Source organism: Corallococcus sp. AB018, from assembly GCF_003986945.1.
Classification (GTDB): domain Bacteria; phylum Myxococcota; class Myxococcia; order Myxococcales; family Myxococcaceae; genus Corallococcus; species Corallococcus exiguus.
Genome location: NZ_RAWR01000039.1, coordinates 1 through 52,402 on the forward strand (window position 1 = coordinate 1; position 52,402 = coordinate 52,402).

Below are 52,402 nucleotides of genomic sequence, written 5' to 3' on the forward strand. Positions count from 1 at the left end.
GGGCCACCATGGCAGCGCCCTGGATGGCCTGGGAAAGCCCCATGCGGCGATCTCCAAGAATGAGATCGCCACACCCTCAACCATGGCGGTAGGTCCTCGCAAGGCCCACCTATCTGATCGGCATTGCATCTAAGGCCGCGCCCGTCAGGGGACCGTGTAGAGCCCGACGACGTTCGGGTCCAGCGTGGCGCTGGAGATGCGCAGGCCGGTGGCGGTGCTGATGCTCGCGACGTCCGTCACGCCCAGGTCCGCCAGTGAGAACGAAACGCCTCCCAGCTTGGACTGCACCATGCCCACCGGGTTGCCGGTGAGGCTCGCCACGCCGCTGGTGTACGAGACGGTCGCCAGCGCGGTGGACGTGTTGCCCGCCGCCGAACCGGTGAAGTCGCTCGCGAGCAGCGCCAGCGAGTAGCTGCCCACGGTCTGGTTGGACGCGTTGATCAGCGTGACGGTGGCGTCGTCGCCGAGCGTCGTGGAGGTGGGCGTGCTGTCCACGATGAAGAATCGCGTCTTCGTGGTGAACGCCGCGCCGAACTGGAAGTGGCCCGTGTTCAGGTTGTTCGTGCCGTCGTGGATGCTCAGCCCGGTGGAGGCCGCGTTGGCGTTCGCGGGAACCGTGCCCCGGGCGCTGGGTGTGTTGGTGCTCGTGATGCCGTTGGCCGTAGCACCCACGAGGTTCGTGAACGTGCCCTCCGACGTCGTGAGCGATGCGAGCTGCGTGTTGCCGGTGACGTTGGCCGGTGCCCCCGCCGTCACCGAGCCTGTGAAGGTCGCGCCGGTGACACGCAGGCGCGTGGGCGCGTTGCCGACCGGATCCGGCAGCGCGGTGATTTCATGGGCGATGCGGTGGAGGGTCGCCGCATCGGCCGCGCTGATGCCCAGGTCGGCCGCCGCGCTGCCCGTGCCCGTCGCCAGACCGCGGGGATCCGCCTGGGTGATCTTCGCGAACAGCACCGCCGCGGACAGATAGCTGCCGTACTTGCTGGAGTGCCGGCTGTCCTGGGCGCTCCAGAGGTTGAACATCCCCGGAGAGATGCCATCCGCGGGATTCGGGTCGGCCAGGTTCTGGTCCACCGCGCGCATGTAGCCATCACCCACGCGCGCGACGCCTGTGAAGCCCAGGTCGCGGTAGGCCTTGAAGTAGGCATCGCGCAGGTCGGTCTGCATCGCCTGGAGCCCCGCGGTCCCGCTCGGGTAGCCCTGCGCGCCCACGGACGTAGGTGACGACCACGTCTCATACAGATACAGGTTCGCGGAAGGGTTCGCGGCGCGCACCAGGGTGCGCAGGTCGCGCACGGCATCCGTGAAGCCCGTGGGCGAGCCGCCGCGCGAGGTGGGCAGCGGCGTCGTGCTCTGCTCCTGGAACACGACGGTGTTCCACGTCGCCTGACCGATGGTGGCGGCCCGGTTCGTGTGGTGCCACCGGAGCGTCTGGCCGCTGGCCGTCTCCAGGCTCACGTTGAAAGTGAGGCCGGCCTGCACGGTCAGCTTCTTGAAGATGCCCGGGATGCCGCCCTGTCCGGAGCCGTTCGTGTCGGTGACGGAGGCCTTGTTGTACGAATAGACCGGCTGCTCGTTGCCGTGCGTGAAGCTGTTGCCCACGAAGAGGATGTTGCCGCTGGTGACCTCGGCGGTGGCGCTGCCCAGGTCGTCCTGCTCGGGCTCAGGGCGGGATGCACAGCCCGCCTGGGTCGCGATGACGCCCCAGGCCATCAGGCCTAGCACTCGCGGGTGAACGGCGGCCAACAACGCAGTCAGGCGGGACCGGGGCATTTCGCCATCATGACGGAATAACGAGTTTAACGCGAGTCGGTGTCTGTCTTCACCCGCGCCGGTCGCGCAGCCGCGTGTATGTGTATGAAACGAGCAGCAGCATGACACCCAGCAGGATGAACGTGACCACGCGCTGATCCGGCGGCAGCTTCGCCACGTCCACCAGCACCAGCCGCCCCAAGGCGAGCCCCAGCACCGCCAACGCGGCCAGCCGGTACCAGCGCTCGCGCACCGCGAAGCCCACGCCGAAGAGGAGGAAGGCGGCGATGACCCAGCCCAACGTGACGAGCCCGTCGGGCATCCGCGCGCCCACCAGCGCCACCAGCGCCAGTCCTGCTCCCGCAGCGCAAATGGCGGTGAAGGCCGTCCGGGCCTCGGGTTCGGGCAGGCCCGCGACTCGCACCGTCCCGCCGCGCTCCACCAGCACGAACGCCACCACCAACCCGATGAGCAACGTCAGGCGGCCCGGCGTCTCCCATTCACACGCGCCCAGCGCCACGTAGAGGATGAGCACGCCCACGCCCCGCAGCACCGGGGACTCCACCCCGCGCGCGGCCAGGCCCGCGACGAGCCCCGTCACCGTCCATGCCGCCACCAGCGCGACGTCGTCGTAGCGCGCGGGCATGGCCAGCGCGAGAGTCACCGCCGTCAGCGCCAGGTACGCGTGCGTCAGCGCCGTGGGCGCACGCTGGAGCCTGGACACGACGGCCCCCGCGCCATGCGCCAGCGCGACGACGAGGAGGAAGCCGAAGAGGTGCGAGTCCTGCTCCTGAGCAACTTCGTACGCGCCCAGCGACGTCAGGCCCACCCAGTTGAGCAGCGTGAACGCGAGGCTTGCGCGCACGGGCAGGTCGCGCGGGCGCACCAGCAGCGCCACGGAGAACAGCAGGAAGTAGAGCGCGAGGAAGCCCAGGCTCAACAGGAGCCGGTCATCCTCGGGCGCACCCGGCGCCATGTGTCCCGTGCGCACCGCCCAGACGACGTGCGTGCTGTACACGGCCACCAGGCTGGACAGGGGCACGATGACCCAACGGTTGCGCACCAGGAAGAACAGCGCGCCCGCCGCGAGCATCGTCGTGGACAGCAGTGTGAACGCGGTGATGTCGCTGAGCATCCCCGTGTGCAGTCCCAGGAACAGCGCGATGCCCGCCACCGTCTCCGACTGCATCCGGTGCGCGATGGTCACGATGGCCACCACGAACCCCGCGAGCAGCACCAGCGCCAGCACCTCGCTGTCGATGACCCGCACCGCGGGGATGAAGTGCAGCGCGTAGGTGACGAAGTACGCGAGCGCCAGGCCGCCGCCGAAGACGATGCGTCCGAACAACTGGTGCCGCCGCGCCAGCCACAACCCGAACGCGCCCAGCCCCGCGCTGAGCAGGTAGCCCGCGCCCACGCGCGCCAGCACCCCCAGCTCCCCGAAGTGGTACGTGATGAGGTACGCGATGCCGATGATGAGCGCCACGATGCCCAGGCGGCTCAACCAGTAGGTGCCGACATGCGCCTCCAGGTCCCGCTGCTGCTCGGGCACTGCCACCGGGGCCGCGACTGTGCCGGCCGCGGGCATGGTCACGGGGCGCGGCGCCTCCCGGGACTCCAGGCTCGCGAGCCGCGTCTCCAGGGCCGCGACCGTCGCCTCCAATCGCTTCACCGTGTCCCGCAGGTCCTGCCCGTCACCTTCGTCCGACATGGACTCCCCTCGTACTCCAGCGCGCATTCCGGCCCGGGGAATCTTCAAGTACGGGCCTGGCGTCCCTTCAGTTTGAGACGAATCCGTTCGCCGGCGTTGATACATCCCAGGCATCAACGCGGCGGAGCTTCAGCAGCTCTGACGCCGCGTGAGCGTGGCAGCGGCCCCCGGGGAGTGCGCACGGGGGCCGGAGGCCGTTGCTTCAGGCGAGGTTGTGGAACACGTGCTGCACGTCGTCGTCCTGCTCCAGCATGTCCACCAGCTTGAGCACCTCCGTGGCCTGCTCCTCGGGCAGCTCCTTCAGGGTGCCGGGCAGGGGGATGTACTCGGACTGGGTGGACGCGGTCGCGATGCCCTTGGCTTCAATCGCGGACATGAGCTTGCCGAAGTCGGCGAACTTGCAGCGCAGGAGCAGCTGCTTCTCGCCCTTCTCGCCCGTGGTCTCGCCCATCTCCTCCAGGCCGTGGTCGATGAGCTCCAGCTCCAGCTCCTCCGCGTTCAGCCCTTCGGCGTCCAGGCGGATGGCGCCCATGCGCTCGAAGAGGCGGGAGACGCTGCCCGCCGTGCCCATGCTTCCGCCCAGCTTGGTGAAGGGGAAGCGGACGTTGGCCACGGTGCGCGTGACGTTGTCCGTGGCCGCCTCCACCAGGATGCCCACGCCGTGCGGCGCGAAGCCTTCGTACAGGAGGATCTGGTAGTCGGCCTGGTCCTGACCACTGGCGCGCTTGATGGCGGCGTCCACGTTGGTCTTGGGCATGTTCGCCGCGCGGGCGTTCTGCACGGCCCGGCGCAGCGCGGGGTTCGATTCGATGGTCGGCCCGCCCGCCTTCACCGCGATCACGATGTCCTTCGTGATGCGCGTGAAGACCTTCGCCATCTTGTTCCAGCGGGCGAACATCGTCGCCTTGCGTGTCTCGAAAATGCGTCCCATGGTGTCCTCAGTATACCGAGAGCCGCTCCCGTGGAGCGGGTTTCGCAGAAGGGGCCCGTGTCACCCGCGCGGGAAGCGGCTCGCCAGCGCGTCCGCCAGGGGGCCCGCGCTCGTGCGCAGGGGGTCCACGCAGGGCAGGCCATGCGCCCGGCCGGTGGCCTCCAGGAGCGCCCGCGCCTCGTCCTCGCCCAGGTGCTCCGTGTTGATGGCGATGCCCGTGCACTGGATGGCTGGGTTCGTCAGCCGGCCCTCCAGCACCGTGCGGTCGATGACGTCCTGGATGGATGGCAGCGGGTGTTTCACGCCGCGCATGCTCGTGCGCGTGGGCTCGTGACAGACGATGAACGCGTCCGGCTGTGAGCCGTGCAGCAGGCCCAGCGTGACGCCCGCGAAGGAGGGGTGGAACAGCGACCCCTGGCCCTCCACCACGTCCCAGTGGTCCGCGTCGTTCGCGGGCGTGAGCCACTCCGCCGCGCCGGAGACGAAGTCGGACACCACGGCATCCAGCGCCACGCCTCGCCCGGAGATGAGGATGCCCGTCTGCCCGGTGGCCCGGAAGTCCGCCTTCCACCCGCGCTGACGCAGCTCTTTCTCCAGCGCCAGCGCCGTGTACTTCTTGCCCACCGCGCAGTCGGTCCCCACGGTCAGCACGCGCAGGCCGGGCCGCTTCGTGCCCTTTCCCGTGGCGAAGTCCCTGTCCGGGAAGCGCACGTCGTGCAGCTTGCGCCCGTGCCTCGCCGCCGCGGCCGCCACGGCGGGGAACGAAGACAGACGCTTGTGCAGCCCGGTGGCCACGTCCATCCCGGCCTCCAGCGCCCGCACCAGCGTGTCCACCCACGCGTCCGCCAGCACGCCGCCCGGATTCACCACGCCCACCACCAGCGTGCGCGCGCCCTTTGCCTTCGCCTGGGCGATGTCCATGTCCGGCAGGCCACAGTCCGCCACGCAGCCCGGGAGGCGCAGTTGACCCACGCACCAGTCGGGCCGCCAGTCCACGATGCCGTGCGCCGTCTTGGCCGCGAGCTGATCCCTCACGTCTCCCAGGAACAGCAGGTAGGGCTTGTCGATGTCCACGCGCGGTGCCTTAGCACGGCCGAAAAACGGCGTGGAAATGGCGCGGGGGAATAAGCGCGACACCGGACGTAACAGGGAGGAGCCCGCGGATGGGCTCCCTCTTCCGGAGTCACCCATGCGCTTCATCCCTACCGCCGCGTTCGTGTTCGCCGCCTCGCTCGCCACCGCCTGTGGGGGACCTCTCGAGGAGGAGACCCCTGGCGCCGAGGTCGTGGACGAGTCCGTCGCCAGCCAGGAGCAGGGCATCGACGAGTCCTGCGTGGGTTCGGGCGTGGTGCTGGCGCAGCCGGACGGCGCGTCGGTGGCGGCCGTCTTCCCCCACTGCTCGTACGCGGACATCTCCGCGGCCTCCAACGATGGCACCTATGATCAGCCGTCCTGCGTGCACCGCTTCGTGACGGAGATCACCGGCCTGAACGGCAACTACGCCCAGCCGTTCGTGGAGGTCATCCCGGCGTCGAGCAACGTCACGGAGAGCGCCTGCAAGGGCGTGGCGATCACCGGCGCCGCGTTCGGCTACGCGAACGGCGTCTGGTGGGGGCTGGGCTCGGTGAGCACCACCGGCACCTGGTACCCGGCGGGTCCCTTCTTCCCGGCGTTCTGCGGGCTGCGCGTCAACATCGGCACGGGCGGGTCCGGCTACAGCAAGATTCGCGTCACGGGCTTCGGAGCGGCGCTGGGCGTCTTCAAGGCCCGGGTGCGCACGGGCGTTCGCATCGGCAACGGCCCCTGCTAGCCCTCCAGCCTGCCATTCCGGGTCTCCCACCTGTCGGGTGGGAAGCGCCAGGGAGGGTGTCGATGGACTTCGCGGGCGGGGCGGCTCCTGCTAGGAACGCCCCCGTGGTCTTCCGCCCGCGATCGCCCCGCGCCGTCCCGCCCGGGGAGTCCTCCGCATCCAAGCCGGAGGTGCCTTCGGCCTCCCGTGAGGACGCGGCGGAGTTCCAGGCGCTCATCGCGCGGTGCGCTCCGGCGTTGGAGGAGCGGGCCCGCATCCTCTGCCGGGGCCGAAACCCGGCGGACGCGAAGGACTTGTTGCAGGAGACCTACGAGCGGGCCTTCCGCGCGTTTCATACGTATGACCGGTCCGCGCCTCCCATGGCGTGGCTGGCGTCCATCCTCGTTCGACGCTTCCTCGACTGGTGCCGGCACGACCGGCGCCACCCCCAGGAGGAATTCACCGACGCGATGGGGGACACCCTGGCGGAGGCCGAAGCCGCCCCGGAGACATGGGCGCGCTACACGTTGGATGACGTGTGGAAGGCGGTGGAACAGCTTCCCCCGGAGCTGCGCGAGGTGGTCCGCATGAAGGACATGGAGCGACAGAGCTACGCGGAGATCGGCCGACGGCTCGGCATCCCGTCCATGACGGTGGGCACCCGTCTGTTCCGCGCACGCAAGAAGCTCAAGGAGCTGCTCCTCGCGCGGGAAGGCACCGCGGGGGGCACGGCGTGACCGTCTCCTGTGAACAGCTCGCCGCCTTCGTGGACGGGGAGCTTCCGCCAGAAGAGGCCGAGGCCTTCCAGGCCCACCTCGCGACCTGCGCGGAGTGCCAGGCCGGCCTGGAGGACCAGGTGCAGGCGAGCCTCCTCGTGCAGGCCGCCGCTGACGCGCGTGCCGTGTCCGGCGCCGGGGAAGCCGTGAGGCCTCCCGGTACGGGCGCACGGCCCGCGGCGTCCCCCGGTTCGGCTGGTTCGGAAGGCGGCTCCGCGGGTTCAGGACTCCGTGCCGTTCCCGGGACGGGAAGCCGGTCCGAGCCGGCGTCCGATGCCGGGACGCGCTCCCCGTCCGCTCGCCCGCGCGGCCGTGCAGTGTGGGATCGCCGCCGTGTGGCGGGTTTCGCGGCCGCTGCCGCCGCGGTGGTGTTCGCGGTGCTGCTGGTGGGACGTCCATGGCGCTCCACGGAGACAGAGCGTGCGCTGCCCTTCGCGCTGGCCTCCGCGCGCCCGCTGGAGGGCCGGCTCAGTCACCCGGGCCTCGTGGACTACCGGGCCACGGGCACGATGCGCGGCGGTGCTGACGGACGGCCGGAGCTGGATCTCAAGGCCCTGTCGGAGCTGGAGGCGAAGGGCGACCTGCACGGCGTCGCGACCGCCTGGCTCGCGGCCGGGGACTTCGAGCGCGCGGAGCGCATCCTGGAGCGGCTGCCCGCGTCTCCCGCCGTCATGGGCGACCTGTCGCTGGCGGCCCTGGGCCGTGCCCAGCCGGAGCGCGCGCTGACGCTTCTGGAGAGGGGCTTGGAGACCGCTCCGGACGACGCACGGCTGCACTGGAACCGGGGCCTCGCGCTCCAGGCGCTCTCGCTGGAGCTGGCCGCCGCGGCGGAGTTCTCCCGCGTGGCGCTGGCGAAGGAGCCCGGCTGGAGCACCGAAGCCACCGAGCGCGCGGACGGCCTGCGCAAGGGCGCGCTGGCGCGTCGGGACTCGTGGCAGGCCATGAACGCGGCCGGCATGGAGTTGGCGCTGGAAGGCACGCCGTACCCGGGCTCGATGGCGCGGCGCAACCCGGACCTGGCCCGGCTGTACCTCTACCACGCGTTGCGCGCGGCCCCGTCCGTGGAGCGCGTGAAGACGCTGGCCCCGCTGGCCGCGCTGCTGGACGATGTCACCCACACCCAGACCGCGAGCGCCTACGCGACGCGCGTGGCGGCGGCGGACTTCAGCAAGCGCGGCCCGCTGGCCAACACCTACCGCGAGCTGCTGGCCGGCACGCATTCGCTGCAGGGCGCGGAGGTGGACGCGTTCCTCGCGCGGCTGCGGCGCTCCGGCGAGCGCGACCTGTTGCTGGGCGCCATCCTGCTGCTCCACCAGGAGGACCGCTTCGTCGACGAGCTGGCGACGCTGGTCCGTCAGTCCGGTGAGCCCGCCTGGTACGACGCTCCGCTCGCCCGGGGCCGGGCCCAGGCGGCGCAGGCCCGGGGCGACATGGAGACGGCGGAGACGTCCCTCAAGAACGGGCTGGCGGCGTGCCGGAGCGCGGGCTTCCAGGACCGTTGCGTGGACCTCCAGCGGCACCTGGCGGCGCTCTACAACCGGATGGATCGCCGCCACGAGGCCGGGTCGCTGGCGCGCTCCGCGCTGGAAGAGGCGTTCCGCACCGACAGCTGGTTCCAGGAGGAGGTGCTCCTGTCCGACCTGGTGACGAGCGCGCGGCTGAGCCACGCCCCGGCGCTCGCCCGTGCCTACCTGGACGAGTTCGTCCAGCACGCGCCGGAGGACTGCGCACGCCGGTCGGAGTACCACCACGCACGGGCGCTCCTCTTCGTGGAGGACCTGGACGCGAAGCGGGCCCGGCGCGAGGTGCAGGACTCGCTCACCTGTCCCACCGCGCCCACGCTCCTGGAGGTCGCCGTCGCGGGAGACCTGCTGCGGTTGGAGGGCAGCACCGTGCCGGGCCGTGAGCTGGACCGCGTGCGCGAGCGCATCCGCGTGCTGCGCGAGGACCCGTCGCTGACCACCGGCGAGCGGTTGCTCGTGGACCACATCGAAGGGCGCATCCTCATCGAGCGCGACCGTGAAGACGGCCAGAAGCTCCTGCGCGGGGTCATCACCGGCTCGGTGCTCCACCGCTCCACCGACATCGAGGCGCGCAAGGCCTGGGCCCACAGCCACCACGTGCTGGTGATGGACGCGGGCCGGGCGAAGGAATGGGGCCCCGCGGTGGACCTGCTCGCGCAGGAGGTGGACCGCACCGCGCCCACGTCGTGCCTGCTGGCGCTGGCGGGCCAGGATGAACGGATGCTCTTCGTCGCCCGAGGCCCCACCGGCGCGAGCGACGGCCTGTACCTCCACGCCCTCAAGCAGCCCCTGCGCGAACAGGTGCCCGCGGTGCCCGAGAAACTCCTGCAGGTGCTCGCCGGCTGCGACGTGGTGCGAGTGCTCGCCGAGCCCATCCTCCTGGGGCGTCCGGGGCTGCTGCCCGGGGACCGTGCGTGGAGCTACCTGGCTCCGGGCGGCCACCGCGTGGAGGCTCCGGCCTCGGCGCCCGTGCCAAAGCGGCTGGTGGTGTCGGACGTGGAGCCGCCCGCGACGCTGGGGTTGCCTCGCCTGATGCCGTGGAAGGGCATGACGGGGCAGGGCGATGTCCACCTGCGGGGCCGCGCGGCGACGCCGGAGGCGGTCCTCGCGGAGATGGAGGACGCCACGGAGGTGGAGCTGCACACGCACGGCCTCTCAGGCACCGTGTCCGACGCGGCCTTCCTGGCGTTGTCCCCGGACGTGGCCGGCCGCTACGCGCTCACCGCGGAGGAGCTGGAAGGGCACACGCTCCGGGGCACCCCGGTGGTGATGCTGGCCGCTTGCGACGCGAACGTGGGCGCGTGGCGCTACCACGCGGTGTCCAGCCTGCCGTCCGCGCTGATTCAAGCGGGCGCGCGGGCCGTGGTCGCGCCCTCCACGGAGGTGCCGGACGTGGAGGCCGGTGCCTTCTTCCAGTCGCTGGTGGACTCGCTGCGGCGAGGCACTCCGCCTGCCCAGGCGCTCCGGGACACCCGCGCACGGTGGCTCCAGCAGGGCAGCCCCCGGTGGGTCCAGGACCTGGTCGCGTTCGAATAGACTCCCGGCGAATATCCGCGCCGCCGCGCGTAAGGGCACCGGGAGGATTCATGATCACGCGTTGGAAGTCCGCAGTGGGAAGCATGGCCGTGGGAGTTGTCGCCCTGTCGGCGGCGCAGGCAGGGGCCCAGCCGGCGAGGGCCCAGAACAATCAGGTGAAGCTCGCCCCGGCGAAGCCCATCGCGAGCCCGGCGAAGGCGAAGTCCAGCGGCACCGTGGACGTGGCCGTGGATGAAGGCGCCAAGGGCACCCGCATGTACCGGTATGCCCGGGGCAGCGGGAAGCTCACGCTGGTGAAGCAGCTCACGCAGAGAGAGGCGGCCAGCACCACCGCCGGCTTCAAGGCGTTGTCGTCGGTGGAGGCCGGTGGCGGCACGTCCCTGGTGGATCCCGATCGTGGCGGCGCCGTCGCCCCCGAAGGCAAGCCTCCCAAGGGCGGACCCCCGGGCGGACATGAAGAGGGCCAGCAGCTCACCCAGTCGGACCTGGCCAACATCAACCGCGAGCTGGGCAGCCTGAAGCTGAACAAGTCCCAGGTGAAGATCGGCACCCAGGCCCAGCGCTAATCCCAGCCGCTCAGCGGAAGGAACGGACGGCCGTGGCGCCGGAGTGGGGACACGTATCCTCGCCCCGGAGGGCCACGGCCTTCACGTTCCTGGATGAACGCCGGCCCACGCGTTCAACCCCAGACGCCCGGAGTGTCTGCCCTGACCTCGCTCCCGCGTTTCCCGCACCTCTCGCGCCTTGCCACACGTACAACGTGGTCGCACTTTTCGTGCGTGAGGGGGCGCTGCTCGCCCGTTTGTCTTTGACGCCCTCCTTGTCCAAACGTTCGTGGGTCCGGCTGGAGCGCCCGCGGCAGCAGGAGGTTGCACACATGGGGAACGTGGAGAACGGGCGTCGTCGTGGCGCGGGGGGGCTCTCATGGTGGGCGTGGGGACTGACCGTGGCCGTCCTGGGCGCGGGATGTGATCCGGGCGGCCGGGAGCCCGAGCCAGCGGATCCGCTGGCCACGCAGGAGCAGGCGGCCCTCAGTTACAACAGCCTTTCGTACAACGGGTTGTCGTTCAATGGGCTGTCATTCAATGGCCTGTCCTTCAACGGGCTGTCGTTCAATGGCTTGTCATCCACGGCCTTCGCGTCGTGGTACGGCGCGAATCCGGCGCTCGCGGCGGAGGTCATGCGCTACATCGTGCGCTGCGCCATTCCGGAAGGGCAGACACGCACGTACACAGATGCGCAGACGAACACGGTGCACACGTGGACGGGCCTGCTGGGCCTGGCGCCGGGCTGGGCCGGAGGGGCGCCGGCGACGGAGGCGGAACAGCAGATCGTCTCCGCGTGCCTCGCGGCGCACAGCAATCCCTTCGGCGTGAGCGTGCCCATCTCCGTGTTGGGCCGGGACGGCCTGGGGGTGGCCATCCCCGCCTCCGAGGGTGAGTTGGCCACCTTCGCCCGGCCGGAGTCGTGCTTCTTCGGCAATCTCTTTCAGGGGCAGGGGCTCTACGCGGGCAGCCAGAACCCGCCCCTGGACGCGACCCAGAGCACCACGCGCGCGTGCTCGGTGGTGGATGGCTCCGGGATGCCTCGCATGACGTGCGCGCCGCTCATCTACGTGGGCAGCTGCTTGGACGTGTGCACGCAGGCGGGAACGACCTTCGCGAGCTGCACGGTGGGTGGCGTGAGCTTCCAGCCGCTCACCACGCGCGTGCGCGACTCGGACCTGTCCGTGTGCGGCGATGGCACCTGCCAGGTGACGGAGTCCTGCGGAGCGTCCAACTCGTACAACGCGTGCGCGGCGGACTGCGGCGCCTGTCCGTGAGGTGAGCGCGGGCGGCCTTCAGCCGGAGTGGGAGCCCAGGCCGGAGGCCGCGCCCACGCGCAGCCGTTCATGCAGCGCGTCCGTGAGCAGGTACCAGAACTGGACGTTGCCGAAGCTGAGGATGTCGCCGCCCCGGAGCGGCACCTCGCGCTGCCCGATGGTGCTGGCATTGACGAAGGTGCCGTTGGTGGAGCCCAGGTCGCGCACGGTGCAGCGGCCCGCCGCCCGGCTCCACTTGAGCTCCGCGTGCTGCTTGGACACGGACGCATCGTCCAGCACCAGCTCGCAGTCCAGCCTGCGGCCAATGCGGAGCACCTCCGAATCCCGGAGGGTGGGGAGGGTGGCGACGAGCAAATCGTCGAACTCGAAGAGCAGGGCGAGCATGCCCTGCTCGACGTCGCCGGGGTCCGCCATGCGGGTGGGCGCGAGCGCGGCGGCGGACAGCTCCGACGGCGGACGCTGCACCAGCGCGAAGGGGCCCAGCTGATGCTGGAAGGCGCCCACGGGGAGGGCGGAGGCGAGTGCGCGCAATTCCTGGACGGACAGCACGTGGAGCAGCCTAACGGGTCGGCCGTCGGGCGCCCAGCCACTACCGGACGATGGTTGTAAGGCTTTCGTTGACCGGCCAGTCACTCGTTCCCTACATTGACCCTTTCGAGTCGCGGGTCGGGTTCCAGGAGGGAACGCCAGACCCCCGATGCGCAGCCAGGTGATGGAAGGAGCGGTGGTTCGATGAGCGGGAGCGACAACATCCCGATGACCCCCCACGGTCTGCAGAAGCTCAAGGACGAGCTGAAGCACCTCCAGTCCGTGGAGCGGGGCAAGATTTCGCGTGAGATCGAGGTCGCGCGTGCGCACGGCGACCTGCGAGAGAACGCGGAGTACCACGCGGCCAAGGAGAAGCAGTCGCACATCGAGGGGCGCATCCTGACCCTCGGCGACTGGATCGCCCGCTCGGAGGTCATCGATCCGGCGAAGCTGGGCGGCGACAAGGTCATCTTCGGCGCCACCGTGGAGCTGGTGGACACGGAGAACGACAAGACCATCAGCTACCGCCTGGTGGGTGAGACGGAGGCCGACCTGAAGAAGCGGTGGATCGCGGTGACCTCGCCGGTGGCGCGCGCGCTCATCGGCAAGAAGGTGGGCGACGTCGCCACGGTGCAGAGCCCCGGCGGCGTGCGCGAGCTGGAGGTCACGGCCATCAGCTTCGAGGATCCGCAGGAAGAGTCGGCCAGCTAGCGCTGAAGCCCGGCTGGCCGGGTGTCCTTCGGGGGGGCGGGCCTGGGCTCGCTCCCCCGGTTTCGTTTTCCCTGCGACGTCAGAGCGCTTCGTAGAATGGAGGCTGGAAATCCCGCGTGAACCACCCGCTCGCCAGCCTCGTTGGACCTCTCAAGTACGCGTGTCAGCGTGACTTCGCCCAGCTCGGGATCGTGCGGGATTTGCGCACGTTGATGGAGCGCACCCTGGCGTCGGCCGGGGGCGTGGACGCGCGGGCCCTGGAGGACTTGAGGGCGGCGCTGCCGCACGTGGATCCGCCCGCGCCGCCGGAGCACCGCAAGGCCGCGCTGCGCCAGGTGCTGGGCGCGCTGAAGCTCAGCGGCGTGGTGCTGCCGGAGGAGCTGGAGCGGGTGGTCGTCACGGGGGAGATCAACGCCGTGGCGGCGGGCTTTCCCCGGTCGCCGGAGCGTGCGCACGTGCTGGAAGGGGAGCTGAACGCCGCGCCGCCGCGCCGCCGGTTGACGCCGCCGCCAGGGACGGTGGAGGCGCGTGGCAACACCGTGCCGCCGTGGCGTTCGCAGGACCCCGTGCCGCAGGTGGGCGGTGGCGTTCCGGCGGCAGCGCCCGCATCCCGGCAGCCGCAGGCCCGTGCAGCTTCGCTTTCGCCCGGAGCGGGTCCCCAAGGTGGGAACGCAGGTCCCGTGAAGGGCGAGCCGGTGCCCTACGGCGCACGCATGGCGGCCTCCCGGGGCGCTGCCGCGATGGGCCCCGCGCAAGGTGACGCCCAGCCCTACGGTGCGCGCATGGCCGCGGCCCGGAACGCAGCCGTTCCCGCGGGTGCGGCGGCCCGTGTTCCGGGGGCGAAGCCCAATGCGAGCACCGAGCCTCGCAAGGGCGCACCGCCGGCGGACCGTGCTCCCGCGGAGAAGGCCCGGAAGAAGAAGGCCAAGGCCGTGGGCGCGGAGGCGTCCCGCTCCGAGGCGAAGCTGCTGTCCATCGCGCCGCGCACCGGCCCGTTGTCCGCGCCGCTCAAGACGCTGGGCAAGCGCCTGGGGCCGCGGCTCGTCGCGGTGCTCGACAAGAAGGGCCTGCGCCGCACCGGCGACATCCTGTTCCTGTTGCCACGCTGTTACGAGGACCGCCGCAAGCTGCGCACCATCGCGGAGCTCATCCCCGGCGAGCGCGGCGTGACGGTGGGCACCGTGAAGACGGCCGACTTCGTCCCGGGGCGCGGCGGCAAGCGCATGTTCCGCGCCGTCGTGGGGGACCGCTCCGGCAGCATCGCCGCCACCTATTTCAACGCCGGACCGTGGCTCAAGAGCCGCTTCTCCGTGGGCAAGCAGCTGGTGCTCTCCGGCGAGGTGCGCGCCTCCATGAACGGCCGGGAGATGGCCCACCCGGAGCTGGAGCCCGCCGAGGACCTGGAGAACACGACCTCCGTCCACTTCCACCGCATCGTCCCCGTCTACCCGGGCTTCGAGCGCGGCGAGCAGCGCTCCTTCCGCGAGCTGACCTCGCGCATCAGCGAACAGCACGCGCACCACCTGGAAGAGCCGCTGCCCGCGGACCTGCGTCGCCGCTATCACCTGATGGGCCTGCCGGACGCGCTGCGCTTCATCCACTTCCCGCCCGACGACGCGGACCTGGAGGCGCTGGACGCGCACCAGAGCCCCGCGCACCGCCGGCTCGCGTTCGACGAGCTGTTCTTCCTCCAGCTGGGCATGGCCCTCAAGCGTCAGGGCATCAAGGCGGAGGAGGGCATCGCCTTCGACGTCACCCCGGCGCGGCTGGACAAGGCCCGCGCCGCGCTGCCCTTCCAGCTCACCGGGGCGCAGGCGCGCGTGGTGGGGGACCTCGCCCGGGACATGGCGCGTCCGGAGCCCATGAACCGGCTGGTGCAGGGCGACGTGGGCAGCGGCAAGACGGCCGTGGCGCTGGTGGCCGGCATGGTGGCGCTCCAGGACGGCTACCAGGTGGCGGTGATGGCCCCCACCGAAATCCTGGCCGAACAGCACGAGCGCACCTTCCGCCGCATCCTGGAGCCGCTGGGCTACCGCGTGGGGCTCATCAGCGCGGCGGGCACCGCGAAGCACAAGCGCGAGGTGCGCGAGTCCGTGGCGAAGGGCGACATCCACCTCGCCGTGGGCACGCACGCGCTGCTGGAGGGCGGCGTGTCCTTCCAGAAGCTGGGGCTTGTGGTCATCGACGAGCAGCACCGCTTCGGCGTGCTCCAGCGCCACACGCTCATGAGCAAGGGGCTCACGCCGGACGTGCTGGTGATGACCGCCACGCCCATCCCGCGCACGCTCGCGATGACGCTCTACGGCGACCTGGACGTGTCCATCATCGACCAGCTGCCGCCGGGCCGCACGCCCATCACCACGCGCGTCTTCAACAACGAGCAGCGCGCGCGCGTCTACGAAGCGGTGGGCTCGGAGCTGGCCAAGGGCCACCAGGCCTACGTCGTCTATCCGCTGGTGGAGGAGTCGGAGAAGCTGGACCTGGAGGACGCCACTCAGGGCGCGACGAAGCTCCAGGTGGTGTTCCCCAACGCCAGCGTGGGCCTGCTGCACGGGCGCATGAAGCCGGAGGAGAAGGACGCCGTGATGGAGGCCTTCCGCGACAAGCGCATCCAGCTGCTCGTCTGCACCACGGTGGTGGAGGTGGGGGTGGACGTGCCCAACGCATCCGTCATGGTGGTGGAGGCCGCGGAGCGCTTCGGCCTGTCGCAGCTGCACCAGCTGCGCGGACGCGTGGGCCGTGGCGCCGCGGCCAGCTACTGCTTCCTCGTCGCGGGCGCCGCGCGCTCCTGGGAGTCCACCGAGCGGCTGGGCGTGATGGAGCGCAGCAGCGACGGCTTCGTCATCGCGGAGAAGGACCTGGAGATCCGCGGCCCCGGCGAGTTCCTGGGCACGCGGCAGAGCGGCCTCCCGGAGCTGGCCGTGGCGAACCTCGTGCGCGACGGCGATCTCTTGTCGCTCGCCCAGGCGGAAGCGCGGCGCATCATGGACGCCGACCCCCAGCTCCAGAAGCCGGACCACCAGGGGCTCGTGAAGGCGCTGGAGGAGCGCTGGGAGGGCCGGCTCGCGCTTGCCCGGGTGGGGTAGGCCCGAGGAGGCCCGCGCCCGCCCCCTGGATTGTCCCGGACTGTCGTCGTGCTTACTTTCCTGGCTGGAGGACCACGGGGGGCGTACGCGATGGGAGACTGGGGGCGAGCGGAGTATCTGGCGCGGCAGGGCATCCGGGATCGACGGGTGCTCGCGGCGATCGCCAACCTGAGCCGCGCGGACTTCGTGCCCTTGGACGCGCGGGACTCGGCCCATCAGGACGTGCCGCTGCCCATCGGCCACGGGCAGACCATCAGCCAGCCCTACGTGGTGGCCCTGATGACCGAGGCCCTGCGCCTGCGCGGTTGTGAGCGCGTGCTCGAAATCGGCACCGGCTCCGGCTACCAGACAGCGGTGCTGGCACTGCTGGCCCGCGAGGTCTTCACGGTGGAGATCGTCCGCGAGCTGGCCCGGCCCGCCCGGCGGTTGCTCCACCGGCTGGGCTTCACCAACGTGTTCTACCGGGAGGGTGACGGCTCCCAGGGTTGGGCCCAGGCCGCGCCCTTCGACGCCATCATCGCCACCGCCGCGCCAGAGGACATCCCCCGGGAGCTCCTGCGCCAGCTGAGGCCCGGGGGGCGGATGGTCATCCCCGTGGGCTCCGTGAACGAGCCGCAGGAGTTGCTGCGCATCCGCCGGAGACAGCCGGGGATGCTGCCCCGGGTGGAGCGCCTGCTGCCGGTGCGCTTCGTCCCCATGATGGGACTGGGCTCCGCCCCGAGCTGAGCGGGTGCGACAGGCCGCACGCCTGCATGCCCACTCCTTCGCGTCCCGGGGTCGCGTTGCCGAGCGGTGAGGGGACCGGTAACGTCCCGCCCATGATCATCTGCCCGGTCTGCGACCACGTGCAGTCGGAAGGCGAAGAGTGCGAAGGCTGCGGCAAGCGCTTCCCCGGCCTCATGAACATCCCCGCGCCTGTCGTGGCCCCGTTGGCGGAGCTGGAGCTGACGCACCACGCGGGAGGCCGTGTGCCGGTGGACGCGCCCGCGCTGCCGGAGCTGGACCTGACGCGGCTGCGCTCGGGGCCGGACCTGCCGGCGATGGTCGTGCCCGACCTGGAGTTGACCCGTTCGGGCGCCACGGGCGACGTGCCCGTCGCGCAGATGACGGACCTGGACACGGGCCGCGCGCAGGACGACGGCGTGCGCACCGCTGCCCCGGTGGGCGCGGTGACGTGCCGCTACTGCCGCAATGTCCAGGCGGAAGGCCTCTTGTGTGATGGCTGCGGCATGCGGCTGCCCCGGGTCCGGGTGGCGGCTCCCGCGACGGCGAAGCGCGGCGGCGGGGACGAGGACGAGCGCGTGCCCTGTCCCTCGTGCCACGTGCCGTCCAGGCCGGGCCGCCCGTGCGTGGCGTGCGGCACGAAGGTGGAGGTGGAGGCGTGACGGCTCCAGCGCTGAAGGCGGGCTACGCGTGCAGCGAGGGTTGTGGCTTCACCGCCTCGCTGTGGGACGTCGTCTACCGCTGCCCGCGCTGTGAAGGCCTGCTGGAGGTGGCCCACGACGAGGCCGCCCTGCGCGCCATCCCCGCGGCGGAGTGGAAGCGCCGCTTCGAGTCCCGCTTCGCGACGTCGCGGTTGCCAGACGGCTCCGGCGTCTGGGGCAAGCGCGAGTGGGCGCTGCCCGAGCTGCCGGTGGAGGACATCGTCTCGCTGGGCGAGGGGCGGGTGCCGCTCAAGCCGCTGCCTCGCATGGCGGCGGAGCTGGGGCTGGGTTCGCTGATGTTGAAGGAGTGCGGCGTCTCTCCGACGGGCAGCTTCAAGGACTGGGGGATGACGGTCCTGGTGTCTGCGGTGAAGCACCTGCGCTCGCGCGGCACGCCCATCCGCGCGGTGGCGTGCGCGTCCACGGGCGACACGTCCGCGGCGCTGTCCGCGTACGCCGCGGCGGCGGGCATCCCGGCGGTGGTGTTCCTGCCGAAGAACAAGGTGTCGCTCGCGCAGCTGGTGCAGCCCATCGCCAACGGGGCGCGCGTGCTGTCGCTGGACACGGACTTCGACGGCTGCATGAAGCTGGTGCAGGCGGTGACGGCGGACACGGGGTTGTACCTGGCGAACTCGATGAACTCGCTGCGCATCGAGGGCCAGAAGATGATCGCCATCGAGCTGTGCCAGGACCTGGGCTGGGAGCCGCCGGATTGGATCGTCATCCCGGGCGGCAACCTGGGCAACGCGAGCGCCCTGGGCCGGGGACTGGACCTGCTCTTCACCCTGGGGCTCATCACCCGCCGGCCGCGCATCGCGGTGGCGCAGGCGCAGCGGGCCAACCCCCTGGCGCGCGCCTTCCGGGGCGGCTTCCAGGAACTGGTGCCCATGCAGGCGGGAGCGACGCTCGCGTCCGCCATCCAGATTGGCAACCCGGTGTCCTTCCGCCGCGCGGTGCGGATGCTGCGCGCGTTCGACGGCGTGGTGGAGGAGGCGACGGAGTCGGAGCTGTCCAACGCGGCGGCCCGGGCGGACCGCGAGGGCACCTTCGCCTGTCCGCAGACGGGCGTCGCGCTGGCGGCGGTGGAGAAGCTGGTCGCGTCAGGCGTGATGGCGAAGGGCTCCAGCGTCGCGGTGGTGGCCACCGCGCACGGGCTGAAGTTCGCGGACTTCAAGGTCGGCTACCACCGGCAGACGCTGAGCGACGTGAAGGCCGCGCACGCGAACCCGCCGGTGGAGCTGCCCGCGGCCCTGTCCGCCGTGCGCGAGGCCCTGAAGGACCTGGGCTGAAGCCTCGCGCGCCTCCGGGGTTTCGCTACTCCACGTCGAGCGACAGGCGCGACTCGATGGTGAGACCGAAGCCGGAGAGGCCCCGGTAGGTCATGTCCGTGTTGGACATCACGCGCATGGTGCTCACGCCCAGGTCGGTGAGGATCTGGCAGCCCATGCCCACATCGCGGGACTCGTTGGCCGCGCGGCTGACGGACGCGTTGCTGCCGTCGCCCGCGCGCTTGTGGTGGATGCCGAAGTCGTTGCCGTGCATGCCGGGCAGGTAGACGATGACGCCCGTGCCCTCGCGCGCGACGTTCTCCATCGCGCGGTCCAGCAGCAGGTTGCACTTGCAATCCGGTGACCCGAACACGTCGCCCAGGGCGCAGGCGCCGTGCAGGCGCACCAGCGGGGCGGGCTGGACCTTCGACGGGTCGCCCTTCACCAGGACGAGCGACTTCGCGCCGTCAGGCGTCCACGTGTAGGTGAGGGCGGTGAACTCACCGTGGCGGGTGCGCACGACGCTCTGGCCGGACTCACGGCGCACCAGGCGGTCCTTGCGGCTGCGGTACTCGATGAGGTCCGCGATGGTGACGAGCTTGAGGTCGTGCTCACGCGCGAACTGCTTGAGGTCCGGCATGCGCTGCATGGTGCCGTCGTCCTTCACCAGCTCGCAGAGGATGCCGGACGGCTGCAGGCCGGCGAGCCGCGCCAGGTCCACGGCCGCCTCGGTGTGGCCCGCGCGGCGCAGCACGCCGCCTTCGCGGTAGCGCAGCGGGAAGATGTGGCCGGGGCGCAGGAAGTCGTCCGCGGTGGTGTTCGGGTCGGCGAGCGCGCGGATGGTCTTCGTACGGTCGCTCGCGGAGACGCCGGTGGTGGTGCCGTGGCGGAAGTCCACGGAGACGGTGAAGGCGGTGCGGTGGGACTCGGTGTTCTCCGCCACCATCTGGGGCAGGCGGAGCGAGTCCAGCCGCTCGGCGAGCATGGGCTGGCAGATGATGCCGCTGGTGTGGCGGACCATGAACGCCAGCATCTCCGGGGTGGCGAGCTCGGCGGCCATGATGAGGTCGCCTTCGTTCTCGCGGTCCTCGTCGTCGGCGACGATGACGCACTTGCCAGCCTGGATGTCGCGGATGGCCTCCTCGATGGTGTTCAACTCGGAGTCACGGCTCATGTCGGGGGAACTCATCCTGCTGACGACGTGGAGAGGCATGGTTCGCGGCATGTAACGCGAGGGGGGTGGGGTGGCAAGCCATGCTCGGGGAGCGAGCGTGCGTCCGTTCAATGGCTGGGATGAGCGCAAGCTGTGACTGCGCGTCTGTGTAGGTGGGTGCTGCCCGGCGGACGACTCGACGGGCTGGGGCACGTGATGTAGGGTGCTCGGCTCCGTGAGCGCAGACATCCAGCAGGACAAGCGGGCCCGGTTCGACCAGTTGCAGGAGAGCCTGTCGACCCGCCAGAGCACCACCCACTTCACCCACGCGGGTGTGTCCGTCATCGCCTTCATGTTGATTTCAGGGGCGGCGGGGAAGCTGTTCTACGACTCGCTGCGCACGCCGCTCTTGGCCTGGGGTGCCGCGCTGCTGGCGCTGGGGCTGCTGGCGTACGGCTTCCTCAGCTACCGAAAGGGTCGCGCGGTGCTGGTGGAGGAGCTGCAGCAGTACGAGGCGCTGCTCGCGCTGCGCCGCGAGCTGCACCTGGACAACCCCGCCGCGCTCCTTCCCCGGTGAGCGCCGCCAGGAAGGTCGCCCTGCCGGGGCGATTCATCGTGCTGGAAGGCCTGGACGGAGCGGGCACCACCACGCAGACGGAGCGGCTGGCGTCCGCGCTGAGGGCGGACGGGCACGCGGTGGTGACGACGCGCGAGCCATCCGACGGTCCGGTGGGAACGATGCTGCGCCAGGCGCTCACGGGCCGCCTGGGCTTGCCGCAGGGCCGCGGGCCATTGGCGCAGGAGACCCTGGCGCTGCTGTTCGCGGCGGACCGGACGGATCACCTGCACGCGCGAGTGCTGCCGGCGCTGGAGGAGGGCAAGGTGGTGTTGTGCGACCGCTACGTGCTGTCCTCGCTGGCGTACCAGGGCGCGAGCCTGCCCATGGCGTGGGTGGACTCGGTGAACGCGCACGCGGTGTCGCCGGACCTGACGCTGTTCGTGGGCGTGGATCCGAAGGTCGCGGCGAAGCGCCGGGCCGTGCGCGGAGGCCCCGCGGAGCTGTTCGAAGCGGACGAGGCCCAGCGGCGGATCGCGAAGCAGTACCTCAAGGCCATCACGCTGCGCACGAAGCGCGAGCGCATCGTGCACATCGACGGTGAGCTGTCCGTGGAGGCCGTGACGGAAGCGTGCCTCAAGGAAGTGCGGCGGCTGCTCGCGCGCAAGCGCTGAGCCCCGGCTGTCGAGGGTGGGGTGCTCCCGCGACGCGGAAGCCGCGGACGAGCGTCCACAACAGCTCCAGCACGGAGCTGTCGAAGCAGATGCGGCTGACGGCGAGCCAAGTGCCCACGGGCGCCGCGCCAACCCGTGCGTCCATGGCGCTGAAGAAGTCCGCCACGCTCCGGTGCGTCACCCTCACGCCCTGGGGCCTGCCGGAGGCGCCGGATGCGTAGAGGACGTAGGCAGGGGCGTCCAGCGTCGTGCCCGCGCGCGGAGGCCCCATCACGTCCAGTTCGAACGCGTCCTCCGAGTCCAGCAGGACGGTGCACACGCCGTCCGTCGGCAGGTACTGGACCAGGCGGGACTCCGTGACGAGCACCCGAGCCCGTGAGTCCTCCATCATCGCGGCCAGCTGTTCCCGCGGGCAGTCCGGATCCAGCGGAACGAACGCGCCGCCTGCCTTGAGGATGCCGAGCATCGCCACCACCATGCGGGTGGGGCGCTCCACGCACAGACCCACGCGCACGTCCCGAGCGACGCCGTGCTCGCGCAGGTGCCACGCCAGCGCGTCGCTGGCCGCATCCAGCTGCGCATAGCTGAGCGTTTCATCTTCCGCCGCCACCGCGACCGCGTCCGGCGTGCGAGCCACCTGCGCGCGGAACTGCGCCGGCAGGCAACGCGAGTCATCCGGCGGCGTCGGGTCGTTCGATTCGGGGAGCAGCATGTACCGTTCGTCCGTGTCGAGCAGCGGCACGGCCATGGGAACGGGGAGCAAGGCTTCCTGCGCCCGGGCCGGCGGCGTCCAGTCCTCCGCGAGGGACGGCGGCACCATGTCCGTGGCCACCCAGTGGAGCTCACCCAGCTCTGGCGTCTCCGACGTGAGGCGCGGGGACATCTCGAGGATGCTGCTCGTCGTCAGCACGAAGCGCGCGCCGCAATCCCGAGCGATGGCAAGCAGCTGGGACAGGTCGCGGTCCAACAGGGAAGGATCCGGCGGGGAGCACGGCACCGCGATGGCGTCCACGTACAGACAGCCCATGAACCCCACGATGTACTCGTGGCCCGGAGGATACAGCAGCAGCACCCGTTCACCGGCCGCGTTCAGCGTCCGCAGCCACGTACCCAGTGCCCGTGCCCGGGTGTCCAGGTGCGAGAAGCTCCACTCCTCGGATGTGCCCTCTCCCAGTCGCTCCGCATGTGGATAGAGCAGGTCCGCCAGGTGGATGGTCGAGTGGAAGAGGTCTTCGGCGTTCTCCGCTGCATCCATGAACAAGCCCTCAAACGAGGAATAGCAGATAGTCACGGATGATGGCACATGGGTCTGACATCACCTTCGCGAACGGGGACGACGCACGCCGGAGCCAGCGGACGATCCAGGACGTTGACCGCCGCCCATCGGTTGTCAGGGCTCAGGTGGGCGTAGTGCATCGTCATTTCGATGGCCGTGAGGTGCTCTGTTCCACCGCAGGTGCGCTCCGAACACCATCGACGACTGCGCGTGCCGGCATCCTCCGGGCGGGCGAGCCTTGACCTCCAGCATCGCGCTTGATTGAAAGGACGTGATCCTGATGCGACTCCGAGCTTGCATCGCACTTCTGCTCGTTCTCTCGGCCTGCGCTACGTCGGCGCCGGGCCGAAATGAGCGAACGGTGCGGAACCCGAGGCTCGCCAACCTCCAGCGAGCAGCGAAGCTGCCGTGGACTGACGGGGGACAGTGCGTCGTCCGCGAAGCTTCCCAGCCTTGGCCCGTGCTGGTGGAGAAGTGCTACCGAACCCTCGACCATGACCGAATCGAGTTCCACGACGCCACGGGAAGATGCGCGATCGCCTCAGCGGATGCCGCAGCCGTGGGACTCGGTCTCTGTGTGCTGGCGGCTCCGGAGATTGCCGTGGGCGCCGTCATCGTGCTTGGCGTGGTGGTGGTCGGCGTCGCCATCAATGAAGCGATGGATGCATATGAACTCCGCCACTCCTATCCCGAGGAAGCAGGGGCCTCACAAGGAACGAAGGAGGCATCCCGGCTAGCTGAAGTGCAACGCAAGCCCAAGCTGAAGCCCGATCCAGCGGGGCAGGACTGGGTTCCCCCAGTGCCGCCCGATTCACCAGATCGCGAGCGCGATTCCGAGTGCAGGCCCATCCCGGTGCGGCATTTGGGCGGTAATGATCCACACAACGAATGCGCTGACAGGATTCCCAACAACAGCTTCCCCGGCTGGGATGTGCTCGTCAATGGGAAGAACTTTGATGGACTGGTGCTCACCAGTCGCACGCTGTGGGATGTCAAGACGGATGACTTTGAAAAACAGCCGCCACGCTCTCAGCGGTTCTTTGTCAGGATGAAGCTGCCTGAGCTGCGGCGCGAAGCCAGGCTCGCAAGGGACTGCGGGTACAACTTCGTCATTGGAGTGCGAAGTGCCGCGCATAAAGCGGTGCTGTTCGACGAAGATCCCACCCTGAAAGTTGTTGTCATGGATTGGTGTTGAAATGACGGCCGCTCATAGAACCCTCATCGTTATCGCCCACGCGCCTGCGCTCAAGGACAAGGATGTCCGCCCGGTCGCGGTTGTTCATGCCATGGAACGTGCGCTGCCCGGCTTGCGCTTGGGGTGGACGATGTCGGAAAAGGAAGGCCTCATCGCATTGCCTCAACGCGACGAGTGGCTCGCGGCCAACACGACAAACGGAGGGTTTCCGTTCCTCTGCAACGACGATGATAACCAGCCCGTGACGGTTGCCGGACTGGAAAACCCAAACGGTCTTGCCGCAGGGGGCCCGCCGCATTTTGAAATCCATGCGGACCTGCCACTAGACGCAGTCGGCATCGCGGGGGCTGTCGATGTGCTTGCAGGTGTAGCGGAGGGCGCTCACGCGGTATGGGGGCATGCGACGCCGAGCGGTTATGGTGGGATCGTGGCGCAACAGTTCCGGCATCCCGGTGATGAGCCGCACGTTCCGCCCCACGGACTGCCGTCGCTCAAGCTCCCATGGGACAGGTCCACGCCTGAGATTCCGCACTTTCTTGGGTGGCTGAACTACTGGTCTGCCGCTGCCGCACGGGCCGTCGGATTCCCAGACATGGCTCGGGATGCGGACCTGCTTTCACGGGCGCGGCGCACGGCATCGGGCGGGTGGGTCGTGCAGCTCACCGACGCGCCGCTCGATCTGGACAATCTCGCTCACGTGGACTCGCTCCTGCGGGCCTATGAGCGGTTTCCGGAGATCGGCGGACGTGCAGCGCCTTGACCCGGTTCAGAGGCTCAGCACGCCGCTCCGGCTGAAGGAGTTGATGCGGCAGGCGGGCGACGTTGGCGGAGTTGGGCATTCGCGCGCCCCGCGACGGCTGCGCGGTAAGGGCACGATTCTGCTGAGAGTTTCGCACCGCCCGGCGCGGCGTCGAATCCCACCGCCGCGCCGGAGAGCGCAGTGTCTACGCGGTCTCCAACACGAGCCGCTGGGTGACCTCGCTGCACACGGCTTGCGCCTGCTGCACGGTGTCCGCGTAGGCGAGCACATAGCCCGCGCGGTCCTCTGACTTCAGGGCCTGACGGACGGTGCCTCCCAGCTCCACCGCGAGCGAGATGTCCACCACTCCCGGCAGCCGCTTCAGCGCCAGCGCGCCGTTGATGCGCTTGAGCTTGCCGGGGGACGGGGTGAAGTACTGGATGGCCGCGCCGCCTCGGGGCACCGGATCCGCTTCCAGGGGCTTCAGCGTCCCCATGGCCCACTGGAGCGTCATGTCCAGCAGGTCATGCCCCGTGGTCAGCCGGACCAGGTCCCACAGGCGGTCGCCTCCCAGCCGCGTGTGCGTCTCCACGATGCGCGGGCCGCGCGCCGTGTACTTCAGCTCCGTGTGCGAGGGTCCATCCTTCAGTCCGAGCACGTCCAGGAAGCTGCGGATGAAGTCGCGCACCTCGCGGTCCCGCTCCGGGCTCATCGGCGCGGGGACCTGGTGCGCGACCTCCAGGAACGCGCTGCCGTTGGGGTCCGTGCTCTTCGTCTCTTCGTTGATGCCCAGGATGACGTGGCGGCCCGCGAAGGAGAAACACTCCACGGAGTACTCGGGGCCGTCCAGGTACTCTTCGGCGATCCATGACGCTCGGCCGTTCAGTACGCCCTCCAGGTCCGCGGCGGAGCGCACGAGCCGCACGTCGATGCTGCCCACTCCGTCCACGGGCTTCAGGATGAACGGATAGCCCTGGCGCTCGCCGAACGTGACGGCCTCTTCCCGCGTCTTCACCGGGGCCCACTGCATGGGCGAGAACCCGCCGGAGTCGAGCACCCGCCGCATGGTCGGCTTGTCGCGCGTCTTCTCCACCAGCTCCAACGGCGTTCCGGGCAGCCCCAGCGCTTCGTTGATGCGCGCGCAGGTGATGAGCGCCTCCTCCGCGACGGTGATGGCGCTCACGAATGGAGTCACCTCGTGCGCGGCCTTCAACATGGGGATGAGCGCCGGGTCGTCGTAGCTCATGAGGAGGACCCGGTCGGACTGCCGGTTCACGTGATCATCGGACAGCCCCGGCTGCTGGATGACCAACGGCCGCAGGCCCAGCTGCCATGCCCGCTCCGTGATGAACTGCCTCGCGCCCAGAAGGATGAGGTTCGCCGCCATGGTTCATGCACTCCTTGCAGTGACGTCCTCCGCGCGGCCTCGCGCGTGACGGATGAAGGCCTGGCGTCCTTCCTCGGAGACGACGAACGCCCACCCCAGCTTGCCTCCACTGGTAATGTTCACCACCTTCGAAGTGCGGCTGCCGCGCACCAGGAAGCCATTGGGCTCTCCGCCGTAGGAGTAGAAGCCCAGCACCAGCCGATACTCCGCCGGGGCTGAGTCACCGGCCGCGCGCAGCCGGACGGTCTCAGCTTCCACGACGTGCTGGCAGATCCACCGCTCGATGCCCGGCTCGCGCAGCTTCTGCTCCAGCACGTCCGCGGGCCAGTCCACCCCCATCAGCACGCCGCTGCCGCCGTAGGAGCTGCTGTCGTCGATCTTGAACACCCACCCGGTCTTGTCTCGCAGCGCGTCCGCCAGGTTCTCCTCCGACAGGGAGAAGGCGTGGGGCAGGTACCTCTTAATGGCGGCCACCTCCTCGTCGCTGAAGAGCGCGTGGTGGCCCGGTTCGCACAGCAGCGCGAGGAACCGCTTGCTCATCCGCAGCTCCGGTTCGAAGCCGTTGGTGAGCACCGCGCCGCTCGCCCAGAGCTTCTCCAGGAACGCGAAGCCGTCGGTCACCTCTTCGTAGGTGAACATGCGGTGGATGAGCGTGCGCTCGCCCTCCTCACGCGTCAGCCAGGCCTCCGGGTAGCGGACCTCGTCGAGGATGTGGACCGGTATGCCCGGGTTCAGCTCCTCCAAGTACCGCTTCAGGTAATCCTGACGCGGATACCCCAGCTGCGCGTGGCCGGTGGAGTCGAGGATCACCACCCGGCGCAGGTCCCGCTTGCGGCACTCCTCCGCGTACAGCACGGCGAGGTCCCTCAATGGGCTGTTCATCAACCCGGCCTTGGGGAAGCCCAGTGCTTCCGTGGCCGCGCGGGAACCCTCGTAGGCTTCGCCTCCTCCCACGCCGGGGAAGATGTTGAACTCGCAGAAGAAGTAGCCCTGCCGCGTCGGCACGACGTCCATCCGGCCAATCGTCGCGTCGCCGTGGCGCAGGTTGTCCCAGTGGATGAAGTCCACGAGCCGCCGGGGCATCCGCAGCAGGTCCAGCAGGCCTTCCCGCGAGCGCGTGTCGATGAGGTGGCCAATGAGCTTCAGCTGCGCGGAGAGCAGGTGACGGCACGCACGGCTCAGCTCCTGGAACTCCGCTTCGCTGAAGAGGAGCGGGTGCGCGAACTGGCTCTTCTCGTACATGGGCGAGTCCAGTTCGTGGATGGCGGCGATCGTGCTCGCGTGCGCCCTGGCATCACGCTCGGGCGACCATCCTTCCTCCAGGGCGTCGAGGAACGCTTCGTTGAATGCACCGATCATGGGTGGGCCTCAGGAGCGTCCGGCGTCGTCGACACCGAACAGCGCGTTCATCTTCTGGAGGGAGAAGGCCTTGTAGACGACGGGCTCGTACTTCGCGGGCGTGTCCTTGCAGAACTTCGGGAAGCACTCGATGAGCGCGTCGTCGTTGGCGAGCTTGAAGAACGCCAGGGACTGACGCTCGCCTCCGGACAGGACGACCCGGTGTGGCGTGGACACGTATTCGTCATTGGACCAGCGGGCCATCAGGTCACCGATGTTGACGATGAGGTGATCCCGCCGCTCCAGCGTGGGCGTGATCCATGCGCCCCCGCGCTCCTTCACCTGGATGCCAGGGCCCGTCTGCGCCAGGACCGTCAACAGCGTCCCGTCCGTGTGCTCGCCCATGCCCTGGTCGTTGATCAGCTCCGGGCTGAGCGTTGGGTAGAGCAGGGAGCGCAGCGAGTCGGTGGACGCGGAGGTCTTCTTCGCGAAGAAGTCCCGGGGCAGGTCCAACGCGATGCTGAACAGCTCCGTGAGCCGGGCCGTCAGCGCCTCGCACTCCCGGAAGTGCGCCTTGAGCGCCGCGCGCAACCTCTGGCCCTCCGCGTCCTCGCTGAACGGCAGGTTCGCGCTGTCGTCCTCGATGAGCCGGCCCACGCTGAACTTCTCCACGTAGTCGCTGGGGAGCCCCTTGCGGCCCATGTACGCGTAGGCGTTCTCCTCCAACATGCCGCTGTAGCCGTAGGGCGTGTAGTCGTCCGCGGCCATGGTGAAGCCGGACTTCAACCGGCACTGGTTCTTCGCCTCGAGCGGCAGGCGGAAGAACGCCCGCGAGAGGCCATAGGCATCCTCGAAGACCGATGGCGCGATGCCGTGACCGCTCAGGGTGAAGAAGCCCACCTGCTTGCAGGCCTGGTCGATCTCGAACGCCGCACGGCGCTCGGCTTCGGACCCTGGCGTCGCGGACGTCAAATCGATTCGCGGCAACTCCTTCATCATGTGCTCCTCCAGGTTCAATGGCTCAGCTCGTGTTCACGCAGCACGTGCGCGACCGTGAGGACGTCCAGGAAGGCGTGTCCCGTCGAGCTGAAGACGGTGCGGCTCGAGCGCAGGGGACCACTGTCCCTCCGCACGAGCTGCCCCAGGGTGATGGCGTTGGCGTGCACCGGCCCGGCTTCCGCGAGCGCGGTGGCCAGGTCCTCGACGATCACCGTCGACGTGCACAGCAGTTCGAGCGGCACCTCCCGGGCCTCCACGGTGTGACCGCCCATGCAGTTGATGTGCACGCTGGGGGAGAGGCCTTCGAAGCTCCCCAGCGGCGTCTTCGACGACGTCGCGGTGCCAATCACGTCCGCACCCCGGAGGGCCTCGTCGAGGGACGCGCAGGCGGCGACGTGCACCACTTCACCCAGGGACGCGCGCAACTCCGCGGCGAACGCGTCGCGCCGGGCCGGGTTCCTCGCCCAGAGCCGCACCTCCTGGATGGGACGGACCGCGCGGACCGCCAACACCTGTTGCCGGGCCTGCGCCCCGGTGCCGGCCACCGCCAGCGTCCGGGCATCCGTTCGCGCGCAGAAGTCCGTGACGAGCGCGGACACGGCGGCGCACTTGAGCTCCGTCACCGCCGCGCCATCGAGCAGCGCGAGCAGTTCTCCCGTGCGCGCGGAGAACGCCGCCACCACGCCGTTCATGGTGGGCAGCGGATCCGTGGCTGACCGCTCGAAGAGGGTCGCCACCTTGTTGATGTAGAGGCTCAGGTGCTCCGACACGGCCGGCATCGACACGAACGCGGCGTGCCGGGAAGAGGAGGGGACCGCGACGCGCAGCGGGACCTGCATGCGCTCATGCAGGCCCTCCGTGAGCGCCGCCTCCAGCTCGCGCACGAGCCGGGGCAGGCTGCCGAGCGCGGTGACGACATCGTGGGATAGGAAGGCAGCCATCGCGCGCTCCCCGCCTACAGCGTCGCGAGGACTTCCTTCAGGTGGCCGATGAACGCCTGGACCTTCTCCGTGGGCAGGTCGCCGCGCAGCATGAGCCGGATGCCCGCCTTCCCCACGGGCACGATGGGGAAGAAGACCGCGGAGCAGTAGAAGCCTCGCTTGTAGAGTTCACGCGAGAGCTTCACGGCCTTGTCCTGTTCGCCCACCTCCACGACCTTGATGTGCAGGCCGTCGCCGCGCTGCTCGGTCTGGATGTGTTCGTCGAACAGGGCGATGTTCCGGCGGAGCTGCTCCTGCCGCTTCGCCAGCTCCGGGCTTCGATGCACCTGGATGCTTCCCATGGAGGTTCCGATGGCCGCCGTCCGCAGGCTCTGGGACCAGCCCATGGGGCCCGTCCGGTAGAGGAAGTCGTAGTGCTTGCGGGAGCCGAGCATCGCGATGCCGCCCGTGCTGCCGAACGCCTTGGCGATGGAGGCAATGATCAACGTGCGGTCGTTCATCTCACGCAGCCGCGAGCGGATGTAGCCCTCGCCGTTCTTCCCCTGCGTGGAGAGCGAGTGCGAGTCGTCGAGGTAGAGGAAGAGGCCGTACTTCTCCTGGAGCGTGAGCAGCGCCTGGAGGTCCGTCGCGCCGCCGGTGGAGTAGACGCCGTCGCACACGTACGCCACGCGCGGATACTTCCGGCAGACGTCCTCCAGGTAGTTCATGTCGTTGTGCGGGCAGTTCAGCACCCGCGTCTCGTCCGCGACGATGGGCTTCACGAACGCCATGGAGAAGTGCGCGAACTTGTCGAACACCATCACCAGGGGCTCACTGTCCGTCAGGTGCCCCGACCCGAGCACCGGCAGGATGGCCGCCGTGAGCGCGCTGGAGGTGACGGCGGGCAGCACCGGCCCCCCGAAGAGGTCCGCGAGCTGCTCCTCCAGCTGTTCCATCAGGCCCAGCCGGATGCGGAACTCCGCCATCGACAGGCCGGTGATTCCCTCGCGCTTCAGCGCGTCGATGCCGCCCTGGATGACGTCCGGGTGGCTGTTGAGCCCCAGGTAGGAGCAGGAGCACAGGTTGGCGAACTCGTGCCCGGTGTCCACCTCGCGCAGGCGGTTCTGGCCGTCCACCGCCTCCACGCGGATGTTGAGCATGTTCGACTCCCGGGCCACGGCCCAGGCGCTCTCGCTCGCGGGGATCATCTTCTGGTTGTTGCGGTGCAGGTGCGGACCCATCACCGCGTCGTTGGGCGTCGTCACTTCCGCGCTCCCGTCTTGTCGGTCACGAACTGGCCGATGCGCTGAAGCGCCTCGCGGCCGCTGCTGAGGCGGTGGAAGTGCAGGTGCCAGACGTGGACCATGTCGGGCCACTCCTCGAACGTGACGTCCACGCCCTGGGCCTGGGCCTTCTTCGCCATCGCCTGTGAGTCGCTGAAGAGCAGCTCCCGCTCGCCCACCTGGATGAGCAGGGGCGGGAAGCCGGTGAGGTCCGCGTGGATGGGCGAAATCGTGGGCTGCCGCGCGTCCTGGCCGTTGAGGTAGTGCCGGGCGACCTCCTCCACCACCTTGCGCTGGACGAGCGCGTCCGCCTTCTCGCGCGACGTGTAGCTGTCGCCGTGGATGCCCAGGTCGAACCAGGAGGAGATGCACACCAGGGCGCCCGCGAGCGGAAGCCCCTGGGCCCGTGCGTTGACCTGCATGGAGACCACCAGGCCGCCACCCGCGGAGTCTCCGGCGATGGAGATGTGGCCCGGCTTGAACCCACGCTCCAGCAGCCAGCGGTACGCGCTGGTCGCGTCATCCAGCGCGGCCGGGTAGGGGTGCTCCGGTGCCCGGCGGTAGTCGAGCTGGAGCACCCGGCAGCGAGCCTGCCGCGCCATCTCCGCGGCCATGTGCCCATGGCTCACGAGCGAGCCGAAGACGAAGCCGCCGCCGTGCAGGAAGAGCAGGGCGCGGTCCTGATCGCACTCTGGTGGCGTGAGCCACTGGGCACGGATGCCGTTCACGCTGACGGGCTCCACTCCGATGTCCGTGGCGACGGGCAGCCCGAGCGAATCGTAGTGGACCCGTGCCGCTTCATAGCCGTCCGGCCAGGGCCGGGCGTCCAGGTACGCGAGCAGGTCCTTCATCTCCGCCGCGTTGCGCTCCGCGTGCTGTCTCGAGGTCATGCCCGCACCTCGATGACGTTCGGGTACGGGTTGAGCTCGCCGCTGACGAAGCGGGTGATGTTGGCGTCGTCCTTGTGGTTCGTCGCCTTCTCCAGCGACAGGCCGTAGTAGTCGTACCAGCGCCTGAGGTCGTCGGTGCCCGCGACCTGGTACTCGACGTGGCGGATGGGGCGCTTCGCGGCCTTGCTCGCGTCGGTGAGCGACGGCTGGGTGGCCGCATGGGCGAGCCCGCCCACCACCTCGTTGTGGAGGACGATCATCACGATGTCGTTCTCCAGGTCGAGCTTCAGCGCGAACGAGTAGTCGCGAAGGATCTCCTCGGAGAACTCCGCCTTCACGGCGACGTTGTAGTTGTTGGGGATGTTCTCGATGAGCGAGCGCGGATCCAGGCCCTTGTCCTGGCAGAAACGGCGCGTGTCGCAGATCATCGGCATGCCGCCGCTGATGTTCTGGTTGGGGCCGTAGAGGTTCGCGATGAACGGCGTCGCCGAGTCGAAGTGGACGCACTTCGTGGTGACGAACTCGCGGCTCTCCGTGTGGTCGCTGTTGGGCGTGAAGTTCCGGTTCTTGTTGAACCCGTCCACGTCCATCTTCGCCACGCGGTCGTAGGAGATGGGCGTGGGGCTGTAGCGGGCCAGATCGAAGCGCGGCGCGATCGCCCGGAAGACGCCCTCCAGGTAGTCGCGGGCCAGCGCGGCGCCGGACTCGGTGTGGATGTCCAGCCCGCGATCCGCGAGCAGCTTGTTCACGCCGAACACCACCGCGAACCCGTTCTTCTTCTCCACGGCCTCCACCACGGCGTCGAGCAGCGCGCCAGCAGGAGCCGCCGAGAGGCCTTCTCCCAGGTCCGCCGGGAAGGTGGAGACATTGATGAACGAATCCTTGAGACGGCTCGGATCGAGTCTTTTCATGGTCTGTCCAGGGGATGAGGGAGATGGGGCGGCAGCCAATGGCTGATCAATGGGCCGCGATGTCTGTCTTGATATACTGATGCGAAATCCTGGAGTCAACCCGCCCTGGAATTTGCCGTTGGTGGTGTTTTGGATGGGGCGCGCAGCTTGAGAGGGTATCACCCGCTATCAAGGCCCGGAACGACGCTCACAGGAGGACGGCGGCGTCTCTCTGGGGCAACCCTTTACATGCGTCGGGTAGGATTTCGCTGGGTCGGCAAGGATGTGTGTGATTCGGCTGGTCGTGGACGCATCTGGATCATGGCCTTACATTGAATGGCAATGCGGAGAGGAAAACTGGATGGGGTCGCGCCGGTGGCGATCTCTGGTTTTGCGTTTGCGTTGCCTGGCGCTCGCACACTCGATGAGCTGGCGGAGGTGCTTCACGGGGGGAAGACGACGTATGGCCAGTGGCCGGAGGAGCGCATTCCCCGGGCCCTGTATCTGGAGCCTTCATCGTCCGTGGGCGTGGCGCGGACCTCCACGCTGCTGGGTGGCGTCGTGGAGCCGTCGAAGGTTCCGCACCGGTGGGTGGTGGAGACGGCGCACCAGGCCCTGGCCTCGGCGGGGCTGGAGCCTGGCTCGCTGGGTGGGCAGCCCGTGCCGGTGTTCCTCGCGCATTCACGCGGTGGCGGCCACGGGCTCTACGACGCCGCGGTGCTGGCCGTGGCGGGCCAGCTCCAGCCGTATCTCGTGCACGGCGCGCATCCGAACGAGTTCTCCCATCAGGAGCTGACGGACCTCACCCGGAAGGTGCGCCAGTCGCTCCGGGACTCGTTCGGGCCGGACTTCGTGGAGGACCCGAGGGAGCGCGCCATGCATCGGCTCGCGAGCGCCATCGCGGAGGCGCTGGGCACCACGGAGAAGGCGCTGCTCGTGGATGGGAACTGCACCGGCGGTCTGGCCGCGATCGAACTGGCGGCGCGGGAGCTCGCGAAGGGGGCGCCGTGGGCCATCGCGGGCGCGCTGTCCTACGTCGACACGGTGAACCAGGTCCTCTATTCGAACTCACGCCTCCTTTCGTCCGAGGGCTGCTTCCCGTTCGCCCAGAAGGGGAACGGCACGGTCATCTCCGACGGCGTGGTGCTGTTGGTGCTCACGAGCCTGGAGCGGGCCGTCCAGGAGCGGCTCCCCATCCACGGGGTGATTCGTGGCGTCGGCGGGGCGAACGACGGCGCGGCTGAGGCGTACATGCTGGTCCCGAATCCACGCGGCCACGGGCTGGCCGTGGAGCGTGCGCTCGACCAGGCAGGCGTGGAGCCTCGGGAGCTGGGGGTGATCCTCGCGCACGGCACGGGGACGCGGGCCGGTGACGCCGTGGAGGCGAAGGTCTTTGATCGCGCACTGAAGGCGCACGGGGAGGCGGCTCAACCCGCGTCGCCGGTGCCCGTGATGTCGATCAAGGGGAACCTGGGGCATGCGAAGGAGGCTTCAGGGCTGGCGAACCTGATCGCGCTGCTTGCCCTGTTCGAGTCCGGGGCCATTCCGGGCCCGGTGCATGGGGACAAGCCCCGGAGCCTGCTCGAAGCGGGAGGGCTCATCGAGGTCGAGAAGACCGCCCGGTCGTGGCCAGCGGGCGAGCAGCCGCGCATCGGAGGCGTCAGCGCCATCGCGAGCGGAGGCCAGAACTACCACGCGGTGGTGGAGGACCGGCCTTCCCCTGCGCGAGCCCAGGCGTTGCTGCGAGGTACGCGGAGGCGCCTCGCGAGGAGCGACGAGCCCATCGCCATCGTCGGGATGGCTGGTGCGTTCGCGGATGCTCCCGACCTCGCCACGCTGTGGACGAACCTGCTCCATGGACGCCGGGCCTTCCGGAGGCTGCCGTTCGGGCTCGGGGCGCCGCTGGACCTGGACGCGTCGCGCTTCACGGGCAACGCCAGCCAGTACGACGAACGGCCGGCCGACATCCTCCGGCATGATCCGCTCCACTACCTGCTGGTGGACCTGGCGCGAAGCGCGGCTGCGAAGGTCTCCATCGAACGGGGAAGCAACATCCCGGTGGTCGTCTCCGCGGAGCACTGCAGCGAGTACGGTCTGCTCCAGGTCGCCGCTGCACGTCTGCCGGAGTTGGAGGAGCACCTCCAGCGCGTGTTGCGCGAGACGGGGAAGGACCCCAAGGGCGTGGCCCGGACCGTGCGCGCGGCGATGAAGCGCCTGTCGATCGACCTGCCGGAACTGTGGGCAGGCAGCCTGTTCAATCTGTCTCCCAGCTTCATGGCGGCGAGGATTGCCCGAGCGTTCGACCTGACCGGACCGACCTGCGCCATCGAAGCCGGAGGCGCGGCGGCGTCCATGGGTGGCCTGGAGGTCGCATGCGGCCGGTTGTCGTCGCGTGATGCGGACGCGGTGTTCTGGGCGACCGCGGACATGCGGCTCGGAGTCACGCGCATGGCCGACGAAGGCGCGATGGGACTCCTGTCCCAACGGGACACACCGACCGTGTTCGACACGGCCTCCGACGGATATCTGCCTGGAGAAGGCGCCACGGTGTGCCTGCTGCGGCGTTTGTCGGATGCGCGGGAGCGGGGGGAGCCGGTGCTCGGGATCATCCGTGCGGTCGGGAGTGCGTTCGGAACGCCCGAGGAACACGGGCTCGTCTCCGAGCCCGCGATGAGCCTGGCCATCCGGCGCGCCTGGTCACGGTGTGACGTGTCGGCGGACGCGCTCGCGTTCGTGGAGTGCTTCGGCAGTGGGCATCCCGCCAGCGACCGCGCGGAGCTTGCGGCCCTGGGGCGGACGCTCGGTGCCGCGCGCGCCAGGCCGCTGCCCCTGGGAGCAGTCACGCCGAACATCGGTCACACCGGTGCGGCCGCCGGAGCCGCGAGTCTGATGAAGGCGCTTTTCACGCTGGCCGCGAAGCGGTTGCCGGCGACCCTGGGCGTGACGGCTCCGCTCGTCGGTGCGGCCGACAACCTCCGCGTCCTCACGGAGCCGCGAGAGCTGAAGGAGGCGCGCTTCGCGGGCGTCAACGCGGCGGGAAGCGGAGGCACCCACTACCACGTCGTGCTCGAAGCCGGGCCCGACCTTCAGGCGCCGGGAACATGAGCCTCCACGCGAACGAGGAGCAAAGCGCCTCATGCATCAAGTCCTGGGAGGCGGCGTGGTTCCATCTGGAGACAGTGCTTCCCGCGCAGGGCACGACACTGTTCAGGAGGAACTGGCCGTGAACAGGCCGCCCCTTGAGGCTCGGGAGGATGTCCTGGTGCGGCTGGCCATGGAACTCCATGCACGGATCCCGATGACGAAGTTCCTCGGGATCCACTTCGAGGCGTTCGAGCCCGGACGCATCGTGCTCGCTGCGCCGCTGGGGCCTTCGCTCAACCACCGGGGGACGGCCTTCGGTCCAGGGGTGTTCACCTCCGCGGGGCTTGCGCCCTGGTTGTTGCTCGTTCGAGCCGCGTGGGCGGAGCGGCTCGCCGTGCAGATCCTCCTTCGCCGCTGTGAGTTCGCCATCCACCGGCCCATCACCGGCGACTACCGGGCCCGCTGTGACACGTTGCCCGCGCTGGAGGCCGACACGCTTCGTCAGGGCGGCAAGGTGCGGCTCACGGCGACGTCGCAGGTTTGCATCGACGAGGGCGAACCCGCCGCGACCTACACGGCGCACTTCACGTTGCTGGGCCAGCCTGGTTCGTCCGGTGCGGGGGAGGGGGACCTGGCGTTGCCCTTTCCGGAGGCGTGGCGGACGTGATCTACCGCAAGCTGGGCGGCATCGACGTGTCGGTCTTCGCGCTGGGGGCGGCCAACTTCGGAGGCATCGGGAGCTCCCGGAAGCTGCTGGGCCAGGGGGAGACCGAAGCCGAAGCACATGCGCTCCTGGATCGCGCGGTGGCGCTGGGGATCAACCTCATCGACACGGCGGGCACCTATGCGGACGGAGCCAGTGAGGCCATCATCGGCGCGTGGCTGGCGTCGCGCGGCGCCTCGATGCGGGACCGGGTGCTCATCTCGTCCAAGGTGGGCCTTCGCGGCGGGCTCGGGCGGAAGCACGTGTTCGCGGAGGTGGACCGGTCGCTCGCGCGGCTCCGCGTCGACACGCTCGACTTCTATCTGGCGCATGTTCCGGATCCGGCCACGCCGTGGGACGACGTCCTGGACACCTTCCAGTCCCTCGTGAGGGCGGGCAAGGTCCGACGCTTCGGCTTGTCGAACGTGACCGCCAGCGACCTCTGGCGCTGTGCTGCTCCGCGCTCGGGCGGCCCGGTGGGATTCGGCTGGGTCCAGAACCGCTTCAACCTGCTTGAACAGGATGACGCACAGAACGGCGTACTGGAGTCCTGCGCGAAGCTGGGGCTCCAGTACACGCCCTATTCGCCGCTGGCGGGCGGCCTTCTGAGCGGAAGGTACTCCATCGCGGGTGACATTCCGGAAGGCACGCGCATCGGACAGCGCAGGGACCTCTACGCGAAGGCCTGGACTCCGGAGAACGCGGCCCGCGTCGAACAGCTCAAGATGAAGGCCGCAGCCCACTCTCTGTCCCCGTCGGGCCTGGCCACCTGGTGGTTGGTGCACTGTCCCTTCGTGACGTCGATCCTCGTCGGCGCGCGCAGCCCGGAGCAGCTCGAACAGCTGGTGACCGAAGCGTCGGACCTGCCCGCGAACGACGACCTCTGGCGAAGCCTCTCGGCCCCTTCCATCCAGGAGTGATGACATGCGCGCAATCGTCTGCGGGACGTGGGGCGGGCCCGAGCAGCTCACCCTCGCGGAGGTCCCCGCGCCTGTTCCGAAGCCCGATGAAGTGATGATCGACGTGCACGCCTGCAGCGTGAACTTCGCCGACCTCCTCATGATTGGAGGGACCTATCAGACCCGGCCCGCGCTGCCCTTCGTCCCAGGCCTGGAGGCAGCGGGCACCATCGCCAGCGCCCCCGAAGGCTCGGGCTTTCAACCCGGAGACCGCGTCGTGGCCATCCTGTGGCACGGGGGCTATTCCGAGCAGGCAGTGGCCTCCGTGAAGGAGACCTTCCTGCTGCCGGCGGGCGTCTCCTTCGACGTCGCCGCCGCGCTGACCAGCGCCTACGTGAGCACCGCCCTGGCGCTGATCCGCGTCGCCCACCTGAAGCCGTCGGAGGTGCTCCTCGTGCTGGGCGCCAGTGGGGGCGTGGGGCTCGCGGCCGTGCAGTTGGGCAAGGCGCTGGGGGCCATCGTCATCGCGGTCGCGAGCACTCCGGACAAGCTCGCCATCGCTCGTGAAGCGGGCGCGGACCACGTCATCAGTCACGCTGACGGAGATTGGAAGGAGCAGGTCCTCTCCGCCGCGGGGGCCTCCGGTGTGAGCGTCTGCTTCGATCCGGTCGGTGGTCCGCTCTTCGACCCGGCGCTCTCGACGCTGGGGTGGGGAGGCCGCTACGTGCTCGTGGGCTTCGCCGCGGGACAGGCCCCGAGCATCCCCGCGCACAGGTTGCTCGTGAAACACCGCGCGGTGCTGGGGTCGTCGCTGCGCTACTTCCGCTACCACGACCCGGCGGCGCTCCGCGAAACCATGGAGCAGCTCTTCGCCTGGTACGCGCAGGGCCGCATCCTCCCGCGCATCACCCTCCGGTTGCCCCTGGATCGGACCGCCGACGGCTTGCTCACCCTCGCGGAGCGACGCGCCATCGGCAAGGTCGTGGTCCACGTCCGTGAAGGCCGGGACGCTCCGCCCGGCGCTATGTGAACGAGCGGGGCAGCCCGAGGACGTGCTGGCTGATGTATGACAGGGCCATGTTCCGGCTCACTGGGGCGTTGATGAACAGGCGCACCTCGCGGAACTTGCGCTCCACGTCGTACTCCTCGGCGAAGCCGTAGCCGCCGTAGGTGTCCATGCAGGCGTTGGCGGCCTCCCAGGCGGCTTCGGCGGCCAGGTACTTCGCCATGTTCGCTTCGGCCCCGCAGGGCTGGTGCCCGTCGAAGAGCGTCGCGGCCTGCTCCGTCAGCAGGTTCGCGGCCGTGAGCGCCGTGTGCGCCTTCGCGATGGGGAACTGCACGCCCTGATTGGCTCCGATGGGCTTGCCGAACACGGAGCGCTCCTGCGCATAGGTGACGGCCTTCTCGATGAACCAGCGGCCATCCCCGATGGCCTCCGAGGCTACGAGCACGCGCTCCGCGTTCATTCCATCCAGGATGTACGAGAAGCCCTTGCCCGCTTCGCCGATCAGACCCTCGACGGGCACTTCGACGTTCTCGAAGAACAGCGCGTTCGTCGCATGGTTGAGCATGGTCCGGATGGGCCGGACCTCCATCCCCTGCGTCTTCCGCAGGTCGAGCAGGAACACGCTCATCCCGTCCGTCTTCTTGCGCACCTCCGCGCGGGGCGTCGTCCGCGCGAGCAGCAACATCAGGTCGGACTGGAGCACGCGCGAGATGAAGATCTTCTGCCCGTTCACGACGTAGCAGTCGCCGCGCCGGACCGCCGTCGTCTCGATGGCGGTGGTGTCCGAGCCCGAGTTCGGCTCCGTCACAGCGAACGCCTGGAGCCGCAGCCGGCCCGCGGCGAGCTCCGGGAGGTATCGCTGCTTCTGCTCCGCGGAGCCGTGCCGCAAGAGCACGTTCATCACGTACATCTGCGCATGACACGCGGACGCATTCCCACCGAAGTGGTTGATCTCCCCCAGCACGACCGCCGCTTCGCGCAGGCCCAGCCCCGCGCCGCCGTACTCCGCGGGGATGAGCGCGGCCAGCAGCCCGGCCTCCGTGAGGGCCTTGACGAAGTCGTGAGGGTATTCACGCTCCGCGTCGAGGGTGCGCCAGTACTTCGGAGGGAAGCGGTTGCACAGGGCACGCACGGACGCGCGGATCGCGTCCCGGGTCTCGGTGGAGTCCATGCGCGCAGGATGTCCGTCCCCCCTTGCTGACTCCAGGACAGCAGGGGTCCGGGACAGCGCACCGCGTGAGTCCACCCCCGGGGTCCGTTGGAGTAGACTCCCCGGTTCCATGGAGCGGACCGGCGCGGCGGCGATCATCATTGGCAACGAGGTCCTCACCGCGAAGGTGAAGGACGAAAATGGCCCCCACCTCATCCAGCGGCTGCGGGAGTTGGGCATCCCGCTCGTCTCGGTGGAGACCATCCTGGACGACGTGGACGCCATCGTGGACGCGGTGTCCCGCGCCCGGCGCAAGGCCCGCTACGTCTTCACCAGCGGCGGCATTGGCCCCACCCATGACGACGTCACCGTGCGCTCGGTGGCGCTCGCGCTGGGCCGGCCCGTGGTGCGCCTGCCGGAGATGGTGTCGGCCATCCAGGCCCGCGCGGGCACGTCGCCCGTGACGCCGGAGTCGCTGCGCCTGGCGGATGCGCCCGAGGGCGCGGTGCTCCTGGCCCAGCCGGGCATGTGGTTCCCCGTGCTGACGGTGGGGGACATGTTCCTGCTGCCTGGGGTGCCGCAGCTCTTCCGGCTGCAGCTGGAGACGGTGCTCTCACGGCTGAGCGGCACGCCGGTGCACCTGGTCAACCTGTACTTCAACCTGGGCGAGAGCGCCCTGGCCGCCGTGCTGGACCGCGTGGCGCTGGACATGCCCCACGTGGCCATCGGCTCCTATCCCGTGTTCGACGCGGCCATGGACTACCGCGTGAAGGTCACGGTGGAGGCCCCGGAGCGGGCCCACGTGGACGACGCCGTGGGCCGGCTGCTCGCGGGGTTCCCGGCGGACTCGCTGGTCCGCCGGGAGTAGCGCGATTACAGCGACAGGCCGATGCGCTGACGCAGGCGGAAGAAGTCGTCCGTCAGCAGCCACGACAGCAGGGCCTTCAGGTCCGCGCGCTCGCGCACCGCCTTGAGGATGTCGTCGGTGGTGCCGTCCTGACGGTTGGCCACCACGTTCGGATCCTCGCGCAGCACCATGGTGAGGCCCACGGACGGGTCGCCGCAGACGAGCAGGCCCGCGCGGTCCGCGGAGAAGCCGAGCGCGTCCACCACCGTCGCGACGTCGATCTTCGACTGCTCGGACAGCGTCTGCGCAGGGCCTTCCGACGCCTTCATCGCCTTGCGGTTGAAGGCCTTCTTGAGCTGCTTCGTCATCTCGTCGTTGCGCCGGCCCAGGCCGTTGAACTGCTGCGCGTGGACGCGGATGGCGTTGCCGAACAGGTCCACCGTCTCGCCCTGGGACAGCTTGGAGAGGACGGCCGTCTTGTTGAGCAGGCCCAGCACCGCCTTGCCGATGAGGAACTTCTGCTCACGGGCGTTGAAGCGGCGCACCACGTCCTGGCCCACGCACAGGGACAGGGGCTCCGTCGTCTCCGGCTGCAACATGCCGCGCCGGGCGAGGTAGACCTCGAACTCCTCCACGCCGAAGGTCTGCGCCACCGCCCGCACGGCCTTGAACACGGCCGAGTCCGGCTTGAGCTTGTCCTGCTTCGGGTTGACGCCGAGCATCTCGAACTGCGGCGGGTACACCTTGCCCAGGTGCTCACCCATGGCGCGCAGCAGGTCCGTCAGCGGGCCGCGCGCGGCCGGGTGCATGAGGACGGTGTCCACGTCCGCGGCGGGCAGCGCTTCACGCGGTTCCTGCGGCTGCCGGGCGCGGGCCTCCGAGTAGAAGGCCTGCTCCACCTCGTTGGTGGCGCGCATGAAGGTCAGCACCGCGGCGACGGCGAACGTCTTGTCCTGCTGCTTCTGGGCATCCCACAGCTTGAACAGCGCATGCAGGCTGTCCACGCGAGCGGGGTCCTGCCGCAGGATCTGACGGTGCTCTTCGATGGCGAGCGGGAAGCTGGCCATGTCGCGGCCATACAGATCCGCCAGCGCGGCGCGCGCCTGGAGGTTCTGCGGATCCTGCTCCACGAGCTGCCGGTAGATGACGGTGGCGCGAGCCGGCTCGGTCAGGGGGCCCGCGTAGAAGCTCGCCACGCGCATGCGCAGGGACGCCGCGCGCTTGACGTCCGTGGACACGGTGGCGGCGGCCTGGGCCTCCAGCATCTGCGCCAGCTCCGGCAGGTTGCGCTGGCGCTCGTAGAGGGCCACCAGCCGGTCCACCAGCGCGGGCTCGCCCGGCGTCAGCTCCAGCGCCTTCTTGTAGAGCGCGGTGGCGGAGGCGACGTCGCCCAGGCCCTCTTCGTGGATGCGCGCCAGCTCCACGGTGAAGCGCGCGCGGGCGTCGTTGGGCAGGTCCTGATCCAACAGCCGCCGCAGGCAGTCCACCGCGCCGCCGAAGTTGCGGCCCTGCGCGTATACCGTGGCCAGCCGCTCCAGCGCCTCCGGGTGGCGGGGCAGGGTGGCCAGCGCCGTCTGGAGGTGCGCCGCCGCGCGGCCCGGGTCGTTGAGGTGCTGCTGGTAGAGCGCGCCCAGCGTCAGGTGGTGCTGCGCGAGCACGCGAGGGTCACCGCCCTGCTGCACGCGCTGGCCGAGCATCTGCGCGGCCTCCGCGTACTGCTGCGCCTCCAGCAGGAGCAGGCCGCGGGTCTCCAGTGCGTCGGGGAAGCCGGGCTTGGCCGCCAGGGCCTTCTCCAGCACCTCGAGCGCACGGGCCCGGTCACCCAGGGCCACGTTGTGCAGCCGGGCCGCGGTGACGTACGCCGCCGCGGCGGCCTCCACGTCGCGCTGCGCGAGCCGGGCCTCCGCGCGCCGCTCGTGCAGGGCCGCGAGGTCGGAGGAACCGCCGCGCTGCGCGAGCAGCTCCTCCAGGCCGGTGGCCGCGCCCGGGTGCAGCGGGTCGCGCTCCAGCGCCAGGCGGTAGAGGGCCGAGGCTCCGTCCGGATCGTTGAGCTTCTGGGCCGCGAGCTTCGCGGCGGCGACGAAGCCCTCGATGGCGCTCTTGGTGTCGCGGCTCGCGCGGGCCTCGGTCTCCATCATGGTGCGCGCGGTGGCGAAGTCGCCCCGGCGCAGGGCCACGCGGCGGGCGCCCTGGAGCGCGGGGAGGCACTGCGCCTGGAGCTCCAGCGCCTGCAGGTACAGCGCGGCGGCCTGCTCCTGGTCGGGGTTCTTCTCCGCCAGCTCGGCGGCGCGCAGGAGCAGCTCCAGCGCCTCCGTGGCGTCGGTGGTGACGGCCAGCCGCATGCCGTACATGCGCGACAGGCCGGCGGTGTCACCGCTCTGGCGCAGCACGCGCTCCAGGCCGAAGGCGAGGCGCGCGTCGGTGGGGTCGGCGTCGAAGGCGCGCTGGTAGACCTCCAGGGTGCGCTCGGAGGGCGGGCCCTTCTCTTGATCCGCGGCGGCCAGGATGCGCAGGGCGCTGGACAGGCGCGTGTCGGTGACGCGCTCGGCGATGCGGGCGCGCAGCTCCGCGCGGCGGACGCGGTCCGACACGCGGATGCGCTCCAGCAGCATGAGGGCGGTGAGGTTGCCGGCCTCCAGGCCCAGCACGGACTCGCAGCACTGCGCGGCGCGGGACGGCTCCTGGAAGCGGTCCAGGTACAGCCGCGCGAGCTTGAGGTACGCCGTCACCTTGGCCGAGGGCGTCTGGCCCACCTGCGTCTCGCGGTCGAGGATGGACACCAGCTCCTTCACGTTGTCCTGCGCGACGTACAGGCGCTCCAGCGCGCGCAGCGTGGCGGCGTGGCCCGGCGTGAGGCGAAGGACTTCCTGGTAGCCCTCGATGGCCAGCTCCGGGCGGCCCAGCTGGTCCTCCCAGATGGCGGCGGCCTGATAGAGCGCGTTGGCGCGCTCCAGCGGATCCGTGCGGTTGGCGGCGTCCGCTCGCAGCACCTCCACCAGGCTCTCCCACGCCTCGTGGGCGCGGTGGATGCGGGCGAGCGCGCGCAGCGCCGGGAAGTAGCTGGGCGCCAGCATCAGCGCCTCCTGGTACGACGCCAGCGCCTCGTTCTCCTGCTTGAGGCGATGCTCGTACAGCTCGCCGATCTTGTAGATGAGCGCGGCGGCCGCGTCGGTGGACGGAGAGATCTCCGACTCCGCGCGGTACATGTCGATGAGCTTCTCCCACCGGGTGTCCTGCGCGTACAGCCGGCCCAGGGCCTTGAGCGCGGGCAGGTACGAGGGCGACAGCGCGAGCACGCGCTCATACGCGGTGATGGCGCCCACGCGGTCCTTCAGGTGCTCGTCGAGGATCTCCGCGTTGCGGTGGAGCAGCGACAGGACCTGCTTGGTGTCGCCGGCGAACGACGCCTCCAGGTCGTTGGTCTCCAGCAGCTCACGGAAGCGTCCGGCGCGCTCGTAGAGACGGGCCAGGTTGCGCAGCGTGGGCAGGTGATCCGACGCCAGGTCGAGGATGCGCTTCATGCACTCGATGGCGTGGTCCAGGTCCCCGAGGCGGTCCTCGTAGATGACCGCCATCTTGTTGAGCGTGGTGATGACCTGATCGCGGTCGGACGTCTGGAGCAGGTCCTGCTCGAACATCTGGACCAGCTCCGCGAAGCGGCCCTGGCGCTCGTAGAGGCGGGTGAGGGCCTTCTGCGCGGGGAGGTAGCCCGGCTGGAGCTGGAGGCACGCGTTGTAGCGCGCGATGGCGTCCTCCTGGCGGCTCAGGCGCTCCTCCAGGATCTCGGCCGCCTTGTACATGCGCGCGGCCTTGCCCTTGGCGTCCTCGGCGGCGGTGACCTCCGCGTCGAAGACGGCGACGAGGCCTTCCCAGTTCTTCATCCGGTACGACAGCTTGCCCAGGCCCGCGAGCGCGGCGGCGTGGCTGGGGATGCGGGCGAGGATGGCCTGGTAGCGGGCGGCGGCCTCCTGGTCGCGCTTGAGGTCGTCCTCGTACAGCGCGGCGAGGCGCAGGTTGATGGCGACGAGCTCGCTCTCGTCGTTGATGGAGCCCACCCACGCGAGCAGCACGTCGGCCAGCTCCTCGAAGCGGCCCTGCGTCTCGTAGATGCCGGCGAGCGCGCTCAACACGAGCGGCTCATGGGGGCTCACGCGGCGCGCGGCGAGCAGCGCGGACAGCGCGTCGTCCTTGCGGCCCAGGCGGTCATGCACCTTGGCGATGTGGAGGTACGCGGGAGCGCCCTGGGAGCCCTGGCCCTCGGCCTCGGAGAGGAGGGCGGAGAGGAGCTCGTCGGTGCGGCCCTCGCGCTCGGCGACGCGCTTGACGGCGGCCTGGAGCAGCGGGTCGGAGCGGTCGAGCGCGAAGGCCTCGCGGAACGCAGCGGCGGCCGAGTCCTTCTGCTTGAGGCGCTCCTCCAGGAGCATGCCCGCGGAGGTGAGGTAGTGGGCGCGCAGGGACGGCGGGACGACGGCGGTGGCGAGCAGCCGGTAGATCTCCACCAGCGCGCCCGCGTCGTTGCGCGAGGCGTAGACGGACTCCAGCTGGGTGAGGAGGGTGACGTCGGTGGGCTTGCGGTCCAGGGCCTGGCGCAGGGCATCCGCGGCGTCGTTGTCGCGGGACAGGCGCTCCTCGAGGATCTGCCCCTTCTCGAAGAGGAGGGCCGCCTGCTGACGAGTGTCCTCGGCGGCGATGAGCTCCGCGTCGATGAGCTGCACGACCATCTGCCAGTTCCCGACGTCGGCGAACAGGCGGCGAGCGGCGCGGATGTTGGCGAGGAACCGGGGCGCCAGCTTGTACGCGTTCTGGAACGCGACGGCGGCGTTGCGAGGGTTCTTGAGCGGCTCTTCCCAGAGCAGGCCGACCTCATGGAAGAGAAGGGCGGCCGTCTGTGGCTCGGTGGTGGCGAGCGCCTTGGCCTCGCGCTCCATGGACGCGATGCGCTCGCGAGCATCGTCCTCGGCGCTGGCCTGGGGGACGGGAGCGGGGAGGGTGCTCACGTTCTGGGCGAGTGTCTGGGCCGCGCCAGCCTCGGGGGCCCCGGGGGGAGGCACCGATGCGGAGGACGAAGGCCGCGTGACGTCATTGCTCTCGCTCATGGAAGCCGGCTCCAGGCACTTTGGAAATGAGAGGGGGAGACTGAACGGGAGTTCGTACCACGCGCTCGGCTGGCCCCTCAACTTCCCGTCTTTCCTGGCGATTTGAGTGCTGGGGAGGCAGGCGGACGGGCGGTGGGAGGGTGCTGGGAAGTACCCCCTAGAGAGCCGGCCTTGCTTTCAGGATCAGAAGGCGTGCAATGCGCCTCGCTCCTGCTCACCCTCCCAAGGCTGGTCCCAAAACTCCCAATGCAGCGAAGGATCAATCAGCTGTGGGCGGCAGCACTCACTGTGCGTCACCCGGCCTCTTACAAGCCCTACATGTGCTGGTGAGAGGCTTCGGGCGAACCGCCCAAGGTGGGAGCTAGTCGTATTCGTTCCACCTCAGAGCTGGGGTGCGCGCGTTCGGCATGGTGGGCGCAGCGTTGGACAAGATCCTGGTAGAAGTGGAACATTACATTTCGAAAAATGGAGGCATGTTGATTGCGACAGCCCACGAGCAGGCGAACAACTTGGCTCAGTGAGCTTAATCCACAGAGCTATTCTTGTAAGAGAACGTCCTGGGCGATGGGGCGGCCGCGCAGTAGTAGTACCGGCGCCACAAGCGGAAAGTTCCCAACCAAGGAGCACAAAATTGTCACCCGATGCCAAGAAGAACTGCTCCAAAGTCAATCACCTTGCAATGAATTCAAACGCAACGCAGGCGACTGTGATAGTGACAAAGCGTGTGCTTGACGGCTGTCCCAGGAAGACCAGCAGGTAAGCCATCAGCCGCATAAAGTGAAATTGGGCAGGCCGCCCGAATGCGCCACGGAGTGATACAGCAAAATGCGATTGAAGCTGCGGAAGATTAACTATACTGGTCAGGCTGCCGATAAAAACTTGATTCGCGGCCGGGCCAATAACGCTGGCGATATGCTTCTCGAGACAATCGAGGCAATCAGGGAAGAATTCCCAGCAGGCTTTCTTCAGGGTCTTGCGTCGTGGATGTCGAAAGTGCCTCAAATCAGAACGGAGGCATTGGGTATTACTCCTGTCAGAACGCTTAAAGGGCTTCACAGGCGACGCCCATTCGAGGAAATACCAATCGAAAGAGAATTGCTATGGAGTGCGCGTATTCTGCGCCTGAGAATGCAGGCTCTTAGAGAGCATTGTGGGTTTGTTGAAGTGTTTTCTCGAAGCGCCATGGCCGGCAATCTCGATGCGGCTCTGGCAGTGTTGACGGAATCGGAGAAAAAGCTTGGGTACTCACTTTGGGCTGTCGAAAACCGTATCGCTGCGTTGCAGGGTAAGGGAGGAATGGAGAAACAGAAGGAATACGCGCATGAGTTGATTCGGAAAAACAAAGGATCGTTTGCTGCGTTTGTTGCTCATCACGTGAGCAGAAGGAATGAGGAAAGTATTGCATTGCCTCGGTTTGTCTCTCGCCTCCAGCAGAGTCTCAACCGCTGGAAGCTGGATGAGGAATTGCGGAACTATATCGAGTATCGCGTATCTGGGACGATTCCAAACGAACCCAGCAAGCTCGCCGATCTCTTGCGGCACGATGCGACAAGCTCAATTGTTGACTGGTATGAGACGTTTATAATTGTTTCGGCCAGGTTGTTGAGTATGAACCCAGAGGGAGAGACGCTGCGGGCCTTGGCGGAGTCGTTTTCGTTGCTCTCTGTCGTCGGAGATGCCCGCATCAGGAGGATGCAGTTTGTTGTAGGTGATTGTGAGTCGCTGCCATGTGGAACGGGAGCAGACCTCAATGCCTATTGGAGTGGAGAGTATAGTGACGCGATTGCTGCTGCAGATGCTGCTCTCCAGCAAACTCCAACGGACTTGCTTGCAATTTCGATCAAGGCAAAAAGCATTGCTCGGCTAGACCGAGCTAAAGAGATTGGCAAGGCGGAGAATCTCGGTGAGAAGGTTGTAGTAGCGTTGACAACATTGGCTAGTGGCAATGAGGTCTTTGACCGCGCCCATGCCGAACTTTCTAAGATTGCCCGGAACTTTCGTGCGATCCCCACAATGATGGCGATTGGTGCGTCAATTAACATTGGTACGGCAGCGTCCCATGCGGATGTTGGCGAACCGCGACTCATGAAATTTATTTTCACGTCGCGAACGGATCCGCTGGACAGTTCTGCTTTACCAAAGACGCTTAGGGAAGAGTATGTTCGACGACTAAGCGAGTTCGGTGGATCCACCTTGCATCTTATTGCAACAAAGGTGGTTTTGTCTCTTCCTGTCGATGCTTCCGAGGTCAGTCGCCTCGCGCCGGAGCGGTTGGCTGAGTGCGAAGCCATGAGATCTATTGATTGTAAGGATTATTCGCGTGCTCTCGAGGTCGGAAGAGGGTTAGGGAATTCGCAAGCCCATGCCGAACGAATTGGTGGAGCCCGCATCGAAATCGACTGCTTGCTTCAGTTGGGCAAAGGGGCGGAAGCTCTTGAAAGGATCGCATACTGGTGCGCTCAGCTTGAGCCGCTCAGATGGATTTTGCCGGTTGAGCGCGCGATGGCAGGGAAGAATATTAAATCCATGCGTCCTTTCCTTGGTCAAATATCGACGCCGATTCTTTTTGAACTCCAGTATCGGTCTCGTGAAAATCAAGATGCCAGGAATAGCCTCAGATGGGCTTGTGATGAATTTTTGAATCGGAACGGCATTGAGAGGCCCTCCGATATCGCGCGCCAGGCAGAGCAATACCCGATGGCTCAGGTTGTATATTTCCTTCGTCGAGTATGTGTGCCGTTGGTGCTTGAGTCATGTCGCAGGTTGTCTACGTCCAGAGCAGTGGAGGAGGAGCGGCTGAATGTGTGCTCTGCGCTGGTCGGGCTCGACCCGAAGAATGCTGAGTCTTATCTCGAAGAGATCAAGGTCTTGGCGACAAAGCTCAAGATTGAAGAAGGCGTTCAGCTTGTAGATCGTAGTCGCATTTTTGTTGATACCGATGCCCTGGCTAGGTGGGCAGAACGCGAGCTTCGGGAGGACTTCGATCGCTATCTCTCATTCATTGAGGCGATTCCTCAGTCGTCCAAAGCATTCGAGGTCGCCCTTCGCGAGGCGATTACAGGAAGCAAGCCACTTCCGACGCGATATCTGGACATTCCGAACGAAAGCAATGATGCGTTGCTGTTGGAGATGATTGAGGCGCTTAGGGATGAGTTTCTTGCGAACCCAGAACACGGATTGAATTGTTTCTTGAGTATGCGGATTCGCCATGGAACCTTGTCGGGCACGCTCAGGGGGCCATTGGATGATCATAAATTGATTACGACGAGATCGGAGGAGACAAATTCCTATCGTAGAAATGACTATTGGGTTGATAGGATAAAAGGCGCGACTCCGGAGCAGAGGGAGAAGGTCTCTGCCGCCTTGACTTACTTGTCGGTAGAGTACGATCGTATTGTTGAGGAGAGAATTAAGCCGCTTCTTTATGTGAGAAGCGAAGCTCGGCCGGAGGGGCTTTTTAGATTGTCGATTAGGCCGTTCTACTTACATCTCATTCGACGTGATGCGGTTGAGACGAAGTCGTTCGATGCGTTTCTGTCATCGTGCTTTCATGTTTTTCAAAGTTACTTAAGTGCTGAACTTGAGGTTGCAAGAGCTGCAGTTGAAAGTATTTTCAATATGGAGGTGGAGCGTGTTTTTCAGGAGACATTTGGTCGCTTGGGGAGGACGCTGACTGAGTGGCAATATGCAGATCTCAAAGGCCATTTGGTTGAGGCAAACACGGGGGCTCAAGGCGCAATAATTCGCGTTGTTGATTGGCTCCACTTGAGTGAGTCTGAGACCGAGCAGGCTAGCTTTACGATGGCGCAAATACTTGAGATTGCGATTGAGTCTGCGCAGCGAATTTTGCGCGGATTCACGCCGAGGGTCACGACAATCCCAGAGGTCGACAGGAAGATGGGGGTTAGCGTGTTGAGTGAGATTACGGACATTGTGTTCATTGTGCTTGATAATGTGTATAAGCATTCAGGGGTGAAGGAGAGTCCTTGGGTGAAGATTTCGGTGAGAGAACGGGATGATGCGAGCTTTGTTTCGATAGATGTCGAAAGTGAGGTTGCCGGCGGGGTTCGTACAGAGGATGCTGAACGGTCGCTCTCTGAGATTAGAGGCCTGATTGGGGGGGAGGGCTATCGCGACAGGGTTGCTTCTGAGGGCAAGTCTGGGTTAGTTAAGATCAAGAGAATTGTCAGTCAGCACAAAAGCCATGTGCTCGACTTCTCATTCAAGGGAGAAGGTTGTTTTGCTGTGCATGTTGGGTTCTCCCTGCTTAATGTTCCTTCGCTTGGTAGGAGCGAGGCGCTGCCGGTTGCCTCGGTGACGGAATGAAGATCTTGATCGTCGAGGATGATCAGTTCAAGTCAAAGCAAATAACGGCGCTTGTGCGGGAGAGTTTCCCCGCAGCAAGCATGGCCTATGCTCGGTCTGTCCATAGTGGGAAGGAGGAGGTTCGTCAGGGCGAGGTTGATTTTATTCTGTTAGATATGTCTTTGCCTGCGTATGATATTGGGAGTAATGATCCTGGAGGGCGCCCACAGGCATTTGGCGGGAGGGAGCTTCTTGGTTATATGGATTTTCTGGGGCTCTCGATACCGACAATTGTCGTGACTCAGTTTGAACGCTTTGGTGTGGGTGAAGAGGAAATGGACATTTTGACTTTAGGAAGCATATTGCGAACGTCGTTTTCTGATAATTTCGTCGATATTATTTATTACAACGTGGCCTCTGAGCAATGGAAGCACTCCTTGCGGAGGGCTTTTTTGTCCGTGAATCGAGTGCGTCTTGAGTCTTAGTGTTCTGATTGTTGACGATGAGCAGGTTAAGCTGCAGCGGTTGGTTGCCATCTTGACTGAGGCTGGTGTTGGCCGTGATGATATTTCTATTGCCCAGAATTGTTTTGATGCCCGTGAGAAGCTGAGGCGAAATTCTTATGGGCTGATGGTGCTGGATTTGGCGTTGCCAAATCGCCCGGAAGATCGACCGTCCGATTCTGGAGGGCTTGATCTCATTGAGGAGATCCATGTTCGTGAAGGTTACTACCGTCCAGCTCATATTGTTGCGGTGACCGCAAGGGAAGATCTGTCCCGCGAGCATGAGGACCGGTTGGCCGAAAGACTGATCAATTTACTCTTTTTTGATCAGGCGCAGGAGCGTTGGCAGAATCAAATTCGGGCGCTAGTTGCTGATTTGTTGAAGATTGGGCGCTCGCCCGGGCCTGTGCAGTTTGGTGTTGATGTTTGTGTTGTGACGGCGCTAAGGGAGCCTGAGCTAAAGGCCGTTCGGAATTTGCCGTGGCGATTTGGGCCGCTCAGGTTGTTGGATCATACATCTTCGTACTATGAGGGGTCGTTTGAGGTGTCAGGACGGCGATTCTCTGTTGTTGCTACGGCAGCGCCGCGGATGGGGTTGGTGGCTTCTGCACTCCATACAATGAAGTTCATAGAGGCGTTTCGTCCTAGGATTTTGGTTATGGCTGGGATATGCGGCGGCGTGGTCGGGCGCGCAGACATTGGTGATGTTGTTTTGGCTACTCCTGTGTGGGAATGGCAGAGCGGGAAGCGCGTAAGGGATGAGAAATCAGGTGGCGTTCGGTTTCAGAGCGATCCGCATCAACTTGATGTTGAGCCTATTGTTAGTTCAAGATATGAGCGGATGATTGAGGATGGTGCTGCATGGGCGGCAATTTTGGGTTCGTGGCCCGCGCCTAAGCCAAAAAATCCCTTGCGAGGTGTTGTTGGTCCTGTGGCTTCTGGGTCGTCCGTTCTTGCGGATGGTCTTACTGTGTCCGAGATAAAAGATGCTCAGCATCGAAAGCTGACTGCGATTGAGATGGAGATTTACGGGGTTTATGCTGCCGCGCGTGAAGCCTCTGAGCCGAGGCCTTTGGTGTTTGCGCTAAAGGCTGTTAGTGATTTGTCGGACTCTGGGAAAAGTGATGATTTTCAAGACTATGCTTCGCATGTTAGTGCGCAGGTGGTTCGTGTTTTTTTAGAGAAGAATATTCTTGAGTTTGTCGAGCGGTCGGAGGGAGGGGGCGGTTCTCGCCATGCTTGACCTTGCTTGGGTTGATGGTTGACCTCGATCGTTGTGGATGTTGGCTGATTTGGCAGGTGTGCTAGTTGTGCAGCCTGCCTCTGTAGAGTGGTTGGGTGCTCGTAGTCTGCGGGCTGAGTCCTATAGTTGTAGTTTGAAAGGTCCCACAGCCCTCCTCCTCTTGAAGAAACAAGAGGGGGAGGCGCGAGACTTCCAATGCAGCGGCCATTGGTCACTGATGCGCAGGCATCGGAAGTCCGGCTGGTTGGCCGTCTCGTGACGGAATTGGCGGCGGTAGGCGCCTGGCTGCAGCCGTACTTCCGCAGGCGCGAGAGGCATGCCTCTGCAGTCGACTATGTGAAGGCGCTCCTGGGGCGGGCGCAGCGCAAGACTGAGTGGGGCCTTTCGGAGGATGTGAGGCATCGATCGCTCTATGCCCTCCATCCCTAACCGTCCGGCCAACGACGTGTCGGCGAGCTTGAAGGCAAGCCTCGGCCGTGCTCGGCGGGCGCCGCGAGTCCCAATGGGGTGAGGTGTCGTGGTGAGGGAGCGTCAGGAGGAGTCGGCGGCGCGAAGGCGCTTCCATTCGTGCGGCAGCAGCTCGCCGATGCGCGCATGCGGGTGTGTCTGGACGCGAAGCAGCACATCCGCGAGGTACGTCTCGGGATTGACGCCGTTGGCCTCGCAGGTGGCGACGAGGGCATAGAGGCCGGCGAGGTTCTGCCCCGCGGCCTCGTGGCCGACGAAGAGGAAGTTCTTCCTTCCCAGAGCGGCCTTGCGAAGAGCGGCCTCGGAGCGGTTGTTGTCCAGGGGCAGGCGCGCATCGGAGACAAAGCGCGAGAGGGCATCCCACTGCTTCAGCGCGTAGGAAAGGGCCTGGCCCATGGGGCCCTTGGGCAGGTGGCGAGGGAGCTGCGATTCGAGCCACGCGCGCAGCGCTGTGAGGACGGGGAGACTCTGCTGCTGGCGCAGCTCGCGGTGCGCGTCCGTGCGCACGACGCCCGCGTCGCGCGCCAGGGCTTCCACCCGGTAGAGAGCGAGGATGAAGTCCAGGGCCTCGCGGGCCTCGGGCGCGGTGGCGAGCGCCTCGAAGAAGCGGCGGCGCACGTGGGCCCAGCAGCCGACACGCACGCGCCCTTCCGGCAGCGTCACCGCGTTGTAGCCGGTATAGGCGTCCACCACGAGGGCGCCCTGGGTGCCGCCCAGCACGTCCTTGGGCGTCTTGCCCGCCCGGCCCAGGCTGAAGCGATAGCCCAGCAGCCACTCGCCCTGCTGCGTCTGGGTGAGGAAGGTCCAGAGGTAGGTAACCGTCCGGCCAGTGACGTGCCGGGACGCTTGAAGACAGGCCCCGACCGTGCTCGGCGAGCGCCGCGAGGAGTGAGCTGTTCAGGGACTGGGCTGGAGGGGTGACTCGGGCGGGTCGGCGGTGC

38 protein-coding genes and 1 pseudogene are annotated in these 52,402 nt (G+C 67.8%); 22 read left to right on the plus strand and 17 right to left on the minus strand.

Features of this window, described 5'->3' with window-relative positions:
- Positions 1-144: 144 nt before the first annotated feature.
- The 4 genes from D7Y11_RS10950 to dgcN all read right to left on the minus strand — a co-directional run bounded on the left by D7Y11_RS10950 (position 145) and on the right by dgcN (position 5,468).
- Entirely contained in the window at positions 145-1,773 is a 1,629-nt protein-coding gene (locus D7Y11_RS10950) for a cell division protein FtsK (protein ID WP_126933641.1), read from the minus strand.
- A gap of 49 nt (positions 1,774-1,822) precedes the next feature.
- A complete protein-coding gene (locus D7Y11_RS10955) occupies positions 1,823-3,463 on the minus strand; it encodes a DUF2339 domain-containing protein (protein WP_126933642.1) in 1,641 nt (546 codons plus the stop codon).
- 202 nt (positions 3,464-3,665) lie between these two features.
- Positions 3,666-4,394, minus strand: a complete 729-nt coding sequence (locus tag D7Y11_RS10960; protein ID WP_120574244.1) for a YebC/PmpR family DNA-binding transcriptional regulator — start codon at positions 4,392-4,394, stop codon at positions 3,666-3,668.
- 60 nt (positions 4,395-4,454) lie between these two features.
- On the minus strand, positions 4,455-5,468 hold the full coding sequence (dgcN, locus tag D7Y11_RS10965; protein WP_126933643.1) for an N-acetyltransferase DgcN: 1,014 nt from the start codon (positions 5,466-5,468) through the stop codon (positions 4,455-4,457).
- A gap of 115 nt (positions 5,469-5,583) precedes the next feature.
- On the opposite strand from dgcN, the gene D7Y11_RS10970 reads away from it, so the two are divergent.
- The 5 genes from D7Y11_RS10970 to D7Y11_RS10990 all read left to right on the plus strand — a co-directional run bounded on the left by D7Y11_RS10970 (position 5,584) and on the right by D7Y11_RS10990 (position 11,840).
- Complete coding sequence (locus tag D7Y11_RS10970) at positions 5,584-6,204, plus strand: hypothetical protein (protein ID WP_121751411.1); 621 nt, start codon at positions 5,584-5,586, stop codon at positions 6,202-6,204.
- 104 nt (positions 6,205-6,308) lie between these two features.
- A complete protein-coding gene (locus D7Y11_RS10975) occupies positions 6,309-6,920 on the plus strand; it encodes an RNA polymerase sigma factor (protein ID WP_121751410.1) in 612 nt (203 codons plus the stop codon).
- Positions 6,917-10,018, plus strand: coding sequence for a CHAT domain-containing protein (locus D7Y11_RS10980; RefSeq protein WP_126933644.1), 3,102 nt, complete (start codon positions 6,917-6,919; stop codon positions 10,016-10,018). Before D7Y11_RS10975 ends, D7Y11_RS10980 begins: the two co-directional genes overlap by 4 nt.
- A gap of 50 nt (positions 10,019-10,068) precedes the next feature.
- Positions 10,069-10,584 carry a hypothetical protein gene (locus tag D7Y11_RS10985; RefSeq protein WP_126933645.1) on the plus strand — a complete coding sequence of 172 codons (516 nt, stop codon included), beginning with the start codon at positions 10,069-10,071 and terminating at the stop codon, positions 10,582-10,584.
- Between the two features lie 311 nt (positions 10,585-10,895).
- Positions 10,896-11,840, plus strand: coding sequence for a hypothetical protein (locus tag D7Y11_RS10990; RefSeq protein ID WP_126933646.1), 945 nt, complete (start codon positions 10,896-10,898; stop codon positions 11,838-11,840).
- Positions 11,841-11,858: 18 nt separating this feature from the next.
- Here D7Y11_RS10990 and D7Y11_RS10995 read toward each other — a convergent pair whose 3' ends face one another.
- A complete protein-coding gene (locus D7Y11_RS10995; RefSeq protein ID WP_120574237.1) occupies positions 11,859-12,389 on the minus strand; it encodes an FHA domain-containing protein in 531 nt (176 codons plus the stop codon).
- Between the two features lie 183 nt (positions 12,390-12,572).
- Between D7Y11_RS10995 and greA the strand changes: the two genes are divergently transcribed.
- The 5 genes from greA (at position 12,573) to thrC (ending at position 18,878) form a co-directional block, all read left to right on the plus strand.
- The gene (gene greA, locus D7Y11_RS11000; RefSeq protein ID WP_120574236.1) at positions 12,573-13,079 is read left to right on the plus strand and encodes a transcription elongation factor GreA; all 507 of its coding nucleotides are present in this window, start codon (positions 12,573-12,575) and stop codon (positions 13,077-13,079) included.
- Between the two features lie 116 nt (positions 13,080-13,195).
- Positions 13,196-16,165: an ATP-dependent DNA helicase RecG gene (gene recG / locus D7Y11_RS11005; RefSeq protein WP_120574235.1), complete on the plus strand. Its 2,970-nt coding sequence runs from the start codon at positions 13,196-13,198 to the stop codon at positions 16,163-16,165.
- A 90-nt stretch (positions 16,166-16,255) separates the two neighbouring features.
- Positions 16,256-16,891 (plus strand): protein-L-isoaspartate(D-aspartate) O-methyltransferase, encoded by a 636-nt coding sequence (locus D7Y11_RS11010; protein WP_120574234.1) that lies wholly within the window; start codon positions 16,256-16,258, stop codon positions 16,889-16,891.
- Between the two features lie 92 nt (positions 16,892-16,983).
- A complete protein-coding gene (locus D7Y11_RS11015; protein WP_120574233.1) occupies positions 16,984-17,550 on the plus strand; it encodes a hypothetical protein in 567 nt (188 codons plus the stop codon).
- Entirely contained in the window at positions 17,547-18,878 is a 1,332-nt protein-coding gene (thrC, locus tag D7Y11_RS11020; RefSeq protein ID WP_126933647.1) for a threonine synthase, read from the plus strand. Before D7Y11_RS11015 ends, thrC begins: the two co-directional genes overlap by 4 nt.
- 25 nt (positions 18,879-18,903) lie before the next feature.
- Here the strand turns inward: thrC and ribB are convergent, their stop codons facing one another.
- Positions 18,904-20,031 carry a 3,4-dihydroxy-2-butanone-4-phosphate synthase gene (ribB, locus tag D7Y11_RS11025; RefSeq protein WP_120574231.1) on the minus strand — a complete coding sequence of 376 codons (1,128 nt, stop codon included), beginning with the start codon at positions 20,029-20,031 and terminating at the stop codon, positions 18,904-18,906.
- Positions 20,032-20,245: 214 nt separating this feature from the next.
- Between ribB and D7Y11_RS11030 the strand changes: the two genes are divergently transcribed.
- Together D7Y11_RS11030 and tmk are read left to right on the plus strand one after the other, a co-directional pair.
- Positions 20,246-20,587 (plus strand): hypothetical protein, encoded by a 342-nt coding sequence (locus D7Y11_RS11030; RefSeq protein WP_233596525.1) that lies wholly within the window; start codon positions 20,246-20,248, stop codon positions 20,585-20,587.
- Positions 20,584-21,240, plus strand: coding sequence for a dTMP kinase (tmk, locus tag D7Y11_RS11035; RefSeq protein ID WP_120574229.1), 657 nt, complete (start codon positions 20,584-20,586; stop codon positions 21,238-21,240). Before D7Y11_RS11030 ends, tmk begins: the two co-directional genes overlap by 4 nt.
- On the opposite strand, the gene D7Y11_RS11040 is transcribed toward tmk, so the two are convergent.
- The gene (locus D7Y11_RS11040) at positions 21,203-22,495 is read right to left on the minus strand and encodes an AMP-binding protein (protein ID WP_233607255.1); all 1,293 of its coding nucleotides are present in this window, start codon (positions 22,493-22,495) and stop codon (positions 21,203-21,205) included. The two genes, tmk and D7Y11_RS11040, sit on opposite strands and share 38 nt — an antisense overlap.
- 481 nt (positions 22,496-22,976) lie before the next feature.
- Here D7Y11_RS11040 and D7Y11_RS11050 point away from each other — a divergent pair, with 481 nt between their 5' ends.
- Positions 22,977-23,711, plus strand: coding sequence for a DUF6310 domain-containing protein (locus tag D7Y11_RS11050; protein WP_306770429.1), 735 nt, complete (start codon positions 22,977-22,979; stop codon positions 23,709-23,711).
- Between the two features lies 1 nt (position 23,712).
- Entirely contained in the window at positions 23,713-24,471 is a 759-nt protein-coding gene (locus D7Y11_RS11055; protein WP_120574227.1) for a DUF5953 family protein, read from the plus strand.
- Between the two features lie 184 nt (positions 24,472-24,655).
- Here the strand turns inward: D7Y11_RS11055 and D7Y11_RS11060 are convergent, their stop codons facing one another.
- The 7 genes from D7Y11_RS11060 to D7Y11_RS11090 are packed head-to-tail and all read right to left on the minus strand — an operon-like array spanning position 24,656 to position 32,178.
- Complete coding sequence (locus D7Y11_RS11060; protein WP_126933648.1) at positions 24,656-25,837, minus strand: ATP-grasp domain-containing protein; 1,182 nt, start codon at positions 25,835-25,837, stop codon at positions 24,656-24,658.
- Positions 25,838-25,840: 3 nt separating this feature from the next.
- Positions 25,841-27,196, minus strand: a complete 1,356-nt coding sequence (locus tag D7Y11_RS11065; RefSeq protein WP_126933649.1) for a hypothetical protein — start codon at positions 27,194-27,196, stop codon at positions 25,841-25,843.
- Positions 27,197-27,205: 9 nt separating this feature from the next.
- The gene (locus D7Y11_RS11070) at positions 27,206-28,174 is read right to left on the minus strand and encodes an isopenicillin N synthase family oxygenase (RefSeq protein WP_126933650.1); all 969 of its coding nucleotides are present in this window, start codon (positions 28,172-28,174) and stop codon (positions 27,206-27,208) included.
- Between the two features lie 14 nt (positions 28,175-28,188).
- Positions 28,189-29,115 carry an ornithine cyclodeaminase family protein gene (locus D7Y11_RS11075; RefSeq protein WP_126933651.1) on the minus strand — a complete coding sequence of 309 codons (927 nt, stop codon included), beginning with the start codon at positions 29,113-29,115 and terminating at the stop codon, positions 28,189-28,191.
- Positions 29,116-29,129: 14 nt separating this feature from the next.
- Entirely contained in the window at positions 29,130-30,359 is a 1,230-nt protein-coding gene (locus D7Y11_RS11080) for an aminotransferase class I/II-fold pyridoxal phosphate-dependent enzyme (RefSeq protein ID WP_199733711.1), read from the minus strand.
- Positions 30,356-31,267 carry an alpha/beta hydrolase gene (locus tag D7Y11_RS11085; RefSeq protein ID WP_120574223.1) on the minus strand — a complete coding sequence of 304 codons (912 nt, stop codon included), beginning with the start codon at positions 31,265-31,267 and terminating at the stop codon, positions 30,356-30,358. Before D7Y11_RS11085 ends, D7Y11_RS11080 begins: the two co-directional genes overlap by 4 nt.
- The gene (locus D7Y11_RS11090) at positions 31,264-32,178 is read right to left on the minus strand and encodes a hypothetical protein (protein ID WP_126933652.1); all 915 of its coding nucleotides are present in this window, start codon (positions 32,176-32,178) and stop codon (positions 31,264-31,266) included. The genes D7Y11_RS11085 and D7Y11_RS11090 overlap by 4 nt, the downstream gene beginning before the upstream one ends.
- Positions 32,179-32,499: 321 nt before the next feature.
- On the opposite strand from D7Y11_RS11090, the gene D7Y11_RS11095 reads away from it, so the two are divergent.
- The 4 genes from D7Y11_RS11095 (at position 32,500) to D7Y11_RS11110 (ending at position 37,873) form a co-directional block, all read left to right on the plus strand.
- Positions 32,500-35,262, plus strand: a complete 2,763-nt coding sequence (locus D7Y11_RS11095) for a polyketide synthase (protein ID WP_255431054.1) — start codon at positions 32,500-32,502, stop codon at positions 35,260-35,262.
- Positions 35,263-35,380: 118 nt separating this feature from the next.
- The gene (locus D7Y11_RS11100) at positions 35,381-35,908 is read left to right on the plus strand and encodes a YiiD C-terminal domain-containing protein (RefSeq protein WP_158641923.1); all 528 of its coding nucleotides are present in this window, start codon (positions 35,381-35,383) and stop codon (positions 35,906-35,908) included.
- Positions 35,896-36,864 carry an aldo/keto reductase gene (locus D7Y11_RS11105; RefSeq protein WP_158641924.1) on the plus strand — a complete coding sequence of 323 codons (969 nt, stop codon included), beginning with the start codon at positions 35,896-35,898 and terminating at the stop codon, positions 36,862-36,864. Before D7Y11_RS11100 ends, D7Y11_RS11105 begins: the two co-directional genes overlap by 13 nt.
- A 4-nt stretch (positions 36,865-36,868) precedes the next feature.
- Positions 36,869-37,873: an NADPH:quinone oxidoreductase family protein gene (locus D7Y11_RS11110; protein WP_120574218.1), complete on the plus strand. Its 1,005-nt coding sequence runs from the start codon at positions 36,869-36,871 to the stop codon at positions 37,871-37,873.
- On the opposite strand, the gene D7Y11_RS11115 is transcribed toward D7Y11_RS11110, so the two are convergent.
- The gene (locus tag D7Y11_RS11115) at positions 37,866-39,020 is read right to left on the minus strand and encodes an acyl-CoA dehydrogenase family protein (RefSeq protein WP_126933656.1); all 1,155 of its coding nucleotides are present in this window, start codon (positions 39,018-39,020) and stop codon (positions 37,866-37,868) included. The two genes, D7Y11_RS11110 and D7Y11_RS11115, sit on opposite strands and share 8 nt — an antisense overlap.
- Positions 39,021-39,129: 109 nt before the next feature.
- Between D7Y11_RS11115 and D7Y11_RS11120 the strand changes: the two genes are divergently transcribed.
- Positions 39,130-39,867, plus strand: coding sequence for a molybdopterin-binding protein (locus tag D7Y11_RS11120; protein ID WP_126933657.1), 738 nt, complete (start codon positions 39,130-39,132; stop codon positions 39,865-39,867).
- Positions 39,868-39,872: 5 nt separating this feature from the next.
- On the opposite strand, the gene D7Y11_RS11125 is transcribed toward D7Y11_RS11120, so the two are convergent.
- Positions 39,873-44,942: a tetratricopeptide repeat protein gene (locus D7Y11_RS11125; RefSeq protein ID WP_126933658.1), complete on the minus strand. Its 5,070-nt coding sequence runs from the start codon at positions 44,940-44,942 to the stop codon at positions 39,873-39,875.
- Positions 44,943-45,767: 825 nt separating this feature from the next.
- On the opposite strand from D7Y11_RS11125, the gene D7Y11_RS11130 reads away from it, so the two are divergent.
- The 3 genes from D7Y11_RS11130 to D7Y11_RS11140 are packed head-to-tail and all read left to right on the plus strand — an operon-like array spanning position 45,768 to position 50,993.
- Positions 45,768-49,268 carry a hypothetical protein gene (locus D7Y11_RS11130; RefSeq protein ID WP_126933659.1) on the plus strand — a complete coding sequence of 1,167 codons (3,501 nt, stop codon included), beginning with the start codon at positions 45,768-45,770 and terminating at the stop codon, positions 49,266-49,268.
- Positions 49,265-49,732, plus strand: a complete 468-nt coding sequence (locus D7Y11_RS11135) for a response regulator (RefSeq protein WP_126933660.1) — start codon at positions 49,265-49,267, stop codon at positions 49,730-49,732. Before D7Y11_RS11130 ends, D7Y11_RS11135 begins: the two co-directional genes overlap by 4 nt.
- Entirely contained in the window at positions 49,722-50,993 is a 1,272-nt protein-coding gene (locus tag D7Y11_RS11140) for a response regulator (protein WP_126933661.1), read from the plus strand. Before D7Y11_RS11135 ends, D7Y11_RS11140 begins: the two co-directional genes overlap by 11 nt.
- 531 nt (positions 50,994-51,524) lie before the next feature.
- On the opposite strand, the pseudogene D7Y11_RS11150 reads toward D7Y11_RS11140, so the two are convergent.
- Positions 51,525-52,271 (minus strand): annotated as a pseudogene (locus tag D7Y11_RS11150) (IS66 family transposase); the annotation flags it as partial.
- Positions 52,272-52,402 lie beyond the last annotated feature (131 nt).

Bases quoted from the DNA above. Each gene is read 5' to 3' on its own strand.
- D7Y11_RS11015 (WP_120574233.1), top strand. From the start codon at position 16,984: ATGATCATCTGCCCGGTCTGCGACCACGTGCAGTCGGAAGGCGAAGAG.
- D7Y11_RS11010 (WP_120574234.1), top strand. From the start codon at position 16,256: ATGGGAGACTGGGGGCGAGCGGAGTATCTGGCGCGGCAGGGCATCCGG.
- D7Y11_RS11110 (WP_120574218.1), top strand. From the start codon at position 36,869: ATGCGCGCAATCGTCTGCGGGACGTGGGGCGGGCCCGAGCAGCTCACC.
- D7Y11_RS11075 (WP_126933651.1), bottom strand. From the start codon at position 29,115: ATGGCTGCCTTCCTATCCCACGATGTCGTCACCGCGCTCGGCAGCCTG.
- greA (WP_120574236.1), top strand. From the start codon at position 12,573: ATGAGCGGGAGCGACAACATCCCGATGACCCCCCACGGTCTGCAGAAG.
- D7Y11_RS11090 (WP_126933652.1), bottom strand. From the start codon at position 32,178: ATGAAAAGACTCGATCCGAGCCGTCTCAAGGATTCGTTCATCAATGTC.
- D7Y11_RS11115 (WP_126933656.1), bottom strand. From the start codon at position 39,020: ATGGACTCCACCGAGACCCGGGACGCGATCCGCGCGTCCGTGCGTGCC.
- D7Y11_RS11125 (WP_126933658.1), bottom strand. From the start codon at position 44,942: ATGAGCGAGAGCAATGACGTCACGCGGCCTTCGTCCTCCGCATCGGTG.
- D7Y11_RS10950 (WP_126933641.1), bottom strand. From the start codon at position 1,773: ATGCCCCGGTCCCGCCTGACTGCGTTGTTGGCCGCCGTTCACCCGCGA.
- D7Y11_RS10985 (WP_126933645.1), top strand. From the start codon at position 10,069: ATGATCACGCGTTGGAAGTCCGCAGTGGGAAGCATGGCCGTGGGAGTT.
- D7Y11_RS10970 (WP_121751411.1), top strand. From the start codon at position 5,584: ATGCGCTTCATCCCTACCGCCGCGTTCGTGTTCGCCGCCTCGCTCGCC.
- D7Y11_RS11060 (WP_126933648.1), bottom strand. From the start codon at position 25,837: ATGGCGGCGAACCTCATCCTTCTGGGCGCGAGGCAGTTCATCACGGAG.
- D7Y11_RS11085 (WP_120574223.1), bottom strand. From the start codon at position 31,267: ATGACCTCGAGACAGCACGCGGAGCGCAACGCGGCGGAGATGAAGGAC.
- D7Y11_RS11095 (WP_255431054.1), top strand. From the start codon at position 32,500: ATGCGGAGAGGAAAACTGGATGGGGTCGCGCCGGTGGCGATCTCTGGT.
- D7Y11_RS11120 (WP_126933657.1), top strand. From the start codon at position 39,130: ATGGAGCGGACCGGCGCGGCGGCGATCATCATTGGCAACGAGGTCCTC.
- D7Y11_RS11070 (WP_126933650.1), bottom strand. From the start codon at position 28,174: ATGATGAAGGAGTTGCCGCGAATCGATTTGACGTCCGCGACGCCAGGG.
- D7Y11_RS11135 (WP_126933660.1), top strand. From the start codon at position 49,265: ATGAAGATCTTGATCGTCGAGGATGATCAGTTCAAGTCAAAGCAAATA.
- ribB (WP_120574231.1), bottom strand. From the start codon at position 20,031: ATGAGCCGTGACTCCGAGTTGAACACCATCGAGGAGGCCATCCGCGAC.
- D7Y11_RS11055 (WP_120574227.1), top strand. From the start codon at position 23,713: ATGACGGCCGCTCATAGAACCCTCATCGTTATCGCCCACGCGCCTGCG.
- D7Y11_RS11130 (WP_126933659.1), top strand. From the start codon at position 45,768: ATGCGATTGAAGCTGCGGAAGATTAACTATACTGGTCAGGCTGCCGAT.
- D7Y11_RS11040 (WP_233607255.1), bottom strand. From the start codon at position 22,495: ATGGATGCAGCGGAGAACGCCGAAGACCTCTTCCACTCGACCATCCAC.
- D7Y11_RS11065 (WP_126933649.1), bottom strand. From the start codon at position 27,196: ATGATCGGTGCATTCAACGAAGCGTTCCTCGACGCCCTGGAGGAAGGA.
- D7Y11_RS10955 (WP_126933642.1), bottom strand. From the start codon at position 3,463: ATGTCGGACGAAGGTGACGGGCAGGACCTGCGGGACACGGTGAAGCGA.
- D7Y11_RS10960 (WP_120574244.1), bottom strand. From the start codon at position 4,394: ATGGGACGCATTTTCGAGACACGCAAGGCGACGATGTTCGCCCGCTGG.
- D7Y11_RS10990 (WP_126933646.1), top strand. From the start codon at position 10,896: ATGGGGAACGTGGAGAACGGGCGTCGTCGTGGCGCGGGGGGGCTCTCA.